This is a genomic window from Erwinia psidii, from assembly GCF_003846135.1.
GTDB classification, from domain to species: domain Bacteria; phylum Pseudomonadota; class Gammaproteobacteria; order Enterobacterales; family Enterobacteriaceae; genus Erwinia; species Erwinia psidii.
In genome coordinates this window covers 115,344-161,723 of record NZ_RHHM01000011.1, presented here as the reverse complement: position 1 = coordinate 161,723, position 46,380 = coordinate 115,344, and the positions used below count along the sequence as shown (strand labels likewise).

Here is a 46,380-nt window from a genome sequence, read left to right as displayed (position 1 = left end):
AAACCGCCATTCCCGGCCTGATACATCTTCCTCCGTGAGAGAAATCAGCAGGAAACAGGCCTTCAGCCTCCCGGTGGGATGCCCACCCATCCATGATGAAACATTTTCAGCTGTTCAATGATGTCCCGACATTTCCCGGCGGTCATGCTATCCCTTTCCGGCTCCTGGCTCCTGGCTCCCGGCTCCTGATGCGCGAGCGTCATACCACGCTTTCGCTGCACCGGTGCTGACAGAAAACACCATAACCGCCGCTGTGTGCGTGGCCCCGGTTTTGCTTCTGTCCATAAGCCGTACCGGCAGCGGAAATAAAAGCGGAGAATATAAAAAGCCGGGGATATAAAATGTTGCGCCTTGTCTTTTCCCGTCCAGCGGTCCCGGGCCGTATGTGTGCACCCTGAGCAGCAAAAAATAATCATCAGGCACAATTTGCGCACAGAAACTGACGTAAAAAAGCCCTGTTCAATAACAGGGCTGCCACTGACCGAAACATGGACTTAAAGAATACGGCTGATTATCCTGTCTATACGGATACGTCGAAGCCGTCGAATTAACTTTCTGACTTTAACAGGATAGTCTGAAATACTTTCCAGATCGCTGAAATGCTGAACAAGCGTGGTGTGCTTACGAATTAAGCTCAGTTCTTTCTCCCGCTGACCGGCCAATTGCTGAAGAGGATCGTGGATCAGTACCGCATTTTCCAGATCCAGCCGCCAGGCACGTGGATTAAGATTATTTCCGGTAATCAACATCCACTCATCGTCAACCCACATCCCTTTAAGATGATAGCTGTTCTCGCTATCGCGCCACAGTCGAACGCGCAGCTGCCCACTGGTGACGTAATATTGCAGACGGCTGAGAAAACGACGCAGGTTGATCTCATACAGGTAAGGCAAGGCACCAATGATCTTGAATGGCTGATTTTGGGGAATATAGAAGTCGTTCGCGGTTTTATCACCCACGATGATCTCTACTTCCTTTCCCTGTCGCAGCAACCCGATAATGTTGCGTACCAGGATAGCCGGAAGGTTGAAATAGGGCGTACAGAGTGTCAGTTTCTGTTCGGTGGCAGGCATCAAATGGTAGATGGTTTTATTAAGCAAACTGTGTTTGCCAAGGCCAACAAGCGGTGTGACTGCCAGTTGCTCGTTGCCAGCATCACTTTTAAAATCATAATCAAATCCACGAAGGTCCTGACGAAACTGACGTGTTTCATTTTTGATTTCCGGGCTTTTGGGGCGCTGATGCTGATCCAAACGGTGTACAGCGTCCGCCTGAATGAGATTTTTATCTATCCAGTTGATTAGAGTATCGGTCAGACGTGGATTGGTCAGCAGCTGGTAACGATCATAGCGATATTTGTCATGTTGATGCAGATAAACATCGTTCAGACTGGCACCGGTGTACAGCAGTGTGTCATCAATCACCGAACCTTTGAGGTGAAGTACACCCAGTGCTTCACGGGTATTGACAGGAACGCCATATACAGGAAGATCGATATCCATATTTTTATCGGCCATCGCGCAGTACCAGTCAGCGTTGGTCGCAGCACGTGCTTCACCGATACGTCCACGCTGTGCACGATGCCAGTCAACAATAATTCTTACCTCCAGAGTTGGACGGCGTCGTTTGGCCTCATACAGTGCGGAAAGAATCGTGCGTCCGGCATCATCATTTTCCAGATAGAGAGCCACAATCCAGATTCGCTGAGTTGCACCCGCAATTTTTTCCAGCAACGCCTGACGAAAATCAACGGCGGAATAAAGCGTGGCAAAATCGGCAACCGACTGAGACAGTTTTGGCAGTTGCGCAAGGTGCTGTTGGTGTTTATTGCGTTTAAATTTAGACAGCATCAAAGTGCGTTTCTTCTTTGTTCATGGAGTGGCCTTTTGCCACAAAATCATTACCCTAACAGCGAATAGTATCATTAGTTAATGCTGAAGTCGGTAGTTTTACGTTTCCAGACACTGTACGGGCTTACCTAAAATTAGCGATAAACTCACTATTCCGTCTTCCAGCTGGACAGTAATGGTGAAGCCCAGTTTACGTGCCAGCGTAATCATTCCCCGATTGCCTGGCATAGTAATGCCATTTAGCTGTTGCAAACCATGCTCGCGGGCATAAGCGATCATTTTCTCCATTAACCGTCGTCCCAGCCCCAGCCCTTTCAGGTCGGAGCGCACCAGCACAGAAAACTCGGCATCAATATTGTCTGCGTCAGAAATCGCGCGCGTCACACCAATTATCTCTGCTGTCCCCTGATGCTCACGAATGGCGACAATTGCCATCTCCCGATCGTAGTCGATTTGCGTCATGTTAGCCAAATCGTCATGGGTAAACTCATTGATTTCACTGAAGTAGCGATAATAAAGATCTTCCTTAGTTACCCTGGAAATAAACTGCTGTAGCAGCGGTTCATCCTCTGGCAGGATCGGGCGAAACAGCAACTGCTCGCCATTTTTTAACCGGACAATCTCTTCCAGTTGCTGAGGATAGGGGCGTATGGCCAGCCTCTCATCAGGATCACCATCATAAGAAGCAAGTTGCAGGGTAACATCCAGCACAGAAAAAGTTTCACCAGTGGCGAGCAGGGGATGGATATCAAGCCGGGCAATTTCAGGACAATCAACGATCAGGTTGGAAACCTGTACCAATACTTTGCTCAGTCCGTGTATATCAAGGGGGAGGATGGCACTATGGTTGCGTATTTTCCCTGTCTTAATGGCGCGAATAATCAAATATCGGGCGAGAGTCATATTTAACGGCGGAAGCACAACCACAGCCTGTTGCTCTGCCTGCCATTCAACACCACCTTCGCCAAGCATAATAACGGGTCCAAATACCGGGTCCTGTTCCATCACTATACGCAGTTCCTGGGCTCCTGCACGATTCGCCATACTTTGTACCAGTAGCCCATTAATTCGGGCCTGTGGCAAGGCAAGCGTTACGCGATCGATAATAGCATCTGCTGCGTGCTCAACCTCTTCAGCGGAACGCAGGTAAAGCATTACGCCATGCACTCCAGATTTATGTGGAATATCAGGAGAACGCAGCTTAAGCGCAACCGGATAGCCTGCCTGGTTTGCAAGTTGCATTGCCTCCGCGCTGTTGCTGGCAATCCATGTTGGCAGGGTTTTTAAGCCATACGCCTGCAGAATATGCTGAGCCTGATGGGTATCAAGCGTAACGGTCCCTTCCTCAAGCGACTGATGAATAAGTTGATGAGCCTGAGCGGTATTCACCGCAAGATCCGCCGGCAAAGCAGGGGTTTCGCGTAGTTGCTTCTGATTACGCCGATACTCCACCATATGCATAAATGCCGTTATTGCGCCCTCAGGGGTGCGATAGGTTGGGATCCCTGCCTCACTGAAGTAACGGCGTGCCTCAGGTGCTGAAAACTCCCCGCACCAGTTAGTTAACAACGCGATCTGTTTTGCACGTGGATGGGTGTTTATGAGTTCGATCAAACGCTGTGCAGTCTGTGTGGCAGGGGCGACGGCGCTGGGAGAATAGATAATCAGCAAGGCATCAATATCATGACTTTCCAGCAAAATGCTTATCGCCTGTTGATAACGCTCGCGGGTGGCATCATCTTTAAGATTGAGAGGATTGGCAATGTTAATATCCTCCGGCAACCGGCGTTGCAGTTCGGCAAGTGTCTCTTTCCCCAGGGTGGCAAGCTTACCACGGTGCGCATTGAGCGCGTCCAGCGCAAGAGCGGCTGGGGCGGCGCCATTGCTGACGATCATCAATCGTTCGCCGCGCAATGGTCGCATGTAACTCAGTGTCTCTACTGCCGAAAAGAGTTCGTGGGTGTCCTGCACTCGCAACAGGCCTGCACGCTGAATAGCGGCATCCCATGCGCCGTCCAGTCCACCCCGTCCGCCCAGCAACTGTTGAGCCTGTTGTGAACGGCCACTTTTGATCACCAGGACGGGTTTGTTTCTTGACGAGCTGCGTGCCGCAGACACAAAACGCCGGGCATCATTCAGGTGCTCAAGATAGAGCAGGATGGCGCTGGTTTTGCCATCACGAGCCAGAAAATCAAGAAGATCACTCGCATCAATATCCAGGCTGTCTCCCAGTGCAATAAACCATGAAAATCCAAGCTGTCGCTGTTGAGCCCAGTCCAGAATTGTGTTCGAAACGGCGGCAGATTGGGAAATAAAAGCCAGCTTGCCAGGATAAATTGGTACAGGAGAAAAGCTGGCGTTCAGTCCCTGCCACGGGGCCAGCAACCCAAGACTGTTTGGGCCGAGCAGACGAATTTGCCACTGGCTGGCGCATTGCTTTAGCGCTTCCAGCTGCTGGGTAGGAGCGGAAAGAATGATACAGGCTTTACAGCCACGTTCTCCCAAAGCCCGTAAAAGCTGTAGGTTACGACTGGAGTGCGTACAAATTACAGCCAGATCGGGTGAGAGCGGCAGGCTGGCAACATCAGGCCACGCAAGGACGCCACAGACAGCTTTATATTTTGGTGTGACGGGGAGGACAGGGCCATTGAAGCCACCCGACAGTAAATTGCGCATCATCAGGTAACCTGCACGTTCAGGACGTATTGAGGCCCCAATCACTGCAATTGACCTGGGGCGTAACAGCGCTTCCAGTGCTCGTTGACTCATTTCTGGCTCCTGACGCAGGCGTTATCACGGATTTTAAACGCTTTTACATAGTATTGCTGCGTTTCCGTTTAAGCTATTGCAGCAGGGATCGCAAACTGAGCATCCTGATTCGCTTTCGGCCTGTATTTTGAATAAGCGCCTCATGGCGGCTTATCACTGAATACGCTGATTAAACGCAACGGTATCGATCCCTGTGGGCATCAGCCGTTTTTTTGATGCAACGGATGGTGCGGTTTTCCTGCCAGATAACGTTGGCGAAACAGATTAAAATATTGGCGTAGTGCCTGACCTGCGGCGCTGTCCCCGGCCTGAATCAATAACTCTGTTGCCACTTCTGCCGTGCAATGTTGGCCTTCAGCGTGTATTTGTCGCAGTTGATAGTTCGACGGCGTGGTTAAGGTCAGTGACATCAGCGGCAGATTGTCCAGCCACGGACTTTTACGAAACATTTTACGGGCTTCGCTCCAGGTGCCATCCAGCATAATAAACAGCGGTGGCTTACCGCTGGTGGGCGGGGTATTGATTACCTGACGGCCGGGTTCGGCATAAGACTGAGGGAAAACAACCAGCGGTTGCAGCTGTGGATTTTTGACTGCTGCCAGGAGCGCTGGATCCGGCTCAGTGCGTGACCAGCCAAACGCCTGTGTCTCTGGCAGGATATCGGCAATCAGTCGTCCGGTATTACTTGGTTTCATAGGTTCACTGTCGAACATGATCAGGCAAAAACGACTGCGAGCCTGTTGTGGTTGCAGGCTGGCGCAAAGACAGTTTTTTTTCGGTAGTAAGCAGCGCTGGCAGCGTGGTGTCCGATTACCACGGGCAAGAAAAGGGCGGGTTGCACGGGAAAGACGTTCAGCACGCAGACGAAGAACAGCGTTTTGAGTCATGGAGGCCAGTTTCATTAAAAACGCTATTCTATCGGAAATATAAGGAGATCAATAGTAGCCAGAGAGACCTGGCCACCGCCAGTCAGATCGTCTCATCAAGCCATTCGGTAAATGGCACTTTGGGCATGGCGCCGTTGAGCATATCCACCATCTGTCCCTGTTTGAAAACCATAATAGTTGGAATGCTGCGGATCCGAAAACGGGCACTGAGTACTGACTCAATTTCAGTGTTTACCTTCAGAAAACGAAGCTGCCTGCTACGTTCCTTAGCAACATCATTATAAACCGGCGCAAAATTTACACAGGGACCACACCAGGGAGCCCAGAAATCAACGACCACAGGAAGATCATCCTGTAGATATTTGTCGAACGTCGCCGTTGTGGCATTAACAACTTCACCGCTGAACAGCGCATTTCCGCAGTGGCCGCATTTGGCTACGTCATTGATACGTTCTTGCGGAACGCGATTGGTTGCCTGACATGAAGCGCAAACCGTATTCATAGATACACCTCGGTGAAAGTTAAATGGGGTAATCCCGAATAATTATGAAGAACCTTATCTCAGCCAACAAAGTGATTTGTTCGATGGGTATAATAGGCCGTGACTGACAATATATTGTGGCGTTTACCGCTTTGCGAAAAGGCGCCCGGATGGGGACATTTATCGGAAGTTGATAGCTAAGCGCTGCCACATCAGGTAATCTGCGCGCTGCGCGCTCAGCCAGGTGGAGGGAAAATGAACGACGAATTTAAAGGTAAAAGCGGTAAAGTCAAAGTGATGTACGTCCGCGGTGATGACGATAGCAGTAAAGGCGGACACAACCCCCGCACCGGCAAAGGTGGCCCTCGTCAGGATGGCAATCGTCGTCCTCGCAATGCTGACAGCTCGCCGTGGGGAGGCCGTGGGCGTGAAGCTGCACCCGGTGAATCACCCTGGCGTACGGTTTCCCGTGCGCCTTACGATGCCGATGATAAGCAGCAGGATCACGGTGGCATCAGCGGCAAAAGCCATATTGATCCGCAACAGATTCGTCGTCAACGAATGGAAGAGACGCGAGTATATGGTGAAAATGCCTGCCAGGCTCTTTTCCAGAGCCGGCCGGAATGTATTGTGCGCGCATGGTTTATTCAGGGCGTAACGCCGCGTTTTCGCGAGACACTGAAATGGATGGCGGCCAATCGTAAGGCATACCATGTAGTGGATGAGGCTGAACTGGCAAAAGCCTCCGGGACGGAACATCACGGTGGCGTCTGTTTCCTGATTAAAAAGCGTGTAGGGATGCCGGTCAGAGAGTGGCTGGCATCTGCGGGTGAAAAGGACTGCGTATTGGCGCTGGAAGATATCGGTAATCCACACAATCTGGGTGGCATAATGCGCAGTTGTGCGCATTTTGGCGCAAGAGGTGTGCTGGTGGATGATGCCGCCATGCTTGAGTCTGGTGCGGCAGTGCGCACGGCGGAAGGCGGCGCAGAGTATGTTCAGGCCATCAGCGGTGAAAGTTTTGCTTCTGGTCTGGATGCTTTCCGTAGAGCAGGTTACGCCATTGTGACTACCTCCAGCCACAAAGGCGTCCCACTGACAGAAGCGCAGTTACCAGCCCGCATTGTGCTGGTGCTTGGACAGGAGCGTGATGGCCTTTCCGACAGTACATGGCAGGAAGGAGAACTGAACGTATCCATTGGGGGCACAGGGAATGTTGAGAGTCTCAATGTTTCGGTCGCGACAGGCATTTTGTTAGCCGAATGGTGGCGTCAGAACGCCTGATAAAAATAACGGGTCATGGCGACCCGTTATTTTTCGAGCTTCAGTGTGAGTAACCGTCGCTGCTGAAGCCAAATGCTGACCCCGAAACCAACGCAACATCAGCAATTACGCTAAATCAGCCACGCAGATCCGGTCAGGATAAATAACACGGCCACAAAAATTGATGCATTCTTGCATTATTGTGAGCTTGCAGCTGTCACTTTGACCATGCGCTTATAGCGTACTCCTCGTTTGTGATGCTAATCCGCAAAGCGTCGTCCGAACCAATCAATGCCAGCGCATCCGCTGGCATTGATTGGAAAATAGTGCTGACTGGCGGCTGGGATGGCACTTGCCAGGCCGTTGCCGGCTTTGTTAACGGGAAAGCGCGGTAATCACCTCGTCTTCCTCCATTTTATCTATTCTGTTCAGTAGTTTATGGGTAATTCCTTCCAGCTGGGATTTTTCAGCAGAACTCAGACAGGACCACAGTAATTGCAGGCATTGATGCTGAGGTGGCAGTAGCTGTTGCAGGAATTCCTTACCTTTTTCAGTCAAATGAAGATGCAGACAGCGGCGGTCATTGTCACTTTCACGACGTTCAATCCAGCCACGTTTTTCCAGTTCATCGGCAATGCGGGTGGCGTTAGTGCGGGATGATCCCAGTGCGGAACTCAGTTCAGAAGGTTGAATACTGTGGTTTTCCTGGGCATCCAGAGTGATCAATGCCATGAACAATGTCTCGTTAATCCCCTGAGCCTTGAGCATTTTGTTGCGATTTTCCAGCAGTTTGCTCTGCATGTGCATGCAGAGTCGCGTCAGCATAATTTCCTGTAAAGGAAAATCCTTGTGACGGTTAGCGCGAAAATTTAGCATCTGTTCAATGGGGGCGAACGAACTTTCCATCTGGTGGGACCTCATTAGTTGCAACTGGTATGGTAGTGATAGTTATGAACGCGGTTTACGCCTGCCAACAGGACGTACTTTTAACAACCGCGCACACCATCTGTAATTTCAGGTCACTCCATAACCCAAGGTGCAGAGCAACGCCTGTGGCGTCACGTTGCAGGTATCATCAAAAGGATAACCTTGTAAGCCTGAACTCCACTGGGCAGGCTAAAATGTACGTAATGCTGAAAACCAGGTTGCATATCAGCATCTCTGTATCACAACATCCGTACTCATAAACCCCATCTCAACGGATGGGCTGAAATGAATGACCTGCAGTCAGAAGCGAAAAAAGTCTTCCGTCAATCAGCCAGTCGGGTAACAAGTTTTTGGATTCAGTCGGGCTAAGGACATCAATGCACAACAATGTGCCAGCCAGCGGATGTCTTAATAGTTTCATGAGGAAAAATAACCAATTTGAATAACTACGGTGCTAACCATACCAGAGAGTGTAAACGCTTAACAAGGCGCTGGTCCTGAAATTTATACAATTATTTACTCTTAAACAGAGAAATCCTGAACGGAAGCGTCCAAAACCCCCGTGGCCCTATCGATAAACCGCGGTTATGAAAATACCTATAGTGCATGGTGGTATTGGAAACTGTGCCGACGTTGGAGACGCTTCTACCGGTAAGGTTTGCCCTGGCGAGGGGGTAATAAACGCCTGTTGTCATAGACGTCATGCAACAGCTCCGGGAGGGAAGTCAGATCAAAATAAGTGCATCAGATATGAAGCAGCGTCAATGGCTTTGATAAAGCGTGGAAAGATTATTTTGCGGCTGCCTGAGTTTTTCACCCAGGTATCAAGCAGCGCCTGATGTGCTTTGATCCAGCTTCCACATGTGGATTGATATCTACGTCCAGTGGATTGTCACTGATGCACAGGTGAATTTCGTGCATTTGTATCGGCTACAGGCAATTTCATTTCAGCGAACAGTTTTGCCGCTGCCGGATTTTTTTCTGCCCGGCTTTGCCAGACCAGAATGTGCATTCGATTAATCGGGAAACCGCAATTTGTGCAACCTGGTATCGATATCTTTCTGCACACCGCACACCGCACATGGCAGAGAAGTGGCCTGCAGCCAAACCACATCGCGGCACGGTACCAGCACATTGCTTACCCGGTAAGGTGTTCAGGTGAAGTAGAGAATGGTCTTGCCCTGTTTAAATCGGGTGTCGGCAATCCGCGCGGAATTATTACCCTGACTATGCCCCATCTTGGTGATTAATCACCGCCTGACAGCCCCGGCCCGGCGTACAGCCAGCTAAATCCGCTATGCCATCCCGCTTGCTATCAAACAGTGGGTCTTTCAGCGGGTCGATAGTACGGATGTGATATTTATCGGTCTTTTTTTGTCAATAAGATACCTGGGCTGTATCTGAGACACAGGCGCCCTGGCGATAAAATTTACTGTCACCGCCAGCAGCTTGATACATGTCATCATGTAATGGTTGCTGTTGGTGGCAATAAAGGTTGCATCGCCGCAAGCAACAGAGGTGTATGGCACGTTGCTATTTTAAGGTAACCCTTACGAGTTGTTATGTAAGTTACTTTTGAGATAATGATCTCTTTTTATGCCAGGCCAGGTAAGGGAGTGCGCAGGTTTGTAGTAGCTGGGAAACATATTTCACCAGGAAACACAGAGTAAAAAGATAAATTATTTACCGCAGAGATATCTTTCAGTGAAATAAAGCGCATGAACATGCCATCTGTTTTTCCTCCCTGGAGGATCAGTCAGCTGATGGACAGCTGGTACGAAAGCAGTTAAGCGTGGCTGAGTTATTCAGCCACCCGGAGAGAAATTAAAAGTTCCAGTCTTCGTCTTCTGTATCAACGGCTTTGCCCATTACATAGGACGAACCTGAACCAGAGAAAAAGTCGTGATTCTCGTCTGCGTTAGGGGAAAGCGCGGACAGAATGGCAGGATTAACGGCAGTTAATTCCGCAGGGAACAGCGCTTCATAACCCAGGTTCATCAATGCTTTATTGGCGTTATAATGCAAAAACGTGTTGACTTCTTCTGTCCAGCCTACGCCATTGTATAATTCTGCTGTGTAGGCCATTTCATTTTCATACAGCGCCAGCAGCAGTTCCACAGCAAACTGTTGCAATTCATCTTTGCGAGCCTGACTCTCTTTTTCCAGTGCTTTCTGGTACTTATAGCCGATGTAGTAACCGTGCACCGCTTCATCTTTGATGATCAGACGGATAAGGTCTGCCGTATTGGTCAGTTTGCCACGGCTGGACCAGTACATTGGCAGATAAAAACCAGAGTAAAACAGGAACGACTCCAGAAACACACTGGCAATTTTCTTCTTCAGAGGATCATCATGGTGATAGTGCTCAAGCACGATATCGGCTTTGCGTTGTAGCGCCTGATTTTCTTCGCTCCAGGCATAGGCCGCATCCACGTCATTGCTGTGGCAGAGCGTGGAAAAAATAGAGCTGTACGAGCGGGCGTGCACGGCTTCCATAAAACTGATATTGGACATCACTGCTTCTTCATGGGGCGTTGCTGCATCCTCCATCAGCGCCGGTGCGCCGACGGTGTTCTGAATAGTGTCAAGCAGCGTCAGGCCGGTAAAAACACGGATCGTGAGCTGTTGTTCTTCAGCACTGAGGCTGTTCCAGGCAGGGATATCATTGGACAGCGGGACTTTTTCCGGTAGCCAGAAATTAGCTGTCAGTCTGTTCCAGACTTCCAGATCTTTTTCATCTTCGATCTGGTTCCAGTTGATGGCGTGAATACGTTTCAGTTTCATGATGTTATCTTCCGGGGCAGCGCGACTTGCCCCACAGGGTTATCTTACAGCGAGCAGGAGACGCAGCCTTCAACTTCTGTCCCCAGCAGTGCCATCTGACGTAGTCGGATGTAGTAGAGCGTTTTAATGCCTTTTTTCCAGGCGTAGATCTGCGCCTTATTGATATCGCGGGTGGTGGCCGTATCGCGGAAAAACAGAGTCAGTGACAGACCTTGATCGACATGGCGTGTGGCTTCGGCATAGGTGTCAATAATCGCCTCAGGGCCAATTTCGTAAGCATCACGGTAAAGCGCCTGATTATCATTATTCATAAACGGCGCGGGGTAATAAACGCGGCCTGTTTTTCCCTCTTTGCGGATCTCAATCCGTGACACAATCGGGTGAATACTTGAGGTGGCGTGGTTGATATAGGAGATGGAACCCGTTGGCGGAATAGCCTGCAAATTTTGGTTATAAATACCGTGTTTGATCACGGCGTCTCTCAGCTCAAGCCAGTCTTGCTGTGTAGGTAGCTTCAGGCCCGCGCGAGCAAACAGGTCGGCGACTTTTTCCGTACGTGGTAACCAGTGCTGATTGATATACCGATCAAAATACTCGCCGCTGGCGTAACGGGACTGTTCAAAGCCGGCAAAGTGTTCTCCGCGCTCCTGCGCAATCAGATTTGAGGTCCGTAGGGCATGGAAAGTGACGGTGTAAAAATAGAGATTGGTGAAATCAAGACCCTCTTTTGAGCCATACTGAATGCCTTCACGTGCCAGATAGCCGTGCAGGTTCATTTGCCCCAGACCAATGGCATGTGATTTTGCGTTACCCAGCTCAATGGAAGGTACCGAATGAATATGGCTCTGATCCGATACGGCAGTCAGGCCACGCACGGCGATTTCAACCGTGTGCGCAAAATCCGTTGAATCCATGGCATGGGCGATGTTCAGTGAGCCAAGATTACAGGAAATATCTTTGCCAATATGACGATAGCTGAGATCGTCATTGTACTCAGTCGGCGTGTTGACCTGGAGGATCTCTGAGCAGAGGTTGCTCATGTTGATACGTCCCGCAACCGGGTTAGCGCGGTTTACCGTATCTTCAAACATGATGTAGGGATAGCCGGATTCGAACTGGATCTCAGCCAGGGTCTGAAAGAACTCACGCGGATTAATAAAGGTACGGCGAATACGCTGGTCTGCCAGCATTTCATCGTACTTTTCACTGATGCTAATATCTGCAAATGGCTTGCCATAAATCCGCTCAACGTCGTAAGGGGAGAACAGGGCCATCGGCTGATGTTTTTTTGCCAACTGGAAGGTCACATCCGGGATCACCACACCCAGCGACAGGGTTTTGATGCGGATTTTTTCATCGGCATTTTCTCGCTTGGTATCCAAAAAGCGCAAAATATCAGGATGATGGGCATGCAAATAAACGGCTCCTGCCCCCTGACGTGCGCCAAGCTGGTTGGCGTAAGAAAAAGCGTCTTCCAACATTTTCATCACCGGGATCACGCCGGAAGACTGGTTTTCAATCCGTTTGATAGGGGCTCCGGCCTCGCGAAGGTTGGACAGCAAAAACGCCACGCCGCCGCCCCGTTTTGAGAGTTGCAGGGCGGAGTTGACCGACCGACCAATGGATTCCATATTGTCTTCAATACGCAGCAAAAAGCAGGAAACCAGTTCCCCGCGCTGCTGCTTACCACAATTGAGAAAGGTGGGCGTTGCTGGCTGGAAGCGCCCGGAAAGCATCTCTTCCATCAGGGATAAAGCCAGCGGCCGATCGCCTTTGGCCAACGTCAGTGCAACCATGCAGACGCGCTCGGTGAAGCCTTCAAGATAGCGTTTGCCATCAAAGGTTTTCAGGGTATAGCTGGTGTAAAACTTCCAGGCACCGAGGAAAGTGCTGAACCGAAAGCGATGGGCATAAGCCTGTTCGAAAAGCCTGCTGACAAAATCAAACGGATAGGCATTAAGTACGTCGGCTTCGTAATAGCCTTCAGACACGAGGTATTGCAAACGCTCTGCCACAGAAGCGAAGGCGACGCTGTTCGGCAGCACATGCTGCAAAAAATAGTGACGGGTGGCTTCGTGATCCTTCTCAAACTGAATGTTGCCTTCGGCGTCATACAGATTGAGCATTGCGTTCAGCGAGTGGTAATCCAGCACGGCTGGATTCGGGGTTATGCTTGTGCTTTCTGTCGCAGCCAAAATTCGGTGACTCCCTGAGATACGTTTGCGATGTCTTCGCTGGTGCCCAGCAGTTCAAATCGGTACAAACATGGAACCTGACATTTCTTTGAGATAATGCTGCCAGCCAGGCAATATGCCTCACCAAAATTACGGTTACCTGAAGCAATCACGCCACAGATCAGCTGGCGGTTATTTGCATCATTTAAAAACTGGATAACCTGTTTTGGTACGGCGCCTCTGGCGGAACCTCCCCCATAGCTTGGCACCACCAGAATATAGGGTTGATCTACCCGAAGGTGCTGCTCACCGTTCAGTGGGATGCGAAGGGCGGGCAAGCCAGTCTTCCTGACAAAGCGATGCGTGTTTTCAGACTGGCTGGAGAAATAAACCAGCGTTGACATCAGCTCAGCTCTGAACCGCTGAAAGCTGATGCAATGCGGAAATTTTATCGGGGCGGAAACCGCTCCAGTGTTCCTCTTCAGCCATCACAACTGGCACCTGGCGGTAGCCAAGCGACTTCAGTGTTTCCACTGCGGCTGGCTCAACGTCAAGATTAATCAATTGGTAATCAATACCTTGCTTATCCATTGCGTTTTTTGTTGCATTGCACTGGACACAATTATTTTTTGTATAAATAATAATGCGCATGATTCGTATTTACCCTTTGGCTTTGTTTGATGCCTTGTCTGGCGTGATCCTGCTCTGTTAAAGTCACAGGATACTATATGTAGCGTTTTTTCTGATGAATAATGCTAGATATAGCGTTGGGTAATTGCAACCCCGTAATAAGCAGGTGATTAGGACTTTTCTTGGAAGGTGCCTTTCCGGCCCGGTGATGACGGTGGTGAACCGGGCACAAAAATCCTCCGCCGTAACAATCAACTGTCGCCAAAAGTTGGACACCCAGGTCAGTAAGGTGCAGTTTGTATGACAAAATCAAAATATTCTTTTGAAACAAGGCTGGCAGCAGTCAATCACCGTCTGTTTGGAAAACATGGACACAGCTCACTGCTGTAGACTTTGGCGTCGAAACGACATCGTTCCGCCACATTTCTGAACCTTGAACCCGGGCATTTTTGAGCGCACTGACAATGAAAAAATCTTTCCCCACACGCACTGGTAAAGCGCTCTGCGAAATAGCGTCTGGCTGAGTTTTGTACCTCAGCGCTGAGGACGCTTATGTAAACGCTCCAAAGCGAGAAAAACGGCAAAAAGCCATGATAAACGATGAGTTAACGCCGGAGCGCGTTCTCGCTGGGAAAACAGGGCGGGCAGTGAACCATAAAAAGTGCAGTGTCTGATGGCAAAACTGCCACTCAGTGCTCTGAGCAGGGTGAAGAAAGACCGCTTATGGCTGCGGGCAACAGGAAACGCTGCCGCAATATCCTGCACTGTCACTTCAGTGCGGCAAAAGCGCATGAAAAATGGCTAACGGATGTTACAGTGTTCTCGTCGCAGGCCAGGAAGCTGAATTTTTCACCGATTCCTGAGCGTCCGGCCAGGAAATAATTTGCCGTGGCCTGTCAGAAAAGCCGGTGATGAAAATGGTCAAGCCTGTACGGCAAGAGGTGCTCTGAGAGCCAGCACAGGAACATACACCACTGACGCATTCGGAGCAGGGCTGGCAGTACCGGTTGGCAGGCGGCTGGGCAAAATTAACATCAGTGGCAACAGGGCAATGTCTGTATCGCCAGGGAAATTGCCCGGATAATGGCATCGCAAAAAATTTATTCGGCACAATGTAACCGGAGTGCTTTTACTGAATAATTTCAACACGATTGGCGATCTGAAGAAAACGACAGCAATCGGTATCGGTTTATAACCACCAACGCACAGTGAGCCTGGGTCCGGCAAAATACCCGACTCAGGCTTTGAGAGCGGCTTAATATGAGCCGTTTAGCTGTAGGGAGCCAGTCCATAAAACGGTGGGAATTTTTACAAAAAACCGCAAAGCTTAATGGCGTGAAGTGGTCGTGGCGATGAGCGCACCGACAAAAACGCCCAATGCTGCACCAATTCCGACACCATGCCACGGCTTGTCACGAACATAAGAGTCAACCTGCTCACCAGCGTCTTTTGCAGCCTGTGTAACGCGATGATGGCCGTTCAGTTTAGCGCGGGTCTCCTTAAGTAGCGTTTCCGCCTTTGCCCGTGCTGAATCAACCTCATCCCTGGTTTTACTGCCATATGATTTCAGCAAATTGTCCAGTGTATCGGCCAAATCGGAAACATCCTGACTGATATCAACAGTGTCGTTTTTGGGTGTCCGTTTAAACATATTTCTCTCCGCTGGAAATGAAATGTACGATTAACTGTAGACCACTGCGACCATTTTTAGTGGGCTGAGCCATAAAACAGTTCTTTTCTGGATTATTCCGAAAGCCCTCAGCATTTACGCTGTTGTAGAGTAAATCGCTTAGTCAGTTGAGAGGAGAAAGCATGTATTTACGTCCTGATGAAGTTGCCCGTGTACTGGAAAAAGCAGGATTTGAAATGGATGCAGTAACTGCGAAAACTTACGGATATCGTCGTGGCGACAGCTATGTATACGTTAACCGTGAAGCGAGAATGGGCCGAACTGCACTGGTTATCCATCCCACGTTAAAAGAAAAAAGCCACAGCTACGCCGACCCGGCATCTGATATTAAAACCTGTGAGCATTATGTACAGTTCCCAATGTACCTTGCCGGCGATAACCAGCATCACTATGGTATTCCGCATGGCTTCAGTTCGCGTGCTGCACTGGAACGTTACCTCTCCCAGATGTTCGGTTAATTTCTGCCAGCTCACTGTCATGCCAGACACAAAAGGTGTTAAACATTTCTTTATCACTTTAATCACCTTACATACTCTGGCGTTGCTTTACTGCAATGGAATCGGTATAACCCTGCTCATGTGGAAGTTCAGACGTCTATACGGATAACACAGTGATGCAGCAGGACACAACTCAACATTTTAAACGTACGATGAAGCCCCGCCATCTGGTCATGCTCTCCCTTGGAGGCGTGATTGGCACCGGTCTTTTTTTCAATACGGGTTACATTATTTCCACTACTGGCGCAGCGGGTACGCTGCTTTCGTACCTGATCGGCGCGCTGGTGGTGTATCTGGTGATGCTCAGTCTCGGTGAATTATCGGTAGCGATGCCGGAAACCGGTGCTTTTCATGTTTACGCCGCGCGTTATCTCAGCCCTGCCACCGGTTATACCGTTGCCTGGCTTTACTGGCTGACCTGGACCGTTGCGCTTGGCTCCAGTCTGACCGCCGCCGGATTTTGTATGCAATACTGGTTTCCTCAGACGCCCGTCTGGCTATGGTGCCTGCTTTTTTGCATTATGATTTTTGTGCTTAACGTGGTCTCTTCCCGCTTTTTTGCCGAAGGCGAATTCTGGTTCTCAATCATTAAAGTGATCACCATCCTGGCATTTATTGTGCTGGGAGCCGGGGCGATGTTTGGGTTTATCCCGCTAAAAGATGGCAGCAGCGCTCCCTTTTTCCACAACCTGACCGCTTCCGGTTGGCTACCGCACGGGGCATTACCGATTCTGATGACGATGGTGGCGGTTAACTTTGCCTTCTCCGGTACCGAATTAATTGGTATTGCGGCGGGTGAAACCGAGAATCCGCATAAGGTGTTACCCATCGCCATTCGAACCACGGTAGCGCGCTTAATCATCTTTTTTCCTGGCACCGTACTGGTGCTTGCCGCATTAATTCCGATGGATCAGGCCGGGATCGTTAAAAGTCCCTTTGTCCTGGTGTTTGAGAAAATCGGTATTCCCTGGGCGGCGGATATTTTCAACTTTGTTATTCTCACCGCGATCCTTTCAGCGGCAAACTCTGGTTTATATGCCTCTGGTCGTATGCTCTGGTCGCTCTCCAACCAGCAAACGTTGCCGCGCTGCTTCGCCAGATTAACCCGTCGGGGCATTCCATTGCTGGCCATTTCGGTGAGCATGTTGGGTGGTTTACTGGCGCTGTTTTCCAGCGTGGTAGCACCGGATACCGTTTTTGTTGCGCTGTCGGCTATCTCCGGTTTTGCGGTGGTGGCGGTCTGGTTGAGTATCTGTGCCGCACACTATTTTTTCCGCCGTGCACATCTGAACGCGGGGAATTCGCTCTCCAGCCTTAAATATCGTGCCCCCTGGTATCCGTTGACACCAATCCTTGGCTTCCTGCTCTGCCTGCTGGCCTGTGTTGGTCTGGCATTTGACCCATCACAGCGCATTGCCTTGTACTGTGGGCTGCCTTTTGTCGCGGTCTGCTATGGTGCTTATCATCTCACGGAGTTACTGAACAAACGCAATAAAGCGAGGAAGGTAGGGCATGTCAGCAACTGAATTTTCTGTGCAGCAGCAGGTTGCTTCCGGCCTGGTGTTGGATGGTGCAATGGCGACGGAACTGGAAGCACGCGGCTGCGATCTGACCGATTCGTTATGGTCAGCAAAGGTTTTGCTCGAAAACCCGGAGCTGATTTATCAGGTCCATCTTGACTATTTTAAAGCGGGCGCTCAGGTGGCGATTACCGCCAGCTATCAGGCTACGCCGCAGGGATTTGCCAGTCGCGGGCTTAACGAAGCGGATTCACTGGCGCTGATAGCCCGTAGCGTGGAACTGGCAATTCGCGCCAGGGCTGATTACCGTGCTGAACAGCGAAACACGGGAACATTGCTGATTGCCGGTTCAGTCGGGCCTTACGGTGCGTTTTTGGCGGATGGTTCCGAATACCGGGGGGATTACTCTCTGCCACAGCCGCAGATGATGGATTTCCATCGACCGCGTATCCGTGCGCTGGTGGATGCCGGCGTGGATATTCTGGCGTGTGAAACGCTGCCTTCCTTTGCCGAGACAGGCGCATTGGTCACGCTGTTAAAGGAGTTCCCGAATACACCCGCGTGGTTCTCCTTTACCTTGCGTGACAGCAAGCACCTGAGTGACGGTACACCGCTGAGTGAGGTGGCCGTTTTTCTGGAAAAGTGCCCACAGGTTGTCGCGCTGGGCATTAATTGCATTGCGCTGGACAAGGTGACGGCATCATTGCAGACGCTATCATCCCTGACCGCGAAACCCCTGGTTGTTTACCCTAACTCAGGTGAGCAATATGATGCCATCAGCAAAACATGGCACAGTGATGCTGCATCCTGTCATCTTATTGCTCATCTTGAGGCGTGGCAGAATGCTGGTGCAAAACTGATAGGGGGCTGCTGCCGCACCACGCCTGCGGATATTACCGCCATCGCGCAATACTGCCATTCACGATAATCTGCTGTAAATTTTCCTTATAACGCTCGCAGTTGTGGGGCGTTCATAATGAAAACACGGCGAACTCCGTTTAGACTGAATCTTAAGTTAATTTCTCAGGAATATTTATGAAAAGGCTGCTACTGGCACTGGCTTCAGCATGGCTGCTGAGCGGATGTGCAACCATTGTCGGAAATAAAACCCAGGATGTGGCGATCCAGACCTGGCCGCAGGGGGTGAAATTTGTGGTTCAGGATGAAACGGGAAGGGCTGTGGCAGAGGGCATAACGCCGAAAACGGTGACGCTTGAGAAATCGGACGGTAGCTATTTTGGTAAGAAGAAATATCTGCTTATGCTGGAACGATCCGGTTTCGTGCCGCAAACGATCCCACTCAAGGAGAGGGCAAACCTCTGGTACATCCTTGGAAATATTCCCCTCGGTGGTTTTCCAGGATGGCTGATTGTTGATCCCTTCAATGGTGGTATGTACAACATCGAACCGCCTGAGGTTAAAATCATTATGAATCCGGTCGGCGCACGTAGTTGAGATACCCGGCGCCCTGCTGTAGATTGCCGGGCGTGGGGATAATCATCCATTCAATCCGCTCTGGATATCTTTTTTACCGTGCTCTGTAAGCGCAATAAAGGCTTCACAGGGTTTCCTGAACCGGCAACGCATCACGTTTGTCCTTATTATTCGCCTGGTGAAAAAAACGTCGGTCTTCCCATTCCAGCGGTTGCAGTTTTACCGTGTGGCAGACATAAATTTTCCCGGTTGCTGATGCATTATGGTGCAGGAGGAATCACTGTGATGAGGCGAGAATGGCATGGGATAGCCAACGTGGTGGGAGCGACATTTGCACCGCCAGCCTTGAGCGCGCCGGCGGTTGAGAAACAGTTAAATCAAATCAGAAATTATAGCCAACCACCAGGTAGTAACCCCAGCCGGTTGATTTCACCTCAAACGGACCATTACCAAAGTTCAGCTCCTGGCCATCCGCCCATTGTCCCCCGTTATGAAACCAGCGTGCGACGAAAGAGTAGTGCCAGTGATCGTAGCCCAGTGAGAGAATATGGCTGGAAGCGACAGAATTACTGGTGCGGGAAGCATCAGATTCGTCACGCAGATGTGAACCCCAGTCAACGTTGGTAAAACCAATGTAGGTCAGATTTCCTCCCCACAGGCTGGTAAGTGGCACAAAGTACTTCACCTTAAAGCGGTAGCCATCCCAGCTGTTTTCATTGGCTGCACCATAATTTTCCCACTGATATTTTGCATAAACGTTCAGTGATAAACCAACATCAGAATGGGTATCAATATCGGTTCCCAGACCCATATACCAGGTATTCTGACGGCTGGCACTGTTGCGGCCCAGATCAAAAATATAGTTATTGGCAAAGTACCACTCTTTAAAAGGTCCGAAGCCAAGGTCAGTACTGGTGAGCTTGTCGATGGAGAAGCGGGGTTCAATCTCCATAAACAGGGGCGAACCCTTGTCCCAGATCCCACGGTCAGTGGTGTTTCCGGCACCAAAGAATTTAGGCACATCAATGTAGCCATAAAAGTCTAACCAGTCTTTTTTGGCAAAGGCTTCATATTCCAGATAAACATCGTTATTCAGCTGAGGCCCAAAACGGGTGTGATAACTCCCGACCACATTGGCGCTCTGGTGCCACCAGTCAGAAACATATTCAGCATTGTCGGTTGCAGCTAACAAACAGGTACTGTAGGAAAGTACCGCCAGAGCACCAGCCATCACAATTTTATATTTCATTATATTACCACATGCGTTTTTCCCCTTGTGCCGATGCATTACCGGGGGACACAAAGAAGTTGTTATCAGGAGAGAGGTGGGACGTTGTATTGACTGCATAAAATACCCGTCTCGATCGCTGCACCAAAGTACCGTCAGCCGTGAATAAGGAAATAGAGATTGCTTACGCATGTCAAATTTTGTTTCCTATCCTTTCAATAGAAATGTGATTTAAGTCACAAAAGAATTCAAGGGAGTGGCAGGATCCAACAATGCCACAAAAGTGTAATCTCTATGCTGTCAATATGGTTTTGCCTGTTGGCAACCACATTTCCCTGAAGGCGTATTCACTTTTGGCGGGTGAGGCAGAGAGAAAGGCGCGAGGTAAAATAAGAAAAAATGATAACAGGAACCGCTAAGGGAAAACAATCAAAGCGGTATCGCACAATGTTATAAACCTGTTTCCGGGGCAGAATCAATCTGACCCGCCCCGGAAACAGTGACAAAATAAGAGAGTATTTTATCGATTCTCTGAAATCATCTTACGCTGAGGTGGTCGTTGTTTCTGAGGTAGTTGATTCAGTATATGCTGATAACAGGGCAGTGATAAACGTTAATCGGGTATACAGACTGGTAAGCCCTACCACGGTATGGAAAATTTGTGATATCTCTCTGCCACTTGTTGCACTGGAAAGTGATTCAGCCGCACTTGCCAGTGAAGCTGAAATGGTTTCCATTACCGTATTCAGACTGCTAATGACATCGCTGGTTCCTGCACCACTGACATAATGCACTTCAGTGCAATTTAATTCTCTCATTACAATTCTCCTTTATGTATGATAAATAAATTTACTGATTACAGCGCAAATTATATTAATCCAGGTTAAATGATATGAATAGATATTTTTTTATAATTTTATTGTTATTTTTTTATAATTTTTTTTGATTGTCAATTTATTCTTATATTCTTTCTTGTTTTTGGTTTGTTTTTGATATCATATTAAGTTGTTTTTTTGGTGTGGTTTCCTGATATTATTTTGGTTCTTTCATCATAATAAGATGTTGTTATAAGTGATGAGGTGTGTTTATGCTTCTTTTATGCAATGGATAGCGAGGTAACTCTTTCTCTGATCTAATTTTTCTTATCTCGCCTGCTAAGATTTAATTTTCTTACTGTTTGAACTCAGGGAGTTTCATTTTTTAATAAAAACTGAAATGATGTTTCTGGCTATCAGAAGATAATCATGTTCAGAAAAGGCCATAATTAGCGGATATTACGCTAATGCCGTGAGATGACGCTATCTGCGGCAACAGATTTATCCAGCAGTTCACGTTGTCCTGAAAAATATACGGTTAAGGGCGTAATCAAAGCGGGCTTTTGCCGCGAAATTTGGTGACGTGAGGAAGTCCGGCTGACGGCTTTTAAGGGTAATCAATAACAGAGCTTTATCCGCAGTGCAGCTGCGTCCTGACTGACGCAGCACACACATGGTTCATGATCCCGGCATCCAGGCTCCGCTGGCAATAAACCAAATCAGTAGCGTGACTCCTGCAATACCGACGGCGGCGGGAAACAAATAGCCAATTCTCACATTCTGCTCCTTTACTGGAAGCTTTCGATGCCGGCTACCAAGGGTAGCGGCCATCTGTCATCAAATAGAAAACCATAACCAAGGCCACAATAACCAGCATTACTGGTACTAACAGATGTTTCACTTTATCCCCCAACGGCGTAATGGTTCTTTACTGACTACTAACACTAAGCGGCATATCTTACCCTGCGGACTGGATTTTAATTAGTGGAAGTTTATCCAGTGTTTTATAAACTGACAGCAACAGATCATAACATTAAAGGTCGTTTGGCTATGTTAAAACCCGTCATTGCTGCCTGCCTGCTCTGTGTTGCCTCTTCCTCTGTGGCGACCGTCCAGTGTGGTCCTTTCAGTATTGCAATGGTCCAGCCGGGCGTATTTTTTGTTAATCACGTGAAAGCCATGCAGGTGACAACCCGCTATACAGGTAAACCCGGTGACAGCGGCAACGTCAGATATTACTGGATTGTTAATAATACCCACGCGCCCGGAAAACTGGCTATGGAACACCAATATGCTCAGGGTAAAGCCACGCTAAACGTTGATGTTGTGCGTACCCGCAGTCAGCCGATCCGCATCTCTGGCGATTATGATTGCAGCGTGGTGAAGTGACCGCACGGCCCCGCGTTTGGCGCGATGTGGCGATCACCACTGACTTTCTGACAGGAAAGTATCTTTTTCACTGTAAAGGGTCACTATCGCCGGGCAAAAAAGTTTAACCTGCTGCTCAATGGCAAAAGTACGATAATGCCTGAGGCTACACTCGCCCACCTCGGATTCTGGCATAATACAGGCCCCGGCTAATCCTGTGCGGAACATCTCAATCACGAAGCGTGGTTCTGAAACTCTCATGATAATATTGATTTTTTTTATCTCGCTGTACAGTTGGTTGAGCAGGACCTCGTAAGTGCCTTCGCCACCTATACGTTGCAGCAAAATAAGCGGCAAACCGGTGAGATCGGTAAATGAGAGTGTCTGCTTTGAAAAATTATCAGCCAACTTGCCTGAAACAACCGCCACCGGTTTTATCGGTTCAAAATTATGGACGTAAAATGAACGTGCTTCGCGCGGAGACTGTATCATGGCGATATCGACGTTTTTTTTCAGAACCATCTCTTCAAGATGGCTGGAATCAGAAACCACCACGTCAGGTTCCCAGTCCGGGTTTTTGGCATAAAGGTTAAGCAATATCGAATTAAAATAACGCAGATAGAGATAAGAAACACCAATGCAGATGGTGCGTTTCTTTTGGGAAGCAATATCGATAGCCTGACGTGTGATGCTGTTTACCTGACTGAGAATTTCAGATGATTTTCGATATAAAAATAAACCTGTATCGGTCAGCACCATCTTTTTACTTGTTCGGATGAAAAGAGGTGAACCAATCTCCTCCTCCAGTTCCTGTAGCCGTTTTCCCAGCGGTGGTGGGGCGATATTCAACAACCTTGCCGCTTTACTGATAGAGCCCTGTTCGGCAATCACACAGAAATAGCGCATTCTTTTTAGATCCATTTTTCACCTGCATCTGGCATTGTTTAAAAATGGTCACCAGGATCTAAAAGCAACTACCCAAGAATGGGTTGAAGCGTTTTATCGTCAATGAATGAATAAACTCCAGTACCAGGATAATGGCATAACCAGCACCAGCCCTGGTAATAAATTTCCCACTGGCAGTGATTTTATGCCACTGATACGAAAACCAGCGGCCAGCATAATAAATCCACCGGCGGCAGTGAAGTCAGCCATCATCTCTGCATTGGTATGGGGTAGAATCAGGACGGCGGCTGAAGCAATTAAAAACTGAATGACCCATTGAGGTATAAATATTAAGGCAATCGAATAACCCAGTACCGTAGCAAATATGGCTGCGGTAAAAAGATCCATGATGGCTTTCACATACAGAATATTGGGGTCCTGCGTCATCCCTTCTGTCATCGCTCCAATAATTCCGGTGCCGCTGGCGCAGAAAAGCACGACGATAGCCACGAATTTCTCGGTAAAGGTATGTTGATCCATACCATTGTCCGGGGACAGCTTAGCGGCGATACCCCGTGCCATGTTACCCAGTTTACCGATGTATTTTTCCAGATACAGCAGTTCACCAATGGCAGCGCCCAGGATCATCGACAGAACAACAACAGGCATACTGTGGATTTTGACCAACAGAACCACCCCCAGCGCCATGGAAGACAGTCCAAAGGTCAGAGGCAACGCTTCCCGCAATCTTTCCGGCATTTTTGTCCCAAGAAAACCGCCTGCCAGTCCGCCAGTAATGATGGCGATGCTGTTCACTATCGGTCCTGTTAACATGTCATTCTCCTGATGTTTTTTTAGAGCAAACAAATTGAGCGGGTATACTGTTACAGCAATGGACAGGACTGTCCATTGCTGCACATCACTTCATAACACGTTGGAATCAACATGATAATGAAAGCGCTCCTTGCCGCAACGGCGTTCTGAATCGCTGATGTTGCGCTGACGTCAACTGTCCATGGGGTTGTTGCCTGTTTTTTAAAAATCAGGCAAAAATTTCTTTATGTCCATCTGTTTGAATTTTGAACGTTGGAAATGTGCTTTCAGATGGAAAGGCACGGTGCAGTCAAAAATAGTTTTGCAGGAACATCCTTCCTGAAGGATCGACGGGCTGTAGGCCGGTGTCTGAGAAGGATCGAGAGGGTGGCAACGTACGCCAGATATAAATGCGGTATCCACATCGCCCTGATAGCGGGTTTGCATCGCCCAGAGTACATCATCGGTGTCGAAAATATCGACATCCTCATCAACCAGAATGACGTGTTTGAGTTCAGAGAAAGCAGCAAACGCCAACAGGGCGGCCTGGCGCTGACGACCTTCATCTGTGGGCGATGATTTTTTGAACTGCATTACCGCCAGCAGCTTTCCACCACCAGAGGTATGTGCATGAACATTCAGAACCCTTCCCGGCATTGCCCTCTCGGTCATGTCCAGAATACTGGCCTCGGTAGGTATCCCTGCCATATTGACGTGTTCGCCACTTGGGCCAAGTGTGGTTTGCAGTATGGGGGACTTGCGGTGGGTGACTGCTTTAACTTTTATCACTGGCAGGGCTGCTTTGGCTTCGCCAGTATAGCCGGGAAATTCCGGCATCGCTTTGCCGGTGTTAGTGTTTTGATCCTCACGCACACGCACTCCGGGCAGCAGTTCTCCTTCGATAACAATTTCAGCATTGGCAATTGCTTTTTCATTGATGGCCACACAATCTGTTAGTTCCACCGGTTTACCGCGTAGCGCACCGGCGATACTCAGCTCATTAAAGCCCAGTGGAGTCGTGGGGGGTTCAAAGCACGCCGCAATATAAATTGCCGGATCGACGCCAATGCTGATACTGATTGGCAAGGGCTTACCGGCCTTTTCCGCTTTCTCACGAAACGCGTCAATATGGCGACCGGGGGTCAGCCACATGGAGAGTTCATCACGGCTTTGTATACACAGACGATGAATGGTGACATCGGAGTCGCGTGTTTGTGGATCAGAAGCGTAGCAAAGTCCCATAGTGAAATAGGGACCGGCATCTTCTTCGGTATTTGTCGGTGCCGGGAGCAGCTTACGGAGGTCAAAGTCAGGATCATCAGCACGCCATGTGATCTCCTGACAGGGAGCACAACCTCTGTCAATGACCACCGGTTCCACTGCATTTTTGACCGACTCTTTTAACAGAAAACCCAATTTTTCCGGTGGGCAATCCAGTAAATGACCAACGCGTTGTCTGGTAGACATTAAACCCGTTACGACCCTGATCCCAGGAAATCCTTTGATGGTGTTAAACATCATCGCCGGGCCTTTGCGTGTCGGGCGCTCACAGGTGCCGCCGGCGCCAACGTAACGATAAATACCAGATAACTCCGCGTGAGGGTCCACCGCCACCTCTGTACTGATTATTTCACCAGGCCGATTTTCCAGAAAAGCAATCGCCGAGCGTAAATCGTGGATGTTACTGATGTGCGTTTTATTTTCCGACATAACAGGCTCCTTTCCCTGATGAAAATAATTAAACCTATGGAAATATATGCCTTCATTAAAATATGACGTAACACTTTTTAGATAATGCCGGCAAACCTTTTTGGTTTAAGGTTGGGATTTTATTTTTTAATATCTGAATCAGAATGATAATTTGAAGCTATGGGCATGAATTAGTGGTTTATTCTGGGTTTTTATACCAAAAATGGCAGGTTTCTCTTTATTATGATTGCCGTTATTTTCGGCAATATCCCATCGGGGCCGTTTTCTGTGGGGGACGGAAAGTATCTGGAAAATATTGTTGTTAAAAGCCGATGGTGCTTATTATGAAAAATATTATTCCTGATGAATAAGGGACCGGTAACCGTGAATTTCTGTGAATGAAGCAGGCGTGAGATTACCACCGGTCATTTTCATGCTCTGCTAAAATGGCCCCCTTATCCTCCCTGTGCTGCTGATTATTGTCATCCGAACGATGGACTCAGCAGGCGAACGCTATTGGGCATCATGTCCGGTCGATAATCGCAGTGGCACAGATTTAATCCGCCGCTACCCTGTACTTTTTTTGTCTGCTGCCGATAAACAGAACGTGTGACCCGATGTGCCGCGCCTGAATGACAGAACATCACCCTGTCCCTCTCTGCGTGCACCGAGGTGGCTGGCGTATAACCAGAAAATAACTTCAGAGGTAGAGATGGATAATTTTCAAAAAGAGATTGATGAGAGAGCGAATCTCGCCTTATCCAACAAGTTCGAGCTTCTGCTGTTTCGTTTAGGGGCAGATAACAGCGAAGCGAAACCCGAACTGTTTGGCATCAACGTATTCAAGCTGCGCGAAATTGTACCTATGCCAACGATTACCAAAGCCGCGGGAATGAAATCTCCGTTGCTCGGGATGGCTAATATTCGTGGGCAGTTTATTCCGGTGATTGATCTGCCCGCAGTTGCAGGCTGCACCCCGGAAACCGGACTCAATTTGCTGCTGGTCACCGAGTATGCGCGAAGCACTCAGGCATTTGCCGTTGAGTCTGTTGATGACATTGTGCGTCTTGACTGGAGTCAGATTCACGCGGCTGAGTCGGGTGTCAGCAGCCGTAATATCACCAGTATCGCCTGCCTGGACAGTAAAACTAACAGCATGGCTCTGGTGCTGGATGTAGAGCAAATCCTGAATGACGTCATTCCGTCCGTGCGTGAAGTGAAAGAAGGCGATATTAAACTCAATTCCTTCAACATTAAACCGGGTGCCGTCGCTATCGTGGCGGAAGATTCCAAAGTGGCTCGTCAGATGCTGGAACAGGGGCTGAAAGCGATGGGTATCCCGGCGCTGATGCATGTCACCGGTCTGGAGGCGTGGGAGAAAATCAAGCAAATTGACCAGCAGGCGATGGCAAATGGTGAGTCAATCCACGACAAAATAGCGATGGTGCTGACCGATCTGGAAATGCCGGAGATGGATGGCTTCACCCTGACGCGTAATATTAAAACCGATCAGCGTTTGCGCAATATTCCGGTGGTTATCCATTCATCACTGTCTGGCAGCGCCAATGAAGATCATGTTCGCAAGGTGGGGGCCAACGGGTATGTGGCCAAGTTCGAAATCAACGAACTGTCATCGGTGATCCATAAAGTTCTGGAAGATGCACCGCGCTGACCTGAGCCAGGCGGTTATTTCTGAGGTTTATTACCTGGCGTTAACTCACTCATGTTCTGGGCCTCTTTTTGTGCATCGTCCGGTAATACAGGCGGGACACTCCGCCTGTATCAAAAATAAAAATAATGCATACCTGGGTCACAGGGTTAATACAGTATTCTGCATGTCACTTTTGTATTTCAGCTTAGTAGAAACGCAACACAACGCAGTAGTGACAGTAATGGATTAGCCGTAAAGGCACAGCGTTGTCATATCACTGTGCCGATGCTTTTTTGTCCTTTCACTGAAGGGGCAGGATGATGCAAAAACGGCAACCCTATCCTCTGACCGCAAGGCTGACCAGACAGTTGATGACAGCGGTGAGCAGAAAGCTGAGTCCCAGCGTGAGATAAACGCGTTTTTTTCGCTTTACCGCCAGTGCCAGCATCACCAGGGCAAGGATCAGAAACGGAGTGGCAGTAATAATATAAATTGACATGTACTCTCCTTGTTATTTCATGCGCTGGCAGTATAGCCTGCAGGAATGCGATGGACTGCCTTTTTATCTCTCTCAGTTGCTGCATAATCGGGATCCTCGCCCCGTTGAACCGGGGGCAGGCTTATGGCATCAGGACAAGTCCCTGGTTGCCTGGACATAAAGTGGCTGCTACCCTGTGAACCTTTGTCGTTTTTTCTTTGCCGCAATGCGGTACGCTTTGATGGATATTCAATGATCTGGTTGATGCTGTTGACACTGGTTGTCGTGTTTATGGTTGGTTTTCGTGTACTCAATTCCCAGACGCGCCGTGCTTCAAAGGCATTAACCCGGCGGCTGAATATTGATCCGGTTTACGTGGAATCACTGATCGCGTTAATGGGGCGTTCTGCCGGAGAGGAATTTGTTGCTTATATTGGCAGGGACAATGAAGCACATTTAAGTAATGCGGCAATGGTGTTACTTATTTATCAGGTGTTTATTGTTGATGAGTCAGACGAAGGCCTGAGCTTCTGGCGGGGAGTGCTACGCAAAGCCTACCTGCCAACTGAAATGTCGGGTGAACATGTGCGTCTGGCACTGGTGTTTTTACGCGATCTGGAGCCGGATCCGCAGGAAATGCACACTTTTCGCCTGCGATACCATAACCAATTTTCTTCGCCTGAAGACATTTCCGCTACCGGGGCCAGTAATGTTTATTCCATTCATTCCCGCCTGCAACGTCATCAGAAAATAAGAGATTAGTTTTATCCTGAGTGTGATTTGATTTCTTATCAGGCGCTGCCAGTCAGGACTAAATAGGGTCGGTCAGATAATCTGCTCAATTTTACATAAAAATAATTCAGCGGCTTTTTAAAGGCAGCAGCGCGTTTGAGTTAGCGCCATGCGATGTTTTTATATAATGGTCGTATCTGCCATCAGTCATCGCTGTGCCCCACGGGTTGGGCAGCTGATGACAACATCCCACCCTGCGTCGTTTGATGACTCTCTGTGTGTAACCTGTTACAGCGGATGTGCCGATCCGATCTTTGTCGGCAAACGGAAGTAAAGCTGTGGCTTGCCGGAGCGGGAGATTGCGGCAGGTGGGATGCAGGATAATACCCTTCAGGTGCAGGAAGTTCACTCGTGCCGCTTTTCTTTATGAATGTGATTTATTTTTTAACGCGGCGGTAAGGCTTGTGAGTACAGCACCGTGTTGTAGTGCAACGGTGGGTATTTCTGGTATTTATTTTTAGATTCAACAGGTTGAAACATACACGTCGGATATGCTGAATTTGCACACAGTGTTAAGATTTTGATAAACGCTGGTAAAGTACGGTAATTACGGAAGTTTTAGGATATTTAGAGATATTTTTGTGCTGGCGCTTAACCGATAGTACTTTCCAGCGGCGCATGAGAGGCCGCTGGCAAATGAGGATACAACCATGAAAAAAACGACGCTGGCACTTTTAATGACCGTTTTTACCGCAAGCACGTTGTTCTCCACCGTTACCAGAGCTGATGGACCCACGGTACAGCAATGGCATCAGCAGGGTGGGCATGATGGACATGGTGATAATGACGGACACGGTGGTCCAGGTCGTGGACATGACGATCGTGGCAGTGACGGTCGTGGAGATCATCATCGTGATGACAACCACGGTCGGGATCATGGGCCGCGTCGTCATTTTGAAGAGCGCGATCGCTTCGCCTGGCATGGGCATGATTTCCGCCGTGGTCGTCCACTGCCGCCAGATTTTCGTGGCGATAACTATCGGGTTTATGACTGGCATCAGCGCGGCCTGCGTGAACCGCCACGCGGCCAACACTGGGCCTACATTGACGGCAACTATGTGCTGATTGCCGCAGCAACCGGTGTGATAACAGCCATTCTGTTAAACGGTGCATACCAATAATCCCTCCTTTTGGCACCTTCGGGTGCCAGTGCATTTTTGCTCTCCATACTCCGCAGTACTTCCCTCTTATCACGCTGATTTGATGATTTTTTGTATCATTACGCAAATATTCACCAGAACCAGGCCAGCCTATTTGGTTCAGTTGGTATGTTTTTACGAGGCGTCAGGCTTCGATTGATTAAAGCCAGTGAGAGGCTGGAAAAAAGGGATTGCTGAAGTAAAAGTGGCAACACTCCTTCCTGACTTCACAATAATTAACGCATACGCTACGTGTGAAGATCCTGAAAGCCTTCGTGTGGAGTTGCACTCATCATTTGCTAATCAGACCAAATGGCTGGTTGCCGTGCTGACTGCCGGACTTCCCTTAGTGAAAAGGCTTTTTTAACGACTAACGACACGCCAACAAATCAAAAGCTGACCTGAACAGGCCAGCTTTTCGACGCCTCACTACTGGTGCGCAATCACTGACGCAATTACGCCAGTAGCGACGGCGATCAGCACATAGTTGCCGTCTATGTTTTGCCAGCGGTGGCCAGGAGGTGGTGCCTTCAGGCCGTGTTTCTGCCAGTCATTCACCTGATAACCGGGGCCACGATACTTAGACGCCAGCGAACGCCCTTTGCGGAATTCCGGGTGCGGCTTATGCTGCTTTGTCTGGCGGCGATCGTCGTTATGCTGAGGTTGCTCATGGTGTTGCGGCTGATCGGCATGATGATCGGCCTGCTGCTGACCTTGCGGCAGGCGTTTGATTTGCTGTGGATCGTCGTGACCGTTCTGCGGGCCTTCAGCAAAAGCGCTGAGGCTGGTGGAAGCGAACAGCAACGCGGAAAGGGCAATAATTCCAGATTTTTTCATCTACATTTTCCTACAATTGACCAGTTGTGTTTAATGGTGTTACTGATTCTGGGGACGGTTAAGGTCAGGACAAGTTCAGTTATCTGATAATAGTGCTTTTAACTGAATATTTACATTTTAATGGCAACAAAATGATGTGCTCTCCCTGTTTACTGGCGAATATTTTCGCTGAGAACACGGCAACAACATTATCACCTGACTGTCTGCCACCGGTGCAGGCCATGTGTGACGTCATCAATATGGTGTGCTTAAAAAGGGGTCTCAACCACCCCGCCATCCACCCGAAGGGCTGCTCCCGTGGTGGCGGATGAGAGCGGTGAACTGACATAAACCACCATGTTGCTCACCTCTTCCACGCTGGCGGCGCGTTGAATAAGGGATGTCGGGCGATTTTCTTTTACAAACTCCACACCCAGTTCATTCAGATCGGCGCCCTGAGCGAGCTGTTCTTCAAAAAACGCAGCAAAGCCATCAGAAAGTGTCGGGCCGGGTAGCACGGCATTGACCGTTACCCCGGTACCTGCGGCTGCTTTCGCCAGGCCGCGTGATAGGGCAAGCAGTGCTGTTTTACTGACGCCATAGTGGATCATGTCCGCCGGAATATTCACAGCCGATTCTGATGAGAGGAATACCACACGCCCCCACTGTGATTTGATCATCTGCGGCAAATAGGCTCGGCTGAGACGTACTGCTGACATCACATTAATATCCCAGATGTTTTGCCATACCTCATCCCCGGTGGCAAAAAAGTCCCCTCCAGGAAAAATACCGGCGTTGTTGATCAGAATGTCGCACGACGGTTCAGCGTTCAGCAGTGTTTTACAGCCTTCAGCCGTGCTTAAATCGACCACATGGCCTCTGGCCTGTGGTCCCAGCGATTTAACCAGTGAGCTGACCTGCTCCTCACTGCGTCCGGTTATCACCACAGCAGCGCCTGCGGCATCCAGCCCCTGTGCAATGCCTTTGCCGATCCCTTTTGTTGAGCCTGTGACGATGGCCGTTTTTCCACTCAGATCGATCTTCATCACTCTCTCCTTCAACAGGGCAAAAAAGATAAGTATGGACCAGCGCATCGGGCATTGCTGCAGTAATGAAAAAGAAGTCGGCAATTCATCTGTTTATTCATTAAGAGGTTAGCTGTTTGCTTATTGCACGGAAAAAGCCTCTTCCAGCATAAAGCGCTGTTGTTCTTTACTGTAAGTCACCAGCGAATTTTTGCTGGTTGAGCGTGCCAGTATCCAGTCTGTTTCAGTTACGGTGAGGACCGGCGCATCATGCCAGAACGGTGTGACCGCCCGCTCCTTCAGCCATTCAGCCAGCATTCTGGCGGGTGGCAGGGTGAAGCCGGGAAACAGTGCCGCAGTCAGATCGGCCATCAGCGACTGCTGCTGCTGATTTTCTGTTTTATTTAATATATGTAGGAAAGGCAGCAACAGACGACCACAGACCTCACCATGGTGATAATCTCTGATGGCACCCAGCTCACCGGCGATACCGTGGATAACCCCCAGTCCTGCCATACTCAGGCTCAGTCCTCCCAGCCATGACGCCATCATCATCTGCTCACGGGCAAGATCGCCTCTGGCATCCTGGTGGTCCAGATATGGCCAGCCGCTGATAAACGCGCGCATGCCGTTCAACGCCGTCTGGCGCGTAAACAGATTGCCCTTGCAGGATAGCCAGGCTTCAAACAGATGGGTAAAAGTATCAATAGCGCAGCAGGCTAACAGGTGAGCAGGGGCACCGCGCAGCAGGTCAGGGTCAAGAATGGCAATCTGCGGTACAAAGTTGGCATGACGTAACGAGGCTTTAACTTTATGCTCCGTTTTATCTGTCACCACGGCATTTTGCGTCACTTCGCTGCCCGTTCCGGCGGTGGTTGGGATGGCGATCAGCGGCAGCGTTTCCCCACTCAGTGAGGTATCACCGACCTTTTCCAGATAGCGCAGGGTATTGTGTGGATGCTGGCTCAGGGCGGCAAACGCTTTGGCAGCATCGAGTACACTCCCGCCGCCAATGGCAACGACCCTTTCTGCCTTGCCGCGCCAGCGGGAAACCCAGGCGTCTATTTCTGTGGGTGATGCTTCATGACTGACGATTTCATGGCCGATAAACAGTGGTTCCAGCCCGGACCTGAGTGCTTCCCAGGCCGGACCATGCAGAAAAGAATGTCCACAAAACAGCAGCGTTGGCACAGGGACGTGAGTAAGTAACGGTAACAGCTGACGCAGACTTCCCTGGCCAAAAAATGTCTGTCGGTTAGCAATCATCTGGCTGGCAATCATATTTTATCCTCGCAGGTCATAAGGCTGAAAGTGCCGGAAATACATAACTGACTGATTAAGTTGATATTAATTCGATATTTCAATGCGTTCATCAGAGGCGAGATCATGATAAGCAGACCGTGGCCTGATGATGGCAACGGCTTACAGCGCGCGTGACGGACAGCTGAAAGTGATCATTTTATCCTGTGGGGCGTTGATTGCACTGAATTGCGTATCAGAAATACGCTGTAGCAGCCAGCCCTCCCTGGTTACAGCAGAAGGAATATATTTTTGTTGGTCTGACGATTGCAGTGGACCACTCTCAAGCTGTAAATCGTCGGTTTCCACGCTGAATGAGCGGAAAAGATCGACAATCTTCCCGCGGATATTTCCCTGTGACTGGCCGGAAAGTGTCTGAATTTTTCCCTCACAAACCATACTTTTCTGTTCTGAAGTACAGCCGCCAGAGAGCAGGGTGATAAGGAAAAGTGGAACAAAGATTGACCGTGTTTTGACCAGTTGCCAAAGCATATAACGTCCTTATCAGGATGGAAATCAGGGAACCAGGGGACAACAGTAAGTCATGTTTGTTGCCAGAGGAACCCAGTATAGCTGGATCTGAACCCAGGCTGGACCGATGGTAAAGCACAAGGACAGGAAAGGCGAACGGCTGTTTGCACAAGACAATTATTATCAATTAGTGTCTTTTGGCTGAATCAATTCGAAAAATACGTAACAGAACCTCGCAAATGAATTGTCTGGTGCTACAATTCAGACAATATTGCTGTCTTTTGATGGTTTTTCCGCAATAAATAATTAATTTCAACTTCAAGTGCGAAAAATGCACGCGCTCATCGCTGTCAGGCAATAACCCTGATAACGGCTTTTATGCCTTGTTTCGCAATGATGTATTGGTGCATTAAGAGTGAGTAAACGTGTATTCCTGGCGTCAGTTTGAGAAGCTTTCTGGCGATTAAACTTTATCGATCGAATCAAATCCTGTGAACAACAAAACGTCTGCTTTCCTGTTAACGCCACTGTTTTTCCTGCAACCCACTGCCAGTTATGCCGGGTCAGCGACCATGCAGACTACTGACACATCTTCACCGTCGCGAAGCGATTCGCTCATCGTTATCAAATCGCGCAAGGGATTATCTGAGCTGGATACGCCTGCAGCGGTGAGTGTGCTCAGTGGGCAGGATCTTCGTAGCAGTACGCCGCAGGTTAATCTGTCAGAATCACTGGCTGGCATACCGGGACTGCAAATCCAGAACCGCCAGAACTATGCGCAGGATCTGCAACTGTCGGTGCGGGGTTTCGGTAGTCGCGCTATGTACGGGGTGCGTGGGGTGCGTGTTTATGTCGATGGTATCCCGGCCACCATGCCAGATGGGCAGGGGCAAACATCGAACATCGATATTAATTCCATCGGTAAAGTTGAAGTGCTGCGAGGGCCTTATTCCGCCCTGTATGGCAATGCCTCTGGTGGCGTGGTCAATATTGAAAGCGAAAGCGGTAGCCAGCCAACGACGCTGACCGCAGGAACCTATTATGGTAGCTATGGCACCTGGCGTAACAGTATTAAGGCCAGTGGAGCTACCGGCGACGGCAGCCAGGCGGGAGATGTCAGTTACACTATTTCCGGCTCGCGCTTCACCACCCGAGGTTATCGCGATCAGAGCGGCACGCAGAAAAACCTGGGTAACGGCAAGCTGGGTGTGCGGATTAACGATGTCAGTACCCTGACACTGATGTTTAACAGTGTGTCGGTCGATGCTAACGATCCCGGCGGCCTGACCCAATCTGAATGGCAGGCAAATCCGCGCCAGTCACCGCGTGGTGAAATGTATAACACCCGAAAAAGTCTCGATCAGACTCAGGTTGGCTTGCGCTATGAGCGTGATATCAGCGAGAAAGATCAACTGACCCTGACGACCTGGCATGGAGAACGCCATACCACCCAGTATCAGTCGATTCCTGTTAGCGTACAGGCAAATCCGGCCTATCCCGGTGGGGTCATTGTGCTTGAGCGTAAATACTCCGGGGTGGATACCCACTGGAAACATGATGATCGCATTGGTTCCGTGCCGTTCAGCCTCACCGGCGGACTGGACTATGAAACCATGACCGAGCGACGGCAGGGCTTTCAGAATGTTATCACCGCCAACGGCGCTACGGTGCTGGGTGAGAAGGGCGACTTACGCCGGAACGAAAGGAATCTGATGTGGAATCTTGACCCTTACCTGCAAACCCGCTGGAGTCTGACACCACAATGGACACTGGACGCCGGTGTGCGTTACAGCACCGTCAGTTTTGATTCCACGGATTACTACATTACGGCAGGTAACGGTGATGACAGCGGCAGTCAGCGCTACCACAAAATGTTGCCAATGGGCTCGCTGAACTATGCAGTAACCGACGCGTGGAATCTCTATTTATCCGCAGGGCGTGGTTTTGAAACACCAACGATTAATGAACTTTCCTACCGCTCAATCAACGGTAGCGCTACCGGCCTTAATCTGGGGCTGAAACCGGCCACCAGCGATACTGTCGAGGCGGGCAGTAAAACCCGTGTGGGTTACGGCCTGTTCACCGCCGCGCTGTTCCAGACCAATACCGATAATGAGCTGGTGGTGTCAGAGAGTAGCAATGGCCGGACGGTTTATAAGAATGCAGGTAAAACCCGCCGCCGGGGTGTCGAACTGTCACTGGACCAGCAATTTGCCGAAGACTGGCAGATGAAAATGGCATGGACACTGCTGGACGCAACTTACCGTAATCAAACCTGTGACGATGAGCAAAACTGTACCCCTGCGGGGAACCGTTTGCCCGGTGTGGCGCGCAACATGGGCTATGCCTCACTGGCGTGGTCCCCTCTGGCTGGCTGGCACGCAGGGGCAGAGCTTCGCTACATGAGCAGTATTGTCGCTGATGATGCCAATAAAGCCAAAGTACCCGCCTATACCGTTACAAATCTGAAGAGCGGCTATCTCTTTAACTGGAACAGATGGTCGCTCGATACCTTCATCCGTGTCGATAACCTGTTCAATAAGGAATATGTCGGTTCGGCAATCGTTAATGAGGGGAATGGCCGTTATTACGAGCCTGCTCCGGGCCGAAATTACGGTGTTGGGGCGACGCTCGTTTACACCTTTCAGTAATCAGAAACAGCAACAACCTGCGTTGTGTATATCTGTCTGCCAGCGAGGCTCAAAATACCGTGACAGACAATCAGTATGAAACCGGTATTTATTACGATTCAACCTCAGCGTGGAATCGCAGACGTTAAATTTGGGAAAGGTCCATACTATGCATAGTAAAGCATCAGGATCACGCATTCTCGTGATCCTTACGGCGGTGTTTGCCGCTTGCAGTGGGTTGTATCTGCTGATTGGCGGAGTCTGGCTGGCCAGGCTGGGCGGCTCGCTCTATTACCTCATTGCAGGTGTGGTTGAGCTGGGAGTGGCCTGGCTGCTGTTTCGTCGTCGTGCTTCAGCGTTGCTGCTGTATGCGGTGTTTCTGCTGGCGACGCTATTCTGGTCACTGTGGGAAGTTGGCTCTGATTTCTGGGCGCTGACGCCCCGACTGGATGTCACCTGTTTCTTTGGCCTGTGGCTGGTATTGCCGTTTATTTATCGCGGTTTGTCCGGCGCTAAACATGGTCGTGGCGCGCTAAGTCTGGTTCTGGTGCTGGCGGTGGTCACGCTGATTTACTCCGTTTTCAACGATCCGCAGGAAATCAATGGTTCCCTCACACCACCGCAGGCTGCTGACATTCACACATCAGCGGAGGGGATTGCCGCTGGTGACTGGCCTGCCTATGGTCGTACTCAGGGCGGTACGCGCTACTCTCCGCTGACGCAGATTAATGACAAAAACGTTGGTCAGTTACAGGAAGCATGGACTTTCCGTACCGGAGATATGAAGCGTCCCGGCGATCCGGGCGAAATAACGGATGAGGTAACGCCCATTAAAATGGGGGACTCCCTTTATCTGTGTACACCACACCAAATGCTGTTTGCGCTGGACGCGGCCACCGGCAAAGAGAAGTGGAAATTCGATCCACAGCTGAAAACCAATCCTTCTTTCCAACATGTTACCTGCCGGGGCGTTTCTTATTATGAAACCCCGGTGGCGAGCGCTGTCGGAAGTAAACCGGCGCTCTGCGCACGGCGCGTATTCCTGCCGGTTAATGACGGTAATCTGTATGCGCTGGATGCGGAAACGGGCGCGCGTTGCCCGGAATTTGGTGACAATGGCAAACTTAACCTGCAACAAAATATGCCAAATGTTCGTGCCGGAGCCTATGAGCCTACGTCACCACCGGTGGTGACGGATAAGGTTATCGTGATTGCCGGCGCTGTGACCGATAACTATTCAACCAAAGAGCCGTCGGGTGTCATTCGTGGTTTTGATGTTAACAGCGGTAAACTGCTGTGGGCATTTGATACCGGTGCCAAAGATCCCAACATCCTGCCGCAGGACAAGCAATATTACACCGCTAACTCGCCGAATTCCTGGGCGCCTGCGTCTTATGATGCGAAGCTTGATATGGTTTACCTGCCGATTGGCGTGGCCACACCGGATATCTGGGGCGGCAACCGCACGCCGGAAATGGAACGTTTTGCCAGTGGTGTACTGGCTCTGAATGCCACTACCGGCAAACTTGCCTGGTTTTACCAGACTGTTCACCACGATTTGTGGGATATGGACGTGCCGGCACAGCCATCGCTTGCAGATATTACCGATCGTAGCGGTAATACGGTGCCCGTTATCTATGTGCCAGCGAAAACCGGCAATATTTTTGTGCTGGATCGACGCACGGGCAAAACAGTAGTTCCTGCACCGGAAACCCCCGTGCCACAGGGTGCGGCTAAAGGTGACTACCTCTCTTTGACGCAGCCATACTCTGCACTGACTTACCGTCCGCAGAAAAAACTGAGCGGTGCGGATATGTGGGGAGCCACGGTTTATGATCAACTGGTGTGTCGGGTGATGTTCCACCGCCTGCGTTATGAAGGGCCGTTTACGCCGCCTTCGGAGCAGGGCACGCTGGTCTTTCCCGGAAATCTGGGCATGTTCGAGTGGGGTGGCATCTCGGTGGACACCGATCGCCAGATTGCGGTGACCAACCCGATGGCACTGCCATTTGTCTCGCGCCTGATCCCGCGTGGCCCGAATAATCCGCAGTGGCCGGACAAAAACGATAATGGTGGCAGCGGTACTGAAACCGGCGTTCAGCCGCAGTATGGCGTACCCTATGGCGTGACACTCAACGCGTTCCTTTCTCCGCTTGGCTTGCCCTGTAAGCAGCCGTCGTGGGGATATATTTCTGCAATTGATTTGAAAACCAACGATATTGTGTGGAAAAAACGCATTGGTACTGTGCGTGACAGTTCACCGTTGCCACTGCCGTTCAAAATGGGTATGCCGATGCTGGGGGCACCTGTCGCCACCGCAGGTAACGTCATGTTTATTGCCGCAACAGCGGATAACTACCTCCGCGCGTTTAACGTCAGCAATGGCAAAGCGTTGTGGGAGGCGCGTCTGCCCGCAGGCGGTCAGGCAACACCAATGACCTATGCAGTAAACGGTAAACAGTATGTGCTGATTGCCGCCGGCGGGCATGGATCTTTTGGCACCCAGCTGGGCGATTACGTTATTGCTTATGCATTGCCGGATGAAGCTAAAAAATAATCCGGGCGTATGATGTAAGACGTACAGGCCGCTGATGGTGCCGGCGAGATCACACCAGGCAGCCAGATATCATCTATGATTGCAGTGGGCCAGTAAACGCAGAGGCAACCCTGAACCGGTTGCCTCTTTTTTGTGCGGAAGATTAAGCAGAGCGGACCTGCTGAATGAAAAATTAATTACGCCTTCAGGGGGGCGGCGTTTCGTTTGTTCACAGTCTGATAAACATTTCTTCCACAGCCTGGTACGACCAATGGGGCTGATTTTGTCCTCTTTTGATGCCGCCATTTGGCGCTCAGACAAGCGCTGCAGAAGAAGAGGGTAACGCGCTTAGCCAAATGTAAGCCAGGTTTGTTACAAGGAATGTCACGAAATTCAAAAAAACAGATGCCCTTTCCTCTCTGAAAGCTAAACCTTTTCCTCGCGGCGCGCTAATTTCTGCTTATTTACTTTTCTGGGGGCAATCTTAATTTTCAATTCAGGAATCTGCTCTATCGTTAATGAAACGTTGAACCAGCGCGCTCAACAACATGACACAATGTTTCGTGCCAGGTAAAAGGAAAGGTTATGAAAAAATGGGCCAATAATGATACGAAATTGTCATCAGGCTATAAAATCAATGCTGGTATAATTTCAACGGGTTACCGAAACAGCAGAAGGCATAGATCGCACACTCTGTTAAAGTAACCCCAGGCGACTGTTAAAGGAAGTTTGATCATGTCCGAATTTCTCCCCTTTTCCCGTCCGGCAATGGGTGAAGACGAACTGGCGGCGGTCAGTGACGTACTCCGTTCTGGCTGGATTACTACTGGCCCCAAAAATCAACAACTTGAAAACGCATTCTGTGAACTGACTGGCAATCGTTATGCGATTGCGGTGAGCTCCGCCACGGCGGGTATGCATGTAACGCTGATGGCACTTGGTATTGGCCCCGGTGATGAGGTGATTTCTCCCTCGCTGACCTGGGTTTCGACGCTCAACATGATTGCTTTGCTGGGTGCAGAGCCAGTCATGGTTGATGTTGATCGCGATACGTTAATGGTTACACCGGCACTGATCGAGGCGGCGATTACCCCCCGAACCAAAGCGATTCTTCCGGTGCATTATGCCGGAGCACCTGCGGATATTGATGCCATTCATGCGCTCGGCAAGCGCTATGGTATCCCGGTAATTGATGATGCAGCTCATGCGGCCGGTACCTGTTATAAGGGACGTCATGTGGGCGGAACGGGAACGGCAATCTTCTCGTTCCATGCCATCAAAAATATGACCTGCGCTGAGGGCGGACTGGTGGTGACGGATGATGAATCCCTGGCACACCGCATTCGCAGCCTGAAGTTTCACGGTTTGGGCGTTGACGCCTTTGACCGTCAGACGCACGGTCGTGCGCCGCAGGCAGAAGTGATAATGCCGGGTTACAAGTATAATCTGGCGGATATCAACGCCGCCATCGCCCTGGTGCAGCTGGAAAAACTGCCGCAGCTTAATGCCCGTCGCCAGGATATTGCTAAGCGCTATCTGCGTGAGCTTAAGGACACGCCGTTCCTGCCACTGTCCCTGCCAGAATGGTCACACCAACATGCCTGGCATCTGTTTATTATCCGCGTCGACAGCGCGCGTTGTGGCCTGACACGTGATGAGCTGATGCAGGAATTGAAATCGCGCAATATCGGTACCGGATTGCACTTTCGCGCGGCACATAGTCAAAAATATTATCGTGAGCGCTTCCCGGCGCTTGCGTTGCCTGCAACCGAATGGAACTCGGCGCGCATCTGCTCCATCCCATTATTTCCTACAATGACCGATGACGATGTCAGCCGTGTAATCGCTGCACTGCGTGAGATCGCTGAGAAATTTCATGACTGTTGAACAATCTATTAATAAAGTCTCCGTAGTAATCCCCGTTTACAACGAAGAGGAAAGTTTGCCAGAGTTGCTCCGTCGAACCGGCGATGCCTGTGCTCAGCTGCCGATGGATTACGAAATTCTGCTGGTCGACGATGGCAGCAGCGATAACTCTGCTGCGATGCTGGTAGCTGCGGCAGAGGAAGAGGGGAGCCATGTGGTTGCCATCCTGCTTAACCGCAACTATGGTCAGCATTCGGCAATCATGGCCGGTTTCAGTCATGTCAGTGGTGATTTGATCATCACGCTGGATGCTGATTTACAAAACCCACCTGAGGAGATCCCGCGTCTGGTTGCCACCGCAGAGGAAGGCTATGACGTGGTGGGAACCGTGCGTCAGAACCGACAGGACAGCTGGTTTCGTAAGAAGGCTTCGCGGCTGATAAACCATTTGATTCAGCGAACCACTGGCAAAGCGATGGGCGACTATGGCTGTATGCTGCGTGCCTATCGTCGCCATATCGTTGATGCCATGCTGCATTGTCATGAGCGCAGCACGTTTATTCCTATTCTTGCCAACACCTTTGCCCGCCGGGCTATTGAGATCCCGGTACTGCATGCAGAACGGGAATTTGGCGATTCTAAATACAGTCTGATGCGGCTGATAAATCTGATGTATGACCTTGTCACCTGCCTGACGACCACGCCATTGCGTATGCTCAGCGTAGTGGGCAGCATGATTGCGCTGGCCGGTTTTGCTTTTTCTTTACTGTTGATCGCGTTACGCCTGTTCTTTGGTCCACAGTGGGCTGCTGAAGGCGTGTTCATGCTCTTTGCCGTACTGTTTATTTTTATCGGTGCGCAATTTGTCGCTATGGGGTTGTTGGGTGAATACATTGGACGTATTTACAACGATGTTCGCGCCCGTCCCCGTTACTTTATTCAGCGAGTAGTCAACTCTTCCCATTCCGCCTCCACTGAGGACGATAAATAATGAAAGCCGTTGTTTTTGCCTACCACGATATTGGTTGCATTGGTATTAATGCGCTGGTCAAGGCTGGTTATCAGATTGATGCAATTTTTACGCACGCTGATTCTGCCGCAGAGAATCCTTTTTTTGCCTCAGTAGCCCGCACGGCTGCCGATTTTGGCATCCCGGTATTTGCGCCTGAAGACGTTAACCACCCGTTGTGGGTTGATCGCATCAGGACAATGGCACCGGAGGCGATTTTCTCTTTTTATTACCGCAATTTGCTGTGTGAAGATATCCTCAATTGTGCGACGTCCGGGGCTTTTAACCTGCATGGATCACTGTTGCCAAAATACCGGGGGCGTGCGCCACTGAACTGGGTGTTGGTCAATGGCGAAAGCGAAACCGGCGTGACGTTACACCGGATGACCGCTCGCGCCGATGCCGGAGATATTCTGGCACAGGAGAAGGTGCTGATTGCTGCCGACGATAATGCGCTGACGCTGCATCGCAAACTGAATGCCACGGCGGAACAGCTGCTGGCCGACAGTCTGCCGGCGCTCAAGGCAGGCCAGCTTACCGGTCGGGCACAGGATCACAGCCAGGCTACCGTGGTCGGTCGCCGCAAACCTGAGGATGGTCGGATTGACTGGTCGCAATCCGCCGAGGTTGTCAACAACCTGGTGCGGGCGGTAACGGAGCCGTGGCCGGGCGCGTTTGGCTACGTTGGTTCAGCAAAATTCCTTGTCTGGAAGGGTAAGGTTCGTCACGATCAGCCTGCGGCAAAAGCCGGTACGGTGCTGTCGGTCAGCCCACTTATTGTGGCTTGTGGCCAGGGCGCGTTGGAAATCGTTACCGGACAAAGCGAGAATGGCGTTTACATGCAGGGAGCTCAGCTGGCACAGACGTTGGGCCTGGTCAGTGGAGCACTGTTGAGAAATCAGCCGGTGTCGGCCATTAAACGCCGTACCCGCGTGTTGATCCTCGGCGTCAATGGGTTCATTGGTAACCATCTGACCGAACGTTTGCTGAAGGATGATAACTTCGATATTTACGGTCTGGATATTGGTTCTGATGCTATCAGCCGCTTCGTGGGCCATCCACGCTTTCAGTTTGTGGAAGGGGATATCAGCATTCACTCAGAATGGATTGAGTATCACATCAAAAAATGTGATGTGATCCTGCCGCTGGTGGCCATTGCCACACCAATCGAATACACACGAAATCCGTTGCGCGTCTTTGAGCTGGATTTTGAAGAGAATCTTAAAATTATTCGTGACTGCGTGAAATATAAAAAACGTATCATTTTCCCTTCCACCTCAGAAGTTTATGGTATGTGTACCGATCCGAACTTTGATGAAGACAGTTCCAGCCTGGTGGTGGGGCCAATCAACAAACAGCGCTGGATTTATTCCGTTTCCAAACAGCTGTTGGATCGGGTGATCTGGGCTTATGGTGATAAAGAAGGACTGCGTTTTACGCTGTTCCGCCCGTTTAACTGGATGGGGCCACGCCTTGACAACCTCAACGCGGCACGGATTGGCAGCTCACGCGCTATCACCCAGCTTATCCTCAATCTGGTAGAAGGCTCGCCGATTAAACTGGTTGACGGCGGTAAACAGAAACGCTGCTTCACCGACATCAGCGATGGTGTGGAGGCGCTGTTCCGCATTATTGAGAACAAAAACAATAACTGCGATGGGCAGATCATCAACATCGGTAACCCGGACAACGAAGCGAGCATCCAATCGCTGGCGGAACAACTGCTGGAAAGCTTCGAACGTCATCCGCTACGTAATCAGTTCCCACCTTTTGCCGGTTTCCGCGATGTGGAAAGCAGCAGCTACTACGGAAAAGGTTATCAGGATGTTGAGCACCGCAAACCGGCTATTCGCAACGCCCGACGTCTGCTGGGCTGGACGCCAGTCGTCACCATGGATAAAACCATTGACGCTACGCTGGATTTCTTCCTGCGCACCGTTGACGGCGTGGAAGAGAGTAAATGAGAAAGGTTGGCCTCCGTATAGATGTTGATACGTGGCGTGGCACCCGTGATGGTGTTCCTAAACTTCTGGAAATTTTGGGTCTACATCGCACCCAGGCCACTTTTTTCTTCAGTGTTGGTCCCGATAACATGGGGCGTCACTTGTGGCGTTTGTTGAAGCCGAAGTTCCTGTGGAAAATGTTGCGTTCCAATGCCGCGTCACTCTACGGCTGGGATATCTTACTGGCAGGTACGGCCTGGCCTGGACGCAATATTGGCAAAGGGCTGGCAGAGGTCATCAATGCCACAGCAGATCATCATGAGGTAGGGCTACATGCCTGGGATCATTTTGCCTGGCAGACCTGGGCGGGTGTCTGGTCACCAGAGCAGTTGATGCGCCAAATCAGGCTGGGACGGGATGCCTTAAGCCTGATCTCTGAGCAGCCTGTTACCTGTTCCGCCGTGGCGGGCTGGCGCGCCGATGGGCGTACCGTCGATGCCAAAGAGGGGTTTCATTTTCATTACAACAGTGATTGCCGTGGCAGCACGCCATTTTTGCCGCTGCTAAGCGACGGCAGCACCGGTACTGTCCAGATCCCGGTGACGCTGCCGACCTGGGACGAGGTGGTCGGCTCCACGGTCAGTAAAGCGGACTTTAATGCCTTTATCATCGACCAGATCCGTCAGGATCGCGGTACGCCGGTTTACACAATCCATGCTGAGGTGGAAGGAATAGTGATGAGCGATCTGTTCAGCGATCTGCTGACGATGGCGAAGCAGGCGGGGATCCAGTTTTGCCCGCTGAGTGAGCTGTTACCTGACGATCTCTCCAGCCTGCCGACAGGAAAAATTGTCCGTGGTAGCCTTCCTGGTCGTGAAGGATGGCTTGGATGTCAGCAATTCATTGAGTGATTTTGTATGAAAATGATGAGAAATGGCTTTCTCCTTTTGCTTTTGTTTTCTCTTTACTATCTGATCCCACTGGAATTTCGCCACCTGTGGCAACCTGATGAAACCCGCTACGCAGAAATTAGCCGTCAGATGCTGGCCAGTGGAAACTGGGTGGTCCCGCATTTTCTCGATTTGCGATATTTTGAAAAGCCGGTTGCGGGTTACTGGATTAATAACCTCAGCCAGTTAATTTTCGGTCACAATAATTTTGCGGTGCGCTTTGGATCGGTCTTCTCCATCACCCTGACGGCGCTGATGGTTTACTGGCTGACGCTTCGTATCTGGTGCTGTCGTATCACCGCAGTGATAGCTGGGATCATTTTTCTCACCAGCCTGTTGGTTTATGGCATTGGCAGCTATGCGGTGCTCGATCCAATGATCACCTTGTGGCTGGTGGCAGCGATGTGTGGCTACTGGCGGGCTGTGAATGCGCCGACGATGGGTAAAAAAGTACTGGCCTGGCTGTTGATGGGGTTGGCCTGCGGTATGGGCTTTATGACCAAGGGATTTCTGGCGCTGGCGGTGCCAGTAGTGGCTATTCTTCCCTGGGCTATCCAGCAGAAACGTTTCAAAGAATTGTGTCAGTTTGGTCCGCTGGCGGTGGCGGGTGCGGTGATAATCAGTACCCCATGGGCGATAGCCATTGCACAACATGAGCCGGACTTCTGGCACTACTTCTTCTGGGTTGAACATATTCAGCGTTTTGCCGAAGACAATGCGCAACACAAAGCGCCGTTCTGGTATTACCTGCCCATTCTGGTACTTGGCTGCCTGCCGTGGCTGGCGCTGTTACCTTCGGCGTTGCACAACGGCTGGCGTAACCGGCATGAAAACAGCGGCAGTCTTTATCTGCTCAGCTGGGTGGTGATGCCGCTGCTGTTTTTCAGCATCGCGAAAGGCAAGTTGCCAACCTATATTTTGCCGTGCTTTGCGCCACTGGCCGCATTGATGGCACGACGGGCTATGCAACTGGTGCAGAGCAGAAGCAAAGCGCTGTGGGCAAATGGGTGGATCAACCTGATTTTCGGGTTGCTTTGTGTCATCACCATCGTCGGCTTCCTTGCTCCGTGGGGGTTATCAAAACATCCCCTGTATGGCCATCATGAAGTACTGAAAGTGGTGCTGGCGGGGAGCGCTTTTTTACTGTGGGGCCTGATCGGTTTTCTTACGCTTAAAGCACCAACGACGCGCTGGGTCTGGGCAGCCTGTTGCCCGTTGGGACTGGCTCTGGTCGTTGGGCAGGTTATACCGGATCGGGTGGTGGACTCCAAACAGCCGCAGCAGTTTATTCAGGGGATGAAAAACGAGATCGGCACCAGTCGCTTCCTGCTGGCGAACGGTCCGGGGATCGCTTCCGGGCTGGCATGGGAACTGCAACGCAGCGATATTCTGCTCTATCAGCAGCGCGGTGAGGTGCAGTATGGTCTGAGCTATGCCGATGCGCAGGATAAATTTGTTTCGGACACGGATTTTCCTCAGTGGCTGGAAAAGCATCGCCATGAAGGCCGAGTCACGCTGATTCTGTTGTTGTCGCGTAGCGAGCAGAACAGTGAGCGTGGCTTACCCAGGGCAGACTTCAGTTACCGGCAGGGAAGGCTGGTTATGTACCAGTACAATCAGACGCCATGAATATGCTGCTGGTAGTGTTGGCCAGTTTGTTGAGCTGTGGCGGTCAGTTGTGTCAGAAACAGGCGGCTCACCATGGTCTGCTTAAGGGAAAAAAGCACCTGTTATTCTGGCTTGGCTTGAGTGTGCTGCTGCTTGGCAGCGCCATGCTGATATGGCTGCGTGTGTTACAACATGTGCCAGTCGGAGTGGCTTATCCGATGCTGAGTCTGAACTTCATTCTGGTCGTGCTTGCCGCACGCTGGCTCTGGCAGGAACCGGTATCATCGCGCCGCTGGCTGGGCATCTGTCTGATTGTGCTGGGGGTAGCCGTGATGGGAGTGTATGCCTGATGGGGATTATTCTGGCGTTGTGCAGCGTGCTGTTAGTTAGTGGTGCACAGTTACTGATGCGCTGGTCGATGATGCATCTGCCCGCCATCAGCGAGCTGTCGCTGTTTTGCGAT

Annotated in this window: 40 protein-coding genes and 1 pseudogene (1 of these 41 cut by a window edge); 18 read left to right on the top strand and 23 right to left on the bottom strand. The window is 50.3% G+C overall.

Annotated elements, in window-relative coordinates:
* Window positions 1–62: 62 nt before the first annotated feature.
* The 5 genes from EB241_RS20960 to trxC form a co-directional block, all read right to left on the bottom strand.
* Window positions 63–203 (bottom strand): hypothetical protein, encoded by a 141-nt coding sequence (locus EB241_RS20960; RefSeq protein WP_158612416.1) that lies wholly within the window; start codon window positions 201–203, stop codon window positions 63–65.
* Between the two features lie 291 nt (window positions 204–494).
* Window positions 495–1,850 (bottom strand): CDP-diacylglycerol--serine O-phosphatidyltransferase, encoded by a 1,356-nt coding sequence (gene pssA / locus EB241_RS14715; protein WP_124233874.1) that lies wholly within the window; start codon window positions 1,848–1,850, stop codon window positions 495–497.
* 99 nt (window positions 1,851–1,949) lie between these two features.
* Window positions 1,950–4,619, bottom strand: a complete 2,670-nt coding sequence (locus EB241_RS14710) for a bifunctional acetate--CoA ligase family protein/GNAT family N-acetyltransferase (RefSeq protein ID WP_124233873.1) — start codon at window positions 4,617–4,619, stop codon at window positions 1,950–1,952.
* Between the two features lie 200 nt (window positions 4,620–4,819).
* The gene (locus EB241_RS14705; RefSeq protein WP_124233872.1) at window positions 4,820–5,506 is read right to left on the bottom strand and encodes a tRNA-uridine aminocarboxypropyltransferase; all 687 of its coding nucleotides are present in this window, start codon (window positions 5,504–5,506) and stop codon (window positions 4,820–4,822) included.
* 82 nt (window positions 5,507–5,588) lie between these two features.
* Complete coding sequence (gene trxC, locus EB241_RS14700) at window positions 5,589–6,008, bottom strand: thioredoxin TrxC (protein WP_124233871.1); 420 nt, start codon at window positions 6,006–6,008, stop codon at window positions 5,589–5,591.
* A gap of 234 nt (window positions 6,009–6,242) precedes the next feature.
* Between trxC and EB241_RS14695 the strand changes: the two genes are divergently transcribed.
* Complete coding sequence (locus EB241_RS14695) at window positions 6,243–7,271, top strand: tRNA/rRNA methyltransferase (protein ID WP_124233870.1); 1,029 nt, start codon at window positions 6,243–6,245, stop codon at window positions 7,269–7,271.
* A gap of 354 nt (window positions 7,272–7,625) precedes the next feature.
* Here the strand turns inward: EB241_RS14695 and mprA are convergent, their stop codons facing one another.
* The 7 genes and pseudogenes from mprA to EB241_RS14665 form a co-directional block, all read right to left on the bottom strand.
* Window positions 7,626–8,156: a transcriptional repressor MprA gene (gene mprA / locus EB241_RS14690; protein WP_124233869.1), complete on the bottom strand. Its 531-nt coding sequence runs from the start codon at window positions 8,154–8,156 to the stop codon at window positions 7,626–7,628.
* 826 nt (window positions 8,157–8,982) lie between these two features.
* Window positions 8,983–9,709, bottom strand: a pseudogene (proX, locus tag EB241_RS21580) (glycine betaine/L-proline ABC transporter substrate-binding protein ProX); the annotation flags it as partial.
* 292 nt (window positions 9,710–10,001) lie between these two features.
* Window positions 10,002–10,961: a class 1b ribonucleoside-diphosphate reductase subunit beta gene (nrdF, locus tag EB241_RS14685; RefSeq protein WP_124233868.1), complete on the bottom strand. Its 960-nt coding sequence runs from the start codon at window positions 10,959–10,961 to the stop codon at window positions 10,002–10,004.
* 44 nt (window positions 10,962–11,005) lie between these two features.
* On the bottom strand, window positions 11,006–13,111 hold the full coding sequence (gene nrdE, locus EB241_RS14680; RefSeq protein ID WP_199737371.1) for a class 1b ribonucleoside-diphosphate reductase subunit alpha: 2,106 nt from the start codon (window positions 13,109–13,111) through the stop codon (window positions 11,006–11,008).
* Between the two features lie 17 nt (window positions 13,112–13,128).
* Window positions 13,129–13,539 (bottom strand): class Ib ribonucleoside-diphosphate reductase assembly flavoprotein NrdI, encoded by a 411-nt coding sequence (nrdI, locus tag EB241_RS14675; protein WP_124233866.1) that lies wholly within the window; start codon window positions 13,537–13,539, stop codon window positions 13,129–13,131.
* A gap of 4 nt (window positions 13,540–13,543) precedes the next feature.
* Complete coding sequence (nrdH, locus tag EB241_RS14670) at window positions 13,544–13,786, bottom strand: glutaredoxin-like protein NrdH (RefSeq protein WP_124233865.1); 243 nt, start codon at window positions 13,784–13,786, stop codon at window positions 13,544–13,546.
* Window positions 13,787–15,092: 1,306 nt separating this feature from the next.
* Complete coding sequence (locus tag EB241_RS14665) at window positions 15,093–15,416, bottom strand: DUF883 family protein (protein ID WP_124233864.1); 324 nt, start codon at window positions 15,414–15,416, stop codon at window positions 15,093–15,095.
* A 161-nt stretch (window positions 15,417–15,577) separates the two neighbouring features.
* Here EB241_RS14665 and EB241_RS14660 point away from each other — a divergent pair, with 161 nt between their 5' ends.
* From EB241_RS14660 to EB241_RS14645, 4 genes are all read left to right on the top strand, one after another.
* Window positions 15,578–15,913, top strand: coding sequence for a DUF2002 family protein (locus EB241_RS14660; RefSeq protein ID WP_124233863.1), 336 nt, complete (start codon window positions 15,578–15,580; stop codon window positions 15,911–15,913).
* A 155-nt stretch (window positions 15,914–16,068) separates the two neighbouring features.
* Window positions 16,069–17,478 carry an S-methylmethionine permease gene (gene mmuP / locus EB241_RS14655; protein ID WP_124233862.1) on the top strand — a complete coding sequence of 470 codons (1,410 nt, stop codon included), beginning with the start codon at window positions 16,069–16,071 and terminating at the stop codon, window positions 17,476–17,478.
* Window positions 17,465–18,400, top strand: coding sequence for a homocysteine S-methyltransferase (mmuM, locus tag EB241_RS14650; RefSeq protein WP_124233861.1), 936 nt, complete (start codon window positions 17,465–17,467; stop codon window positions 18,398–18,400). Before mmuP ends, mmuM begins: the two co-directional genes overlap by 14 nt.
* Before the next feature lie 107 nt (window positions 18,401–18,507).
* Window positions 18,508–18,927, top strand: a complete 420-nt coding sequence (locus tag EB241_RS14645; RefSeq protein WP_124233860.1) for a hypothetical protein — start codon at window positions 18,508–18,510, stop codon at window positions 18,925–18,927.
* Between the two features lie 361 nt (window positions 18,928–19,288).
* Here EB241_RS14645 and EB241_RS14640 read toward each other — a convergent pair whose 3' ends face one another.
* The 3 genes from EB241_RS14640 to EB241_RS20765 all read right to left on the bottom strand — a co-directional run bounded on the left by EB241_RS14640 (window position 19,289) and on the right by EB241_RS20765 (window position 21,726).
* Window positions 19,289–20,155, bottom strand: a complete 867-nt coding sequence (locus tag EB241_RS14640) for a nucleoside-specific channel-forming protein Tsx (protein ID WP_124233859.1) — start codon at window positions 20,153–20,155, stop codon at window positions 19,289–19,291.
* Between the two features lie 521 nt (window positions 20,156–20,676).
* Window positions 20,677–20,952 (bottom strand): hypothetical protein, encoded by a 276-nt coding sequence (locus EB241_RS14635; protein ID WP_124233858.1) that lies wholly within the window; start codon window positions 20,950–20,952, stop codon window positions 20,677–20,679.
* Window positions 20,953–21,627: 675 nt separating this feature from the next.
* Entirely contained in the window at window positions 21,628–21,726 is a 99-nt protein-coding gene (locus tag EB241_RS20765) for a YoaK family small membrane protein (RefSeq protein WP_148089649.1), read from the bottom strand.
* Between the two features lie 273 nt (window positions 21,727–21,999).
* Between EB241_RS20765 and EB241_RS14630 the strand changes: the two genes are divergently transcribed.
* A complete protein-coding gene (locus EB241_RS14630) occupies window positions 22,000–22,338 on the top strand; it encodes a hypothetical protein (protein WP_124233857.1) in 339 nt (112 codons plus the stop codon).
* A 33-nt stretch (window positions 22,339–22,371) separates the two neighbouring features.
* On the opposite strand, the gene EB241_RS14625 is transcribed toward EB241_RS14630, so the two are convergent.
* The 3 genes from EB241_RS14625 to EB241_RS14615 all read right to left on the bottom strand — a co-directional run bounded on the left by EB241_RS14625 (window position 22,372) and on the right by EB241_RS14615 (window position 25,725).
* Window positions 22,372–23,238: a LysR family transcriptional regulator gene (locus EB241_RS14625; protein ID WP_124233856.1), complete on the bottom strand. Its 867-nt coding sequence runs from the start codon at window positions 23,236–23,238 to the stop codon at window positions 22,372–22,374.
* A gap of 84 nt (window positions 23,239–23,322) precedes the next feature.
* Window positions 23,323–24,036: a DUF554 domain-containing protein gene (locus tag EB241_RS14620; protein WP_124233855.1), complete on the bottom strand. Its 714-nt coding sequence runs from the start codon at window positions 24,034–24,036 to the stop codon at window positions 23,323–23,325.
* Between the two features lie 201 nt (window positions 24,037–24,237).
* Window positions 24,238–25,725 carry a UbiD family decarboxylase gene (locus EB241_RS14615; protein ID WP_124233854.1) on the bottom strand — a complete coding sequence of 496 codons (1,488 nt, stop codon included), beginning with the start codon at window positions 25,723–25,725 and terminating at the stop codon, window positions 24,238–24,240.
* 691 nt (window positions 25,726–26,416) lie between these two features.
* Between EB241_RS14615 and EB241_RS14610 the strand changes: the two genes are divergently transcribed.
* Window positions 26,417–27,376 carry a chemotaxis protein gene (locus tag EB241_RS14610; RefSeq protein ID WP_124233853.1) on the top strand — a complete coding sequence of 320 codons (960 nt, stop codon included), beginning with the start codon at window positions 26,417–26,419 and terminating at the stop codon, window positions 27,374–27,376.
* 316 nt (window positions 27,377–27,692) lie between these two features.
* Here EB241_RS14610 and EB241_RS20955 read toward each other — a convergent pair whose 3' ends face one another.
* The gene (locus EB241_RS20955) at window positions 27,693–27,854 is read right to left on the bottom strand and encodes a hypothetical protein (protein WP_158612415.1); all 162 of its coding nucleotides are present in this window, start codon (window positions 27,852–27,854) and stop codon (window positions 27,693–27,695) included.
* A gap of 231 nt (window positions 27,855–28,085) precedes the next feature.
* On the opposite strand from EB241_RS20955, the gene EB241_RS14605 reads away from it, so the two are divergent.
* Together EB241_RS14605 and EB241_RS14600 are read left to right on the top strand one after the other, a co-directional pair.
* Complete coding sequence (locus tag EB241_RS14605) at window positions 28,086–28,595, top strand: DUF1198 family protein (protein ID WP_124233852.1); 510 nt, start codon at window positions 28,086–28,088, stop codon at window positions 28,593–28,595.
* A 680-nt stretch (window positions 28,596–29,275) separates the two neighbouring features.
* On the top strand, window positions 29,276–29,746 hold the full coding sequence (locus tag EB241_RS14600; protein ID WP_124233851.1) for an RcnB family protein: 471 nt from the start codon (window positions 29,276–29,278) through the stop codon (window positions 29,744–29,746).
* A 447-nt stretch (window positions 29,747–30,193) separates the two neighbouring features.
* Here EB241_RS14600 and EB241_RS14595 read toward each other — a convergent pair whose 3' ends face one another.
* The 4 genes from EB241_RS14595 to EB241_RS14580 all read right to left on the bottom strand — a co-directional run bounded on the left by EB241_RS14595 (window position 30,194) and on the right by EB241_RS14580 (window position 33,396).
* The gene (locus tag EB241_RS14595) at window positions 30,194–30,601 is read right to left on the bottom strand and encodes an RcnB family protein (protein WP_124233850.1); all 408 of its coding nucleotides are present in this window, start codon (window positions 30,599–30,601) and stop codon (window positions 30,194–30,196) included.
* 248 nt (window positions 30,602–30,849) lie between these two features.
* Window positions 30,850–31,626, bottom strand: coding sequence for an SDR family NAD(P)-dependent oxidoreductase (locus tag EB241_RS14590; RefSeq protein ID WP_124233849.1), 777 nt, complete (start codon window positions 31,624–31,626; stop codon window positions 30,850–30,852).
* 120 nt (window positions 31,627–31,746) lie between these two features.
* On the bottom strand, window positions 31,747–32,886 hold the full coding sequence (locus EB241_RS14585) for an iron-containing alcohol dehydrogenase (protein ID WP_124233848.1): 1,140 nt from the start codon (window positions 32,884–32,886) through the stop codon (window positions 31,747–31,749).
* 141 nt (window positions 32,887–33,027) lie between these two features.
* Window positions 33,028–33,396 carry a hypothetical protein gene (locus EB241_RS14580; protein WP_233592615.1) on the bottom strand — a complete coding sequence of 123 codons (369 nt, stop codon included), beginning with the start codon at window positions 33,394–33,396 and terminating at the stop codon, window positions 33,028–33,030.
* 551 nt (window positions 33,397–33,947) lie between these two features.
* Here EB241_RS14580 and pqqU point away from each other — a divergent pair.
* The 9 genes from pqqU to arnF form a co-directional block, all read left to right on the top strand.
* Window positions 33,948–36,026 carry a TonB-dependent receptor PqqU gene (gene pqqU / locus EB241_RS14575; RefSeq protein ID WP_124233879.1) on the top strand — a complete coding sequence of 693 codons (2,079 nt, stop codon included), beginning with the start codon at window positions 33,948–33,950 and terminating at the stop codon, window positions 36,024–36,026.
* Window positions 36,027–36,174: 148 nt separating this feature from the next.
* Window positions 36,175–38,562 (top strand): glucose/quinate/shikimate family membrane-bound PQQ-dependent dehydrogenase, encoded by a 2,388-nt coding sequence (locus EB241_RS14570; protein WP_124233847.1) that lies wholly within the window; start codon window positions 36,175–36,177, stop codon window positions 38,560–38,562.
* 714 nt (window positions 38,563–39,276) lie between these two features.
* On the top strand, window positions 39,277–40,428 hold the full coding sequence (gene arnB / locus EB241_RS14565; RefSeq protein ID WP_124233846.1) for a UDP-4-amino-4-deoxy-L-arabinose aminotransferase: 1,152 nt from the start codon (window positions 39,277–39,279) through the stop codon (window positions 40,426–40,428).
* Window positions 40,418–41,398, top strand: a complete 981-nt coding sequence (arnC, locus tag EB241_RS14560) for an undecaprenyl-phosphate 4-deoxy-4-formamido-L-arabinose transferase (protein ID WP_124233845.1) — start codon at window positions 40,418–40,420, stop codon at window positions 41,396–41,398. Before arnB ends, arnC begins: the two co-directional genes overlap by 11 nt.
* Window positions 41,398–43,380 carry a bifunctional UDP-4-amino-4-deoxy-L-arabinose formyltransferase/UDP-glucuronic acid oxidase ArnA gene (arnA, locus tag EB241_RS14555; RefSeq protein WP_124233844.1) on the top strand — a complete coding sequence of 661 codons (1,983 nt, stop codon included), beginning with the start codon at window positions 41,398–41,400 and terminating at the stop codon, window positions 43,378–43,380. The genes arnC and arnA overlap by 1 nt, the downstream gene beginning before the upstream one ends.
* Window positions 43,377–44,270: a 4-deoxy-4-formamido-L-arabinose-phosphoundecaprenol deformylase gene (gene arnD, locus EB241_RS14550; protein ID WP_124233843.1), complete on the top strand. Its 894-nt coding sequence runs from the start codon at window positions 43,377–43,379 to the stop codon at window positions 44,268–44,270. Before arnA ends, arnD begins: the two co-directional genes overlap by 4 nt.
* A gap of 6 nt (window positions 44,271–44,276) precedes the next feature.
* Window positions 44,277–45,938, top strand: a complete 1,662-nt coding sequence (gene arnT, locus EB241_RS14545; RefSeq protein WP_124233842.1) for a lipid IV(A) 4-amino-4-deoxy-L-arabinosyltransferase — start codon at window positions 44,277–44,279, stop codon at window positions 45,936–45,938.
* Complete coding sequence (arnE, locus tag EB241_RS14540; protein ID WP_124233841.1) at window positions 45,935–46,267, top strand: 4-amino-4-deoxy-L-arabinose-phosphoundecaprenol flippase subunit ArnE; 333 nt, start codon at window positions 45,935–45,937, stop codon at window positions 46,265–46,267. Before arnT ends, arnE begins: the two co-directional genes overlap by 4 nt.
* Window positions 46,267–46,380 carry the 5' end (the start) of a 4-amino-4-deoxy-L-arabinose-phosphoundecaprenol flippase subunit ArnF gene (gene arnF, locus EB241_RS14535; protein ID WP_124233840.1) on the top strand. Its footprint extends 273 nt past the window's final position, so only the first 114 of its 387 coding nucleotides appear in the window; it begins with the start codon at window positions 46,267–46,269; its stop codon lies beyond the right edge, outside the window. The genes arnE and arnF overlap by 1 nt, the downstream gene beginning before the upstream one ends.

What these genes read in the sequence shown, in the direction of transcription:
- EB241_RS20960 (WP_158612416.1), bottom strand. Translation starts at nt 203, where the DNA reads ATGACGCTCGCGCATCAGGAGCCGGGAGCCAGGAGCCAGGAGCCGGAA.
- pssA (WP_124233874.1), bottom strand. Translation starts at nt 1,850, where the DNA reads ATGCTGTCTAAATTTAAACGCAATAAACACCAACAGCACCTTGCGCAA.
- EB241_RS14710 (WP_124233873.1), bottom strand. Translation starts at nt 4,619, where the DNA reads ATGAGTCAACGAGCACTGGAAGCGCTGTTACGCCCCAGGTCAATTGCA.
- EB241_RS14705 (WP_124233872.1), bottom strand. Translation starts at nt 5,506, where the DNA reads ATGACTCAAAACGCTGTTCTTCGTCTGCGTGCTGAACGTCTTTCCCGT.
- trxC (WP_124233871.1), bottom strand. Translation starts at nt 6,008, where the DNA reads ATGAATACGGTTTGCGCTTCATGTCAGGCAACCAATCGCGTTCCGCAA.
- EB241_RS14695 (WP_124233870.1), top strand. Translation starts at nt 6,243, where the DNA reads ATGAACGACGAATTTAAAGGTAAAAGCGGTAAAGTCAAAGTGATGTAC.
- mprA (WP_124233869.1), bottom strand. Translation starts at nt 8,156, where the DNA reads ATGGAAAGTTCGTTCGCCCCCATTGAACAGATGCTAAATTTTCGCGCT.
- nrdF (WP_124233868.1), bottom strand. Translation starts at nt 10,961, where the DNA reads ATGAAACTGAAACGTATTCACGCCATCAACTGGAACCAGATCGAAGAT.
- nrdI (WP_124233866.1), bottom strand. Translation starts at nt 13,539, where the DNA reads ATGTCAACGCTGGTTTATTTCTCCAGCCAGTCTGAAAACACGCATCGC.
- nrdH (WP_124233865.1), bottom strand. Translation starts at nt 13,786, where the DNA reads ATGCGCATTATTATTTATACAAAAAATAATTGTGTCCAGTGCAATGCA.
- EB241_RS14665 (WP_124233864.1), bottom strand. Translation starts at nt 15,416, where the DNA reads ATGTTTAAACGGACACCCAAAAACGACACTGTTGATATCAGTCAGGAT.
- EB241_RS14660 (WP_124233863.1), top strand. Translation starts at nt 15,578, where the DNA reads ATGTATTTACGTCCTGATGAAGTTGCCCGTGTACTGGAAAAAGCAGGA.
- mmuP (WP_124233862.1), top strand. Translation starts at nt 16,069, where the DNA reads ATGCAGCAGGACACAACTCAACATTTTAAACGTACGATGAAGCCCCGC.
- mmuM (WP_124233861.1), top strand. Translation starts at nt 17,465, where the DNA reads ATGTCAGCAACTGAATTTTCTGTGCAGCAGCAGGTTGCTTCCGGCCTG.
- EB241_RS14645 (WP_124233860.1), top strand. Translation starts at nt 18,508, where the DNA reads ATGAAAAGGCTGCTACTGGCACTGGCTTCAGCATGGCTGCTGAGCGGA.
- EB241_RS14640 (WP_124233859.1), bottom strand. Translation starts at nt 20,155, where the DNA reads ATGAAATATAAAATTGTGATGGCTGGTGCTCTGGCGGTACTTTCCTAC.
- EB241_RS14635 (WP_124233858.1), bottom strand. Translation starts at nt 20,952, where the DNA reads ATGAGAGAATTAAATTGCACTGAAGTGCATTATGTCAGTGGTGCAGGA.
- EB241_RS14630 (WP_124233857.1), top strand. Translation starts at nt 22,000, where the DNA reads ATGTTAAAACCCGTCATTGCTGCCTGCCTGCTCTGTGTTGCCTCTTCC.
- EB241_RS14625 (WP_124233856.1), bottom strand. Translation starts at nt 23,238, where the DNA reads ATGGATCTAAAAAGAATGCGCTATTTCTGTGTGATTGCCGAACAGGGC.
- EB241_RS14620 (WP_124233855.1), bottom strand. Translation starts at nt 24,036, where the DNA reads ATGTTAACAGGACCGATAGTGAACAGCATCGCCATCATTACTGGCGGA.
- EB241_RS14615 (WP_124233854.1), bottom strand. Translation starts at nt 25,725, where the DNA reads ATGTCGGAAAATAAAACGCACATCAGTAACATCCACGATTTACGCTCG.
- EB241_RS14610 (WP_124233853.1), top strand. Translation starts at nt 26,417, where the DNA reads ATGGATAATTTTCAAAAAGAGATTGATGAGAGAGCGAATCTCGCCTTA.
- EB241_RS20955 (WP_158612415.1), bottom strand. Translation starts at nt 27,854, where the DNA reads ATGTCAATTTATATTATTACTGCCACTCCGTTTCTGATCCTTGCCCTG.
- EB241_RS14605 (WP_124233852.1), top strand. Translation starts at nt 28,086, where the DNA reads ATGATCTGGTTGATGCTGTTGACACTGGTTGTCGTGTTTATGGTTGGT.
- EB241_RS14600 (WP_124233851.1), top strand. Translation starts at nt 29,276, where the DNA reads ATGAAAAAAACGACGCTGGCACTTTTAATGACCGTTTTTACCGCAAGC.
- EB241_RS14595 (WP_124233850.1), bottom strand. Translation starts at nt 30,601, where the DNA reads ATGAAAAAATCTGGAATTATTGCCCTTTCCGCGTTGCTGTTCGCTTCC.
- EB241_RS14590 (WP_124233849.1), bottom strand. Translation starts at nt 31,626, where the DNA reads ATGAAGATCGATCTGAGTGGAAAAACGGCCATCGTCACAGGCTCAACA.
- EB241_RS14585 (WP_124233848.1), bottom strand. Translation starts at nt 32,886, where the DNA reads ATGATTGCCAGCCAGATGATTGCTAACCGACAGACATTTTTTGGCCAG.
- EB241_RS14580 (WP_233592615.1), bottom strand. Translation starts at nt 33,396, where the DNA reads ATGCTTTGGCAACTGGTCAAAACACGGTCAATCTTTGTTCCACTTTTC.
- pqqU (WP_124233879.1), top strand. Translation starts at nt 33,948, where the DNA reads ATGCAGACTACTGACACATCTTCACCGTCGCGAAGCGATTCGCTCATC.
- EB241_RS14570 (WP_124233847.1), top strand. Translation starts at nt 36,175, where the DNA reads ATGCATAGTAAAGCATCAGGATCACGCATTCTCGTGATCCTTACGGCG.
- arnB (WP_124233846.1), top strand. Translation starts at nt 39,277, where the DNA reads ATGTCCGAATTTCTCCCCTTTTCCCGTCCGGCAATGGGTGAAGACGAA.
- arnC (WP_124233845.1), top strand. Translation starts at nt 40,418, where the DNA reads ATGACTGTTGAACAATCTATTAATAAAGTCTCCGTAGTAATCCCCGTT.
- arnA (WP_124233844.1), top strand. Translation starts at nt 41,398, where the DNA reads ATGAAAGCCGTTGTTTTTGCCTACCACGATATTGGTTGCATTGGTATT.
- arnD (WP_124233843.1), top strand. Translation starts at nt 43,377, where the DNA reads ATGAGAAAGGTTGGCCTCCGTATAGATGTTGATACGTGGCGTGGCACC.
- arnT (WP_124233842.1), top strand. Translation starts at nt 44,277, where the DNA reads ATGAAAATGATGAGAAATGGCTTTCTCCTTTTGCTTTTGTTTTCTCTT.
- arnE (WP_124233841.1), top strand. Translation starts at nt 45,935, where the DNA reads ATGAATATGCTGCTGGTAGTGTTGGCCAGTTTGTTGAGCTGTGGCGGT.